At 65.0% G+C, this 42,876-nt stretch carries 43 protein-coding genes and 1 pseudogene (1 of these 44 cut by a window edge); 13 read left to right on the top strand and 31 right to left on the bottom strand.

Annotated features, from left to right (window positions below):
• The 7 genes from QM685_RS31310 to QM685_RS31340 all read right to left on the bottom strand — a co-directional run.
• Window positions 1–467 carry the 5' portion of an ABC transporter ATP-binding protein gene (locus QM685_RS31310; RefSeq protein WP_415122784.1) on the bottom strand. Its footprint begins 343 nt before the window's first position, so only the first 467 of its 810 coding nucleotides appear in the window; it begins with the start codon at window positions 465–467; its stop codon lies beyond the left edge, outside the window.
• Window positions 464–2,416 carry an ABC transporter permease gene (locus QM685_RS31315; RefSeq protein WP_415122786.1) on the bottom strand — a complete coding sequence of 651 codons (1,953 nt, stop codon included), beginning with the start codon at window positions 2,414–2,416 and terminating at the stop codon, window positions 464–466. Before QM685_RS31315 ends, QM685_RS31310 begins: the two co-directional genes overlap by 4 nt.
• Before the next feature lie 335 nt (window positions 2,417–2,751).
• Complete coding sequence (gene pcaC / locus QM685_RS31320) at window positions 2,752–3,153, bottom strand: 4-carboxymuconolactone decarboxylase (protein WP_415122788.1); 402 nt, start codon at window positions 3,151–3,153, stop codon at window positions 2,752–2,754.
• On the bottom strand, window positions 3,150–3,941 hold the full coding sequence (pcaD, locus tag QM685_RS31325; RefSeq protein ID WP_415122790.1) for a 3-oxoadipate enol-lactonase: 792 nt from the start codon (window positions 3,939–3,941) through the stop codon (window positions 3,150–3,152). The genes pcaC and pcaD overlap by 4 nt, the downstream gene beginning before the upstream one ends.
• A 5-nt stretch (window positions 3,942–3,946) precedes the next feature.
• Complete coding sequence (locus QM685_RS31330) at window positions 3,947–5,326, bottom strand: 3-carboxy-cis,cis-muconate cycloisomerase (protein ID WP_415122792.1); 1,380 nt, start codon at window positions 5,324–5,326, stop codon at window positions 3,947–3,949.
• A gap of 286 nt (window positions 5,327–5,612) precedes the next feature.
• Window positions 5,613–6,272: a 3-oxoacid CoA-transferase subunit B gene (locus QM685_RS31335; RefSeq protein WP_415122794.1), complete on the bottom strand. Its 660-nt coding sequence runs from the start codon at window positions 6,270–6,272 to the stop codon at window positions 5,613–5,615.
• Between the two features lie 13 nt (window positions 6,273–6,285).
• The gene (locus QM685_RS31340) at window positions 6,286–6,993 is read right to left on the bottom strand and encodes a 3-oxoacid CoA-transferase subunit A (protein WP_415122796.1); all 708 of its coding nucleotides are present in this window, start codon (window positions 6,991–6,993) and stop codon (window positions 6,286–6,288) included.
• Window positions 6,994–7,382: 389 nt separating this feature from the next.
• Between QM685_RS31340 and QM685_RS31345 the strand changes: the two genes are divergently transcribed.
• Both QM685_RS31345 and folE read left to right on the top strand, forming a co-directional pair.
• The gene (locus QM685_RS31345) at window positions 7,383–8,312 is read left to right on the top strand and encodes a LysR family transcriptional regulator (protein WP_415122798.1); all 930 of its coding nucleotides are present in this window, start codon (window positions 7,383–7,385) and stop codon (window positions 8,310–8,312) included.
• A 136-nt stretch (window positions 8,313–8,448) separates the two neighbouring features.
• Window positions 8,449–9,087, top strand: coding sequence for a GTP cyclohydrolase I FolE (gene folE / locus QM685_RS31350; protein WP_415122800.1), 639 nt, complete (start codon window positions 8,449–8,451; stop codon window positions 9,085–9,087).
• Window positions 9,088–9,131: 44 nt separating this feature from the next.
• Here folE and QM685_RS31355 read toward each other — a convergent pair whose 3' ends face one another.
• Window positions 9,132–10,064: a DMT family transporter gene (locus QM685_RS31355; RefSeq protein ID WP_415122802.1), complete on the bottom strand. Its 933-nt coding sequence runs from the start codon at window positions 10,062–10,064 to the stop codon at window positions 9,132–9,134.
• 211 nt (window positions 10,065–10,275) lie between these two features.
• On the opposite strand from QM685_RS31355, the gene QM685_RS31360 reads away from it, so the two are divergent.
• Window positions 10,276–11,334: a VTT domain-containing protein gene (locus tag QM685_RS31360; protein ID WP_415122804.1), complete on the top strand. Its 1,059-nt coding sequence runs from the start codon at window positions 10,276–10,278 to the stop codon at window positions 11,332–11,334.
• Window positions 11,335–11,365: 31 nt separating this feature from the next.
• On the opposite strand, the gene QM685_RS31365 is transcribed toward QM685_RS31360, so the two are convergent.
• A complete protein-coding gene (locus QM685_RS31365; protein ID WP_415122868.1) occupies window positions 11,366–12,211 on the bottom strand; it encodes a CHAD domain-containing protein in 846 nt (281 codons plus the stop codon).
• A 231-nt stretch (window positions 12,212–12,442) separates the two neighbouring features.
• Here QM685_RS31365 and QM685_RS31370 point away from each other — a divergent pair, with 231 nt between their 5' ends.
• Complete coding sequence (locus QM685_RS31370; RefSeq protein ID WP_415122806.1) at window positions 12,443–13,036, top strand: short chain dehydrogenase; 594 nt, start codon at window positions 12,443–12,445, stop codon at window positions 13,034–13,036.
• A gap of 233 nt (window positions 13,037–13,269) precedes the next feature.
• Complete coding sequence (locus tag QM685_RS31375) at window positions 13,270–14,856, top strand: inorganic phosphate transporter (RefSeq protein WP_415122808.1); 1,587 nt, start codon at window positions 13,270–13,272, stop codon at window positions 14,854–14,856.
• Window positions 14,857–15,001: 145 nt separating this feature from the next.
• Here the strand turns inward: QM685_RS31375 and ppk2 are convergent, their stop codons facing one another.
• Window positions 15,002–15,928 (bottom strand): polyphosphate kinase 2, encoded by a 927-nt coding sequence (ppk2, locus tag QM685_RS31380; protein WP_415122809.1) that lies wholly within the window; start codon window positions 15,926–15,928, stop codon window positions 15,002–15,004.
• 265 nt (window positions 15,929–16,193) lie between these two features.
• Window positions 16,194–16,610 carry a VOC family protein gene (locus tag QM685_RS31385; RefSeq protein ID WP_415122811.1) on the bottom strand — a complete coding sequence of 139 codons (417 nt, stop codon included), beginning with the start codon at window positions 16,608–16,610 and terminating at the stop codon, window positions 16,194–16,196.
• A gap of 187 nt (window positions 16,611–16,797) precedes the next feature.
• Here QM685_RS31385 and QM685_RS31390 point away from each other — a divergent pair, with 187 nt between their 5' ends.
• Entirely contained in the window at window positions 16,798–17,847 is a 1,050-nt protein-coding gene (locus QM685_RS31390; RefSeq protein ID WP_415122813.1) for a S1C family serine protease, read from the top strand.
• Window positions 17,848–17,884: 37 nt separating this feature from the next.
• On the opposite strand, the gene ggt is transcribed toward QM685_RS31390, so the two are convergent.
• From ggt to QM685_RS31420, 6 genes are all read right to left on the bottom strand, one after another.
• Window positions 17,885–19,618 carry a gamma-glutamyltransferase gene (gene ggt, locus QM685_RS31395; protein ID WP_415122815.1) on the bottom strand — a complete coding sequence of 578 codons (1,734 nt, stop codon included), beginning with the start codon at window positions 19,616–19,618 and terminating at the stop codon, window positions 17,885–17,887.
• Between the two features lie 99 nt (window positions 19,619–19,717).
• Window positions 19,718–21,121: an MFS transporter gene (locus QM685_RS31400; protein ID WP_415122817.1), complete on the bottom strand. Its 1,404-nt coding sequence runs from the start codon at window positions 21,119–21,121 to the stop codon at window positions 19,718–19,720.
• 228 nt (window positions 21,122–21,349) lie between these two features.
• Complete coding sequence (locus tag QM685_RS31405) at window positions 21,350–22,114, bottom strand: NTP transferase domain-containing protein (RefSeq protein WP_415122819.1); 765 nt, start codon at window positions 22,112–22,114, stop codon at window positions 21,350–21,352.
• Between the two features lie 27 nt (window positions 22,115–22,141).
• Window positions 22,142–23,161, bottom strand: a complete 1,020-nt coding sequence (locus tag QM685_RS31410) for a lysylphosphatidylglycerol synthase domain-containing protein (protein WP_415122821.1) — start codon at window positions 23,159–23,161, stop codon at window positions 22,142–22,144.
• On the bottom strand, window positions 23,158–23,982 hold the full coding sequence (locus tag QM685_RS31415) for a 2OG-Fe(II) oxygenase (RefSeq protein ID WP_415122823.1): 825 nt from the start codon (window positions 23,980–23,982) through the stop codon (window positions 23,158–23,160). The genes QM685_RS31410 and QM685_RS31415 overlap by 4 nt, the downstream gene beginning before the upstream one ends.
• A complete protein-coding gene (locus QM685_RS31420) occupies window positions 23,979–24,680 on the bottom strand; it encodes a CDP-alcohol phosphatidyltransferase family protein (protein ID WP_415122825.1) in 702 nt (233 codons plus the stop codon). Before QM685_RS31420 ends, QM685_RS31415 begins: the two co-directional genes overlap by 4 nt.
• A gap of 239 nt (window positions 24,681–24,919) precedes the next feature.
• Between QM685_RS31420 and QM685_RS31425 the strand changes: the two genes are divergently transcribed.
• A complete protein-coding gene (locus QM685_RS31425) occupies window positions 24,920–25,351 on the top strand; it encodes a hypothetical protein (RefSeq protein WP_415122827.1) in 432 nt (143 codons plus the stop codon).
• Window positions 25,352–25,418: 67 nt separating this feature from the next.
• Here QM685_RS31425 and QM685_RS31430 read toward each other — a convergent pair whose 3' ends face one another.
• On the bottom strand, window positions 25,419–25,958 hold the full coding sequence (locus tag QM685_RS31430; protein WP_415122829.1) for a hypothetical protein: 540 nt from the start codon (window positions 25,956–25,958) through the stop codon (window positions 25,419–25,421).
• Window positions 25,959–26,308: 350 nt separating this feature from the next.
• Between QM685_RS31430 and QM685_RS31435 the strand changes: the two genes are divergently transcribed.
• Window positions 26,309–26,662: a hypothetical protein gene (locus QM685_RS31435; protein WP_415122831.1), complete on the top strand. Its 354-nt coding sequence runs from the start codon at window positions 26,309–26,311 to the stop codon at window positions 26,660–26,662.
• A 157-nt stretch (window positions 26,663–26,819) separates the two neighbouring features.
• Window positions 26,820–27,332 carry a metal-dependent hydrolase gene (locus tag QM685_RS31440; protein ID WP_415122833.1) on the top strand — a complete coding sequence of 171 codons (513 nt, stop codon included), beginning with the start codon at window positions 26,820–26,822 and terminating at the stop codon, window positions 27,330–27,332.
• Window positions 27,333–27,381: 49 nt separating this feature from the next.
• Here the strand turns inward: QM685_RS31440 and QM685_RS31445 are convergent, their stop codons facing one another.
• The 3 genes from QM685_RS31445 to QM685_RS31455 all read right to left on the bottom strand — a co-directional run bounded on the left by QM685_RS31445 (window position 27,382) and on the right by QM685_RS31455 (window position 29,597).
• Window positions 27,382–28,203, bottom strand: coding sequence for an AraC family ligand binding domain-containing protein (locus tag QM685_RS31445; RefSeq protein ID WP_415122870.1), 822 nt, complete (start codon window positions 28,201–28,203; stop codon window positions 27,382–27,384).
• Between the two features lie 61 nt (window positions 28,204–28,264).
• A complete protein-coding gene (gene epsC / locus QM685_RS31450) occupies window positions 28,265–29,191 on the bottom strand; it encodes a serine O-acetyltransferase EpsC (RefSeq protein WP_415122835.1) in 927 nt (308 codons plus the stop codon).
• 172 nt (window positions 29,192–29,363) lie between these two features.
• Complete coding sequence (locus QM685_RS31455; RefSeq protein ID WP_415122837.1) at window positions 29,364–29,597, bottom strand: hypothetical protein; 234 nt, start codon at window positions 29,595–29,597, stop codon at window positions 29,364–29,366.
• 329 nt (window positions 29,598–29,926) lie between these two features.
• On the opposite strand from QM685_RS31455, the gene QM685_RS31460 reads away from it, so the two are divergent.
• On the top strand, window positions 29,927–30,379 hold the full coding sequence (locus QM685_RS31460; RefSeq protein ID WP_415122838.1) for a DUF3005 domain-containing protein: 453 nt from the start codon (window positions 29,927–29,929) through the stop codon (window positions 30,377–30,379).
• A 190-nt stretch (window positions 30,380–30,569) separates the two neighbouring features.
• On the opposite strand, the gene araD is transcribed toward QM685_RS31460, so the two are convergent.
• The 7 genes from araD to QM685_RS31495 form a co-directional block, all read right to left on the bottom strand.
• Window positions 30,570–32,330, bottom strand: coding sequence for an L-arabinonate dehydratase (araD, locus tag QM685_RS31465; RefSeq protein ID WP_415122840.1), 1,761 nt, complete (start codon window positions 32,328–32,330; stop codon window positions 30,570–30,572).
• A 30-nt stretch (window positions 32,331–32,360) separates the two neighbouring features.
• On the bottom strand, window positions 32,361–33,302 hold the full coding sequence (locus QM685_RS31470) for an ABC transporter permease (protein ID WP_415122842.1): 942 nt from the start codon (window positions 33,300–33,302) through the stop codon (window positions 32,361–32,363).
• Window positions 33,302–34,189 carry an ABC transporter permease gene (locus QM685_RS31475; protein WP_415122844.1) on the bottom strand — a complete coding sequence of 296 codons (888 nt, stop codon included), beginning with the start codon at window positions 34,187–34,189 and terminating at the stop codon, window positions 33,302–33,304. The genes QM685_RS31470 and QM685_RS31475 overlap by 1 nt, the downstream gene beginning before the upstream one ends.
• Window positions 34,186–35,265 (bottom strand): ABC transporter ATP-binding protein, encoded by a 1,080-nt coding sequence (locus QM685_RS31480; RefSeq protein ID WP_415122846.1) that lies wholly within the window; start codon window positions 35,263–35,265, stop codon window positions 34,186–34,188. The genes QM685_RS31475 and QM685_RS31480 overlap by 4 nt, the downstream gene beginning before the upstream one ends.
• Before the next feature lie 83 nt (window positions 35,266–35,348).
• Entirely contained in the window at window positions 35,349–36,518 is a 1,170-nt protein-coding gene (locus QM685_RS31485; RefSeq protein WP_415122848.1) for an extracellular solute-binding protein, read from the bottom strand.
• Between the two features lie 278 nt (window positions 36,519–36,796).
• On the bottom strand, window positions 36,797–37,747 hold the full coding sequence (locus QM685_RS31490; RefSeq protein WP_415122850.1) for an SMP-30/gluconolactonase/LRE family protein: 951 nt from the start codon (window positions 37,745–37,747) through the stop codon (window positions 36,797–36,799).
• Window positions 37,744–38,742 carry a dihydrodipicolinate synthase family protein gene (locus QM685_RS31495; protein WP_415122852.1) on the bottom strand — a complete coding sequence of 333 codons (999 nt, stop codon included), beginning with the start codon at window positions 38,740–38,742 and terminating at the stop codon, window positions 37,744–37,746. The genes QM685_RS31490 and QM685_RS31495 overlap by 4 nt, the downstream gene beginning before the upstream one ends.
• Window positions 38,743–39,306: 564 nt before the next feature.
• Here QM685_RS31495 and QM685_RS31500 point away from each other — a divergent pair.
• Window positions 39,307–40,011 (top strand): helix-turn-helix transcriptional regulator, encoded by a 705-nt coding sequence (locus QM685_RS31500; RefSeq protein WP_415122872.1) that lies wholly within the window; start codon window positions 39,307–39,309, stop codon window positions 40,009–40,011.
• Here the strand turns inward: QM685_RS31500 and QM685_RS31505 are convergent.
• On the bottom strand, window positions 39,995–40,312 hold the full coding sequence (locus QM685_RS31505) for an XRE family transcriptional regulator (protein WP_415122854.1): 318 nt from the start codon (window positions 40,310–40,312) through the stop codon (window positions 39,995–39,997). The genes QM685_RS31500 and QM685_RS31505 overlap by 17 nt on opposite strands.
• Window positions 40,313–40,466: 154 nt before the next feature.
• Here QM685_RS31505 and QM685_RS31510 point away from each other — a divergent pair, with 154 nt between their 5' ends.
• Window positions 40,467–41,060, top strand: coding sequence for an acyl-homoserine-lactone synthase (locus QM685_RS31510; RefSeq protein ID WP_415122856.1), 594 nt, complete (start codon window positions 40,467–40,469; stop codon window positions 41,058–41,060).
• Window positions 41,061–41,132: 72 nt separating this feature from the next.
• Here the strand turns inward: QM685_RS31510 and QM685_RS31515 are convergent, their stop codons facing one another.
• Window positions 41,133–41,822, bottom strand: a complete 690-nt coding sequence (locus QM685_RS31515) for a FadR/GntR family transcriptional regulator (protein ID WP_415122858.1) — start codon at window positions 41,820–41,822, stop codon at window positions 41,133–41,135.
• A 272-nt stretch (window positions 41,823–42,094) separates the two neighbouring features.
• On the opposite strand from QM685_RS31515, the gene QM685_RS31520 reads away from it, so the two are divergent.
• Window positions 42,095–42,562: a universal stress protein gene (locus QM685_RS31520; RefSeq protein WP_415122860.1), complete on the top strand. Its 468-nt coding sequence runs from the start codon at window positions 42,095–42,097 to the stop codon at window positions 42,560–42,562.
• A 199-nt stretch (window positions 42,563–42,761) separates the two neighbouring features.
• On the opposite strand, the pseudogene QM685_RS31525 reads toward QM685_RS31520, so the two are convergent.
• Window positions 42,762–42,876, bottom strand: a pseudogene (locus QM685_RS31525) (Crp/Fnr family transcriptional regulator); the annotation flags it as partial.

Raw genomic sequence — 42,876 nt, forward strand, 5'->3', positions numbered from 1 at the left:
GCCAGCTCGACGCGCTTCACGTCTCCATATGCGAGCACGCCGCACGCGCGCTTCGCGTGCGCGTCCATGTCGACCTGTTCGAGCAGCGCGAATGCTTCGTCGGCATAACGCGAGCCCGCCGCTTTCCACAGACCAAAGGTTTTTTTCTCGCGCGAGACGAGCGCCATCTGCACGTTTTCGAGCACGGTCATCGAGTTGAACGTGGCGGCGATCTGGAACGTGCGGCCGACGCCGCGCCGCCAGATATCGCGCGGACGCATGCCGACCAGTTCATGACCGTCGAGCAGAATCGAGCCCGCCGACGGCCGCAACTGGCCGTTGACCATATTGAAGCAGGTGGATTTGCCCGCGCCGTTGGGCCCCAGCAGTGCCAGCAGTTCGCCGGCATCCAGATCGAACGAGACATCGTCGACGGCCCTTACACCGCCGAACGATCTCGACAGGCCGCTCACGCGCAGCAGGCTCATAGCCCCTCCTTGACCGCCGCGGCCCGTTGCGACGGCGACGCGGCGGCGCCGTCGGTGTGATCCGCGAGATCGAAGCCCGGATCGCCGAAACGCCCGCGAATAAAGCCGACGATGCCCTGCGGAAACGCGATCACGAGCAGCAGGATTGCGAAGCCGAGCAGCGCCTGCCAGTAATCGGTCTGGCGCGCGACCGTATCCTGCAGCCAGGTGAACACCGCCGCGCCGACGACCGGCCCGCTCAGCGTCTGCAAGCCGCCGAGCAGCACCATCACGAGGCCGTCGACCGAGCGGCTCACGCTGATCGCTTCGGGCGAGATATTGCCTTTCGAAAACGCGTACAGCGATCCGGCAAGCCCGCAAAACAGCGCCGCGATCACGAACGACGCCCATTGCACGCGCTTCACGTCGATGCCGATCGCCTCGGCGCGCAGCGCGGAATCGCGCGACGCGCGCATCGCGTAGCCGAGCGGCGAGAACAGCATGCGGCGCAGCAGCCACACGCCGAGCACCGCGCACGCGAGCGTCAGGTAATAGAACGCGACCGGCGACGACAGCCAGTTCGACGGCCACAGGCCGAGTATGCCGTTGCTGCCGCCCGTCACGTCGTCCCACTGGAACACGACCGACCAGACGATCTGCGCGAACGCGAGCGTCAGCATCGCGAGATAGACGCCGGAGAGGCGCACGCAGAACCAGCCGAACACCAGCGCGCCGATCACGGCGAGCAGCGGGCCCAGCAGCAGCGCGGCTTCCATCGGAAGTTCGAGCACCTTCAGGAAGAGCGCGGCGCCGTAGGCGCCGAGCCCGAAGTACGCGGCATGGCCGAACGAATGCAGACCGCCGGGGCCCATGATGAAATGCAGGCTCGCCGCGAACAGCACCGCGATCAGGATTTCGACGAGCAGCACCGGCATATACGGAAACGCGCCGGCCGCGAGCGGCGCCAGCACGAGCACCAGCAACACCAGCGCGGCCAGCCACTTCAGACGCTTGCCCGCCGGCCGCAACGGCGCCTCCGGCGCGCCGATGCCGCGCACCGCCGCACTCGCGCGGCCCAGCAGACCCCACGGCCGCACGACGAGCACGACTGCCATCACGACAAACTCGGCGACCAGCGTGAAGCGGCTCAACGACAGGCCGATACCGAAAATGGTCACGTGCCCGATGCCGATGCACAGCGCCTTGATCTCGGCGATCAGCAGCGCGGCGATAAACGCGCCCGGAATCGAACCCATGCCGCCGACCACGACGACGACGAACGCGTTACCGATCGTCTCCAGATCGAGCGACAGGTTCGCCGACATGCGCGGCCCTTGCAGCGCGCCGCCAAGCCCCGCGAGAAACGCGCCGACGCAAAACACGCCGGTGAACAGCCACGCCTGGTTGATGCCGAGCGCGCCGAGCATTTCGCGGTCCTGCGTCGCGGCGCGCACCAGCGCGCCCCAGCGCGTGCGCGTCAACACATACCAGAGCAGCAGCAAGACGAGCGGGCCGATCACGATCAGCGCGATATCGTAGGTGGGCAGCGGATGGCCGAGAAAATCGACCGCGCCCGCGAGATGCGGCGCGCGCGGGCCGAACAGATCGTCGGGGCCCCATATCCATAGCGCGAAGTCGCGAAAGATCAGCACGAGCGCGAAGGTGGCGAGCAGATGGAACAGCTCGGGCGCCTGATAGATCCGCCGCAGCACGACGATTTCGACGAGTGCGCCAAGCACCGCGACCGTCAGCGCGGCGGCCAGCACCGACAGCCAGAAACCGCCCGTCGTATGGCCGTAGCGGCTCGCGATGCTGTACGCGACATAGATCCCGAACATATAGAACGAGCCGTGCGCGAAGTTGACGATGCGCGTCACGCCGAAGATCAACGACAAACCGGCGGCGACGAGAAACAGCGTCGACGCGTCGGCGAGTCCGCCCACCAGTTGCACCAGCAGATTCGAAAGCATGACGGCCCTCGGGAGCCCGCCGGACGATGCGGGCGCGGCAGGCGCGGCGGCACGGTCGGCGGACGTTGAAGCGCGTGCGGCACCCTGCGCGCCCGCGTCAAAGGCAGGACACTACCAGTGAAACAACCCGCATCACAACCCACTCAAAATCTACGCCGAAGCGGACCGCCGTGCAGCGCGCGGCGCGCTTGCATCCGTTGCGGGTGCGGCAACGCCGGGGTCGGCGCGTAAAACGACACACCATTAAAAAGCCCCAAAAGTTGGCATCCAACTTTTGGGGCTCGGCTTGAAAACGTCGAGTCGCGTTTTTCGATCCGTGGACTGCGCGTGCTTACTTACGGCTTTTCCGCCGCCGCCGCCGCGTCGTCCTCGCGGAACAGCTTGTCGGCGAGATGGAACGCCGAATTCGCCGCCGGCACGCCGCAGTAGATCGCGGTCTGCAGCAGCACTTCCTTGATCTGCTCGCGCGTCACGCCGTTGTTTTTCGCGGCGCGCAGGTGCAGCGCGAGTTCTTCGCCGCGGTTGAGCGCGACCATCATCGCGATCGTCAGCAGGCTGCGCGTATGACGCGGCAGGCCGTCGCGCGTCCAGATCTCGCCCCACGCATAGCGCGTGATCAGGTTCTGGAACTCCCCGGTCAGCTCGGTGCGGTTCGCGAGCGAACGGTCGACGTGCGCGTTGCCCAGCACCGCGCGGCGCACGCCGAGTCCGGCTTCGTAGCGGTCTTCGTCGTTCATTTGGTCTCCGTCAGGAAGTCGAGCACGGTCTTCGTGAATTCGTCGACCTTCTCGATGTTGGAAATGTGCGACGCGTCGAGCTCGACGTAGCGCGCGCCCGAAATCGCCTGCGCGAGTTCGCGGCCCTGCGCGGGCGTCGCGGCGAGATCGTGCGTGCCGCTGATCACGAGCGTCGGCAGCTTGATGCCGGGCGCTTCGGGGCGCAGATCGGCCGCGTCGATCGCATCGCAGTTCGATGCGTAGCCTTCCTTGTCGGTATGCACGAACACGTCGCGGATCATCGCCAGCACGACCGGCTCACGCTCCATATAGTCGGCCGTGAACCAGCGCGGCAGTACCGCGTCGGCGAGCGCGGGCATGCCTTCCTTGCGGGCCTTCGCGGCGCGCGGCACCCACACTTCCGGCGAGCCGATGCGCGCCGCCGTATTGCACAGCACGACACGCTCGAAACGGTCGCCGTGACGCGCGGCGAGCGCGATGCCGGTCAGACCGCCCATCGACAGCCCGCAGAAATTCGCGCGCGCGATCTTCAGCGTGTCCATCAGACCGAGCACGTCGCCGGTCAACTGCTCGATCGTGTAAGGGCCCTTCGGCGCTTCCGAATGGCCGTGGCCGCGCGTGTCGTAACGCAGCACGCGGAAATGCTTCGACAACGCCGCGACCTGCGGCGCCCACATGGACATATCGCTGCCGAGCGAATTCGACAGCACGAGCCACGGCGCGTGGCCGTGACGGTCGCCGTCGATGCGATAGTGAAGCTCGGTGCCGTTGACTGCGGCGTAAGGCATGCCGGTTACTCCTTGGAATGGGCGCGCTGCGCGCGCGTGGTATGAAGCGCCAGCGCGGCGTCCACATATGCGTGCGCCTGGCCGACGTATTGAGCGGGGTCGAGCAACTGCTGCAGGCGCTCGAGCGGAAGATGTTCGGTGACGGCAGGGTCGGCGGCGAGCACGTCGTACAGCGTCCTGCCGTCGCGGATCGCCGCTTTCGACGCACGCTCGACCAGATGATGCGCGTCGAGCCGGCCGATGCGGTCGCCGAGCGCGAGCATCACCGCTTCGCCGAGGATCAGACCGTGCGTGACGTCGAGATTCGCGGCAAGACGCGCGACGTTCACGTTCAGGCCCGCGGCAATCTGTTCGATATTCGCGAGCGCGCCGCCCGCGAGACGCGCGAGATCCGGCAACGCATCCCACTCGGCCTGCCAGCCGCCGAGCGCGCGCTCGTGCTCCTGCACCATGCCGGCGAACACCGTCGCCACGAGACCCGGCGCGCGCGTCGCGGCGGTCAGCACGGCCGCGCAGCCGACCGGATTGCGCTTGTGCGGCATCGTCGACGAACCGCCCTTGCCGGCCGCGGCGGGCTCGGCGAGTTCGTCGATTTCGGTCTGCATCTGCAGGGAAATATCGCGCGCGATCTTGCCGAGCGTGCCGATCAGCATGCCGAACAGCGACGCCGTTTCGGCGATGCGGTCGCGCTGCGTATGCCACGGCAGCGTCGGCACCGCGAGGCCCAGTTCTTTTGCAAGCGCTTGCGTGACCTGCGGCGCCGCCTCGCGCAGACTCGCGAGCGTGCCGGCCGCGCCGCCGAATTGCAGCACGAGCACGCGCTCGCGCAGCGTGTCGAGGCGCTCGCGATGGCGCAGCAGCGCGTCGAGCCATTGCGCGAATTTAAGGCCGAGCGTGATCGGCAGTGCCTGTTGCAGCCACGTGCGGCCGATCATCGGCGTCGCGCGATGGGTGGCCGCGAGTTTTGCGATCGCATCGCAGGTGGCTTGCAGGCCGCTGTCGAGCAGATCGAAGGTGTCGCACAGTTGCAGCACCGTCGCCGTGTCGATGATGTCCTGGCTCGTCGCGCCCCAGTGCACGTATTTGCCGGCTTCGGCGTCGGCCGCCTTGACGCGCGCGGTGAGCTGCTTGACGAGCGGAATCGCGAGGTTGCCGCCGAGTGCGGCGTCGCGCGCGAGCGCGTCGGCGTCGAGCTGATCGGCCCGGCAGGCGGCTTCGATCGCGGGTACGGCGGATTCGGGAATGACTTGATGGGCGGCCGAAGCGCGCGCGAGCGCGGCTTCGACGTCGAGCATCCGTTGCAGCGTGGCACGCGGCGCCCAGATGTCGTTCATCGGCTGGGTGCCGCAAAGAAGGCCGGTCAGACGGGCGCTGGAGTCGAGCATGATGACGTCGATGTTCGAGGGAATCGGAGGTGAGGATGGGCGCGACATGCGACACCTGAAGCACGTGCCGCCGCGGCGCGCTGACGCTCGCGCCAGCACATGGATGCTCGTCGTTACACGCCGCTACGCGCTGTCGGATATTGTGCGCCAAACGCGGCAAGCACGGCGCCGAAGTTGCCGGGCCAGCGCTAACGAGGATTGACCCCGCAAGCGCTGGCCCGTGCGCGAAGCGCTGCGCGCCGTTCAGGCAGGCAAGCAGCCAGCCGCTACGCCTGAAGCCGCGATATCACGCCGCGTGCGCAGCCTGCGTGCCGTCGATCATCGGCACGCCGGTCAGCTTCAGCAGTTCGTCGAAGCCGATGTCGGAGAAGATCTCGCGCACGACGAGGCCTTCCTTCGTCACGTCGATCATCGCGAGGTCCGTATAGATGCGGTCCACGCAGCCGACGCCCGTCACCGGGTACGAGCACTCGGCGGCAATCTTGCTTTCGCCCTGCTTGGTCAGGTGCTCCATCATCACGTAGACCTGCTTCGCGCCGATCGCGAGGTCCATCGCGCCGCCGACAGCCGGAATCGCGTCGGGCGCGCCGGTGTGCCAGTTCGCGAGGTCGCCGGTTGCCGACACCTGGAACGCGCCGAGCACGCAGAAGTCCAGATGGCCGCCGCGCATCATCGCGAACGAATCCGCGTGATGGAAGTAGGCGCCGCCCGTCAGCAGCGTGACGTGCTGCTTGCCGGCGTTGATCAGTTCGTCGTCTTCCTCGCCTTTCGCGGGCGCCGGGCCCATGCCGAGCAGGCCGTTTTCGCTGTGCAGGAAGATTTCCTTGTCGGCGGCGAGATGGTTCGCCACCAGCGTCGGCACGCCGATGCCGAGGTTCACGTAAGCGCCTTCGGGGATGTCCTGGGCAACGCGTTTGGCCATTTCATCGCGGGTCAGTTTTTTCATGTCGGTCTCCGGTTCAGGCAGCGGCGTCGCGAGGATTGGGCGCCGGGGCATGTGCCGCTTGCGGCACTTCGATCACGCGTTGCACGAAAATGCCGGGCGTGACGATCACTTCGGGATCGAGCGCGCCGAGCGGCACCACTTCCGACACCTGCGCGATCGCGGTTTTCGCGGCGCTCGCCATGATCGGCCCGAAGTTGCGCGCGGTCTTGCGATAGATCAGGTTGCCCCAGCGGTCGCCCTTGTACGCCTTGATCAGCGCGAAATCGGCGTGCAGCGGCGACTCAAGCACATAGTGCCTGCCGTCGATCAGACGGGTTTCCTTGCCTTCGGCGAGCTTGGTGCCGTACGCGGTCGGCGTGAAGAAACCGCCGATACCCGCGCCCGCTGCGCGAATGCGCTCCGCGAGATTGCCTTGCGGCACGAGCTCGAGTTCGATTTCGCCGGCGCGATAGAGCGCGTCGAACACATACGAGTCGGTCTGACGCGGGAACGAGCAGATGATCTTGCGCACGCGCTTCGCCTTGAGCAGCGCCGCGAGGCCGATGTCGCCGTTGCCTGCGTTGTTGTTGACGATGGTCAGCTCGCGCGCGCCCTGCTCGATGAGCGCGTCGATCAGCTCGGACGGCATGCCTGCCGTGCCGAAGCCGCCGATCATGACGGTCGCGCCGTCCTGGACATCGGCGACGGCCGATTGAAGTGACTCGAAAATCTTGTTGATCATGTCGAATTTCCTTTGGGGGCGCTACGTGCCGCCGGACTGACAGCCGTGACCGGCAACACTCGCGCCGGAAACAGTCTCCGGGCATGCTGGCGACGGCTCGCAAAGTGGAGAGCGGGCTGGCGCCTTCGATGGGTTCACCGCCGAATTGTTCGTTGTATGAACAGTGATTCGTTTAGCGAACGCTTCGGCGATTATGGTTGTCCTTTGGGCGCGTTGTCAAGGCAGGGAAATCCCCTTCATGATAGGTCGCGGTGCGGAGCAATGAGGGCTTTGCGTTGCACGCGAAAAAACCGGCTGCGTAAATTCCCACTATGCTTATGGGCGATTTTTCAACTACCCTTTATAACGATACGGCATAGGCATCCGCGCCGCGTGAACCCACGACAAGCATGTCCGACACACCTCTGGATCTGAACCTGATCCCCTATCTGGTCGCGATGGAAGACACGCGCAACGTAAGCCGCGCCGCCGAGCAGCTCGGCGTCAGCCAGCCGCGCGTGAGCACCGCGCTCGGCCGTCTGCGCGAATACTTCGACGATCCGCTGTTCGTGCGCACGTCCAAAGGCATGGAGCCGACGCCGCGCGCGCTCGCGATCCTGCCCGCCGCGCGCGACGCACTGCTGCGCATCGAGAAAGGCATGCTCGACGTGCAGGACTTCGATCCGGCCACCAGCACCCATACGTTCTCGATCGCGCTCTCCGACGTCGGCGAGATCGTGTTTCTGCCGCGGCTTCTGCAACTGTTCGCCGAGCGCGCGCCGTCCGCGAATCTGCGCTCGGTTTCGCTGTCGCCGTCGCAGGTGGAACGCGGGCTCGAATCGGGCGACGTCGATCTTGCCGTCGGCTATTTCCCGGACCTGTCCGGCACCAACTTCTTCCAGCAACGGCTCTTTACGCATCGCTTCATCTGCCTGATGCGCAGCGGCCATCCGCTGTCCAGGGCGCCGCTCACGCTCGAACAGTATGTCGCGTCGGGACATGCGGTCGTGCGCGCCGAGGGACGCAGCCAGGAGGTGCTCGAGCAGTACCTGGAAAAGAAGCGCATCAAGCGGCGCGCGGTGCTCGAGACACCGCATTTCATGAGCCTGCCGTTTATCCTCGCGCGCACCGATCTGCTCGCGACCGTGCCGCACGCGATCGGCTTCGCGTACGTGTCGGAGCACGCGTCGATCATGCTCGTCGAGCCGCCGCTGCCGCTGCCGCGCTTCGATCTGCGGCAGCACTGGCATCGCAAGTTTCATAACGATCCGCGCGGTAGCTGGCTGCGGGGCGTCGTCGCCGAGCTGTTCAACGATGCGATGGATGAATGGCCGAAATAGCCGGCCGGGCAGTCGCCTCGCGCGGGCCGCCCCGCCGGCGCAAGGGACATCGGCACGTTCGGTCGCAAAACATGGAACAATGCCCGCAGTTACTGACCCCGCGCAGCGTCGACGCGCGATCCAGGAGGAACGACGCATGACCAGCAGCAAGGCAAAGAAAACCAAACCCGCAGCGGCCGTGGAGCGCCCGAGCCGCGAAGAAGCTGAAGCAGCCGTTCGCGTGCTGTTGCGCTGGGCCGGCGACGATCCGCGGCGCGAAGGTCTGCTCGACACCCCGGCGCGCGTGGTGCGCGCGTACGACGAGTTCTTCGCGGGCTACCAGGTCGACCCGCGCGAAATTCTCGCTCGCACCTTCTCCGAAGTGGACGGCTACGACGAAATGATCGTGCTGAAGGACATTCGCTTCGAAAGTTATTGCGAGCACCATATGGTGCCGATCATCGGGCGCGCGCACGTCGCCTATCTGCCGCAACATCGCGTGGTCGGCATCTCGAAGCTCGCGCGTCTCGTCGACGCGTTCGCGAAGCGGCTGCAGATTCAGGAAAAGATGACGGTGCAGATCGCCGATACGCTGAACGAGGTGCTGCAGCCGGCCGGCGTCGGCGTGATTCTCGAAGCCGCGCACCAGTGCATGTCGACGCGTGGCGTGCACAAGGCCGGCGTCACGATGGTCACGTCGCGCATGCTCGGCACCTTCCGCACCGATCCGTCGACGCGTCGCGAGTTTCTGTCGATTGTGGGAAATCCGGGGGTCGTGGCGGTGCCGAATAGCTGAAGCCGAGGGTTTGAGCGCGGGCGAGGCTTCGACCCACAGGCCGCTCATTCCACCTCGCCCATTACCCCTTCCGAAGCCACCGCGCGCGCCGCGCGCATCCTCCCCAGGCTCGCCAGCAACACCGCGCCCAGCACGCACGCGGCGCCCGTCAGTTGCGCCGCGCCCACCCGCTCGCGCAGCAGCAGCGCGGCGAACGCCAGCGCGCTCACGGGCACGAGCGCGGTCGTGAGCCCCGCCTCCGCGCCGCTGATGCGCGCCGCGCCCGCGTACCACAGGACGAAACCCACGACGGTCGGCACCAGCGCGTAATAGGCGACGCCGAGCAGCGCGGCGGCATCGACGGGCAAGGTCCACGGTCTTTCCAGGCAGGCGGGTCCGAGCGCCACCGCGAGTCCGATGCCGCACATCAGCGCCGACAGCGGTAGCGGCGCGACCGGCGTACGCAGCTTGCGGTTCAGCAGAATAAAAAGCGCCTCGCAGACCACCGCCGCGAACACCAGCGCGTTGCCCGCCAGCGAACCGGCTGCGTGCGGTGCGCGCAGATCGCCGGGATGCACGGTGCACGCGAGCACGCCCGCCGTCGCGAGCGCGATCGCGCCGAGCAGCGCGGGCGCGGGACGCTCGCCGAGCGCAAGCATCGCAACCGCCGCCGATACCGCGGGCAACGTGCCCGCAATCACACCGGCATCGGCGGCCGACGCGAGCCGCATCCCGCTGATCAGCAACACCGTATAGCCGACGCTGCCCGCTCCGGCCTGCGCAATCACAAGCAACGTATCGCGCCGGTCGAGGCGCGGCCAGCGCACGCCGCGCCAGCGCATCGCGATGACAAACAGCGGAAACGCGATCGCGAAACGCAGCGCGGTCGCGCTAAACGGCGGCAACCCCGCCGCGATCGTCTTGCTGACCACGACCGTGCTGCCGACGCCGGTCATCGCGAGTGCGCAAAAGAGGTAGCCCGCGTAGCGCGAATTCATGGTGCCGTCCTGTGCGTGCCGTTGAACGAGCCCACAGACTAGATGCATGCGCCGCGTACGGTCTTGAACGAAATTGCAGCGCCGGCAGGCGCTGCGGGCCGCGAGCCGGCGCGCGAGCCATCGGGTATGCTGAGCAGACGGCATCGCGCGAATCCGCTTTGCGCGTTCATGCACTCATGCCGGCCCAGGAACAGCAACAGGAGCGCCTCAATTGGTAGAGTTTCCGTCATCGGCAATTTCGACCTGGGGCGGCACGATCGTCTTCGTCAACGTTTTGCTGACGCGCCTCGGCGTGCCGATTCCGGCCGTTCCGATGCTGCTGTTCGCCGGCTCGGCGATCGCCGCCGGCACCTTGTCGTTCTGGCCGATCCTCGGCGCCGCGGTGCTGGGCGCGCTGATCGGCGACGGCACCTGGTTCGCCGCCGGCCGTCTCTATGGCCGCAAACTGCTTGCGTGGCTCGGCCGCCTGTCTCCCGCGCTCGATGCCAGGCTCGAAATGGCGCGCTCGCTATTCGAACGCTATGGCGTGCCGCTCGTGTCGATCTCGAAGTTCGTTCCCGGGCTCGGACTCATCACGCCGCCGCTAATGGGCACGACCGCCGTCGACATCCGCATCTACGCGTTATGGGACCTCGCAAGCGGAATCGCATGGGCGACGTTCTGGCTGCTCGGCGGCGCCGCGGTCGAAAGAGAGCTGCATATGCTGCACGCGTTCGTCAAATCGCGCGGCGGCACGCTTGCCGACATTCTTCTCGCGGCGGCGCTCGTTTATCTGCTTTACCGCCTGTATCTGCGTTACCGCGAGCGGCGCGTGTTCGCGCGCGCCGCGTCGACGCCGAGCGCACCGACAACCGCGCGCGGCTGGCGCCGCATGGTGCCGTCCAGAGTGCTCGACGCGCGCCCCGGCGCGCCGATGCCCGAGCTGCAACGCCGCATCCCCAGCGCCCTCGCGCTCGATCCACATTCGCCCGAACAGCTCGACGGCGCGCTGCGCACGCATGACATGGTGATCTACTGCATCTGCCCGGACAGCGCGACCGCGCTCGAAGTCTCGCAGCATATGCGCAGCAACGGCTATACGCGGATTCGCGCCCTGCGGGGCGGACTCGACGCCTGGCAGCGGCGCGGCTTTCCGGTCGGCTTGCTGGCGGCCGTGGACTGCGCGATCGCGGACCGGGGGACGCCGCCATTGCGCGCCGACACGCAAGGCGCGATTACGTTGCGCGGTTTTGCGCCGCGTGGTGGGCAAGGCGGCGGGCCGCGGACGTGAAGCGCCCCGCGAGGCTGCGTCGGGCGCGCAATTAGCGCAGCAAGCCGACCACCGCGCGCATGCGGCGCTTGCGTTGCCTGCCGAGCCAATCCAGCGCGGCGTCCAGATCGCCGGCACCGATGAGCAGTTCGGCATTCTCGCGCAACAGCGCCTCGCTTGCGACGACATCGTTGAGCTTGCCGAAGTGTTTCTGGATTTTCTTCAAACGCTTGAGCGTGCGCTTATGACCGCCCTCGAGCACCGGTCCAAAAAACTCGAACAGATAGCGCAATTTCTTGCCCGCCTTTCGGACATCGTGGAAGGCCGCATAGTTGGAGCGTTTGGCACGGCCTGCGCGTTTGATGCGCTTTTTCAACGATCGCTTCGACGCATCGACGCGTTTGGCGGCGAATTGATGCAGCGCGATACGTGATTCGTGCGCGACGTTCAGTTCAGCGGAGGTGCTCGCGAACACATCGCGCAACAGATGCTTGACGTCGGCGTTCAATAACGTTTCGCGGCTGACCGCGAGCGTGTCGGCGCGCGCCTCGTCGAGCCTCGGCAGCAGTTCCCGCGCGCCGCTGTCCGGCTGCATGAGCAATTCGATCAGGATGTCCCAGTCGCGCGTCTTGCCGGCCGCCGTGGCGAGAAACTTGTAGACCGCGCGTTGACGGGCGTTTTCGCCCTTGTCGAGCAACGGTGAGAACGCCCACCACAATGATCGCAGCCGCCGCAACGACACACGTAGCTGATGCAATGCTTCGGGTGAAGCGTCTTCGTGCACCGCCTCGGCAAGCTCGATCGCGTGAGCGATCAGCGGCGCGGCATACGACGCGAACGCCTGCTGGGCCGGGAGCGCGCGGCCCGGCTGAGGCACTGCTTCGCTGTCTCGCTTCATTGACGTCCCCGAAACATGATCTGCTTCCAGCGTAGCAAAAAATAATCCGCACACGCTATTCGCCGGGTATTTCTGCGGCGGTGCGCTTTTCCTGTTACCGGATCGCACCGCGCACCAAACGTCTAAAGCGGCTATCTTGAACCTGTACACGCAAGCACGCCGCCGCTTACCGCGCGGCAAGTCCTGGCGGACCTTGTCCGCCGGAGCGGCACGCCAACCTGAGGAGGATGTATGCGAATACTTGTCGTCGGTGCAACGGGTCTGCTCGGCTCCGAAATCGTGAAGCTGCTGGCGGCCGAACACGACATCGTCACCGCAAGCCGTAAGGGCTCCGATCTGCACGTGGACCTGTCCGACAAACGCAGCATCGAATCGATGTACACGCAGACCGGTACGCTCGACGCGATCGTCTGCGCGGCGGGTTCGGCGAAATTCGCGCCGCTCGCGACACTCGCCGACGAAGACTTCTCGTTTAGCCTTGCCAACAAACTGATGGGCCAGGTCAATCTCGTGCGCTGCGGCGCCGCGCACATATCGCAAGGCGGCTGCTTCACACTGACGAGCGGCGTGCTCGCGCAACAGCCGATGGAAGGCAGCGCGGCGGTCAGCATCGTGAATGCCGGCGTCGAAGCATTCGCGCGCTCGGCCGCGCTCGAGTTGCGCGGCAAGGCGCGCGTCAATGTAGTGAGCCCCGGCTGGGTCGCGGAAACGCTCGAGTCGATGGGCCGCGACCCGTCGCAAGGCGTGCCGGCCGCGATCGTCGCGCAAGCCTATAAACGCAGCCTCGGCGGCAGCGCGAGCGGTGAAGTGATCGATGCCTCATAGCCATAGCCGCGTAACGGCGCGGCAGGCATGACGATTGCCTTGCGCCGTTCTTTTCGGACATTCGGCTATTCCACTCCGCCATCCGGCGCGGAGCAGACCGGCGCGGCGCGGCTCCAAACCCGCGCCGCGTCTCGTTTCAGGCGCCCGCGCATCGCGTCACGCAATTGTCATCATCGCGACACGCAGCACCAGCAGCATTGGGAGTTCCGCGACAAACTTCTGGGGCTCACGTCATGCCGGAACTTTCCTATCCGCAACCAGGCGCCGCTAGCGGCAAAGGGCGCAATTTCGGTCTGTTTATCTTTATCGCCCTGCTCGTCGCCGGCGTGGTGTATTGCGCCGTGCATCTGCTCGACGATTTGCAGCCCGTGCGCGAGAGCTCGGCGCTGCCGTATCTGCTGCTCGGCATAGCGCTGCTGATCGCGCTCGGCTTCGAATTCGTCAATGGCTTTCACGATACGGCCAATGCCGTCGCGACCGTGATCTATACGCATTCGCTCTCGCCGAATCTCGCGGTCGTATGGTCCGGCGCGTGGAATTTTCTCGGCGTGCTGACGTCGACCGGCGCGGTCGCGTTCGGCATCCTGCAACTGCTGCCTGTCGAGCTGATCCTGCAGGTCGGCAGCAGCGCCGGCTTCGCGATGGTGTTCGCGCTGCTGATCGCCGCGATCATCTGGAATCTCGGCACCTGGTATTTCGGCCTGCCGTCGTCGAGCTCGCATACGCTGATCGGCTCGATCATCGGCGTGGGTTTGATGAATCAGTTGATGCACGGCGCGAACGGCACCAGCGGCGTCGACTGGAATCAGGCGCTCGGCGTCGGCAAGTCGCTGCTGTTTTCGCCGATCGTCGGCTTTCTGCTCGCGGGCTTGCTGCTGCTGATCCTGAAAGCGGTGGTGCGCGTGCCCGCGCTGTATGCCGAGCCGAAAGGCAAGGAACCGCCGCCGTTCTGGATTCGCTGCCTGCTGATTCTGACCTGCACGGGCGTGTCGTTCGCGCATGGTTCGAACGACGGCCAGAAAGGCATGGGCCTCATCATGCTGATCCTGATCGGCACGGTGCCCACCGCCTATGCGCTGAACAAGGCGGTCACGCCGGAGCAGACGCAGAACTTCGTCGCGGTCGCCCAGCAAACCGCGGCGACGCTCGCCAACTACACGCAGGGCGCGGCGCCTTCCGCGAATCCGCGTGCCGATGTCGAAGACTTCGTGCGCACGCGTCATCTGACGCCCGCCACGGTGCCGGCGTTGCAGCAGCTCACCGCGCAGATCGGCCGCCAGGTCGGCGACTCGGGCTCGATGGCCGCGGTGCCGCAAGGCATGGTCGATAACGTGCGCAACAACATGTATGTCGCGTCCGAAGCGATCCGTCTGATGCAAAAGGCCAATCAGCCGCAGTTCGCGCCCGAACATGCGCAGATCATCGGCAACTTCAAAACGCAGATGGATCATGCGACCAAGTTCATTCCGACCTGGGTCAAGGTGGCGGTGGCGATTGCGCTGGGGCTCGGCACGATGGTCGGCTGGAAGCGCATCGTCGTGACGGTCGGCGAGAAGATCGGCAAGCAGCATCTGACCTATGGGCAAGGCGCGGCGGCCGAAGTCGTCGCGATGGTCACGATCGGCGCCGCCGACGCGTACGGCCTGCCCGTCTCGACGACCCACGTGCTGTCCTCCGGCGTGGCCGGCACGATGGCGGCCAACGGCTCGGGTCTGCAATGGGCCACCGTGCGCAGTCTCATACTCGCGTGGGTGCTGACGCTGCCCGCGTCGATCGCGCTGGCCGCGGGTCTGTACTGGGTGTTCCGCGCGGTGTTCTAACCCGCTGCTTTGCTGTCGCTTTGCCGACCGGACCGCGGACCGGTCGGCTGCAACGGCCGGCCGGTCCGCGAAGCAGGGACAAAAAAAGCCGCTTTAAAAGCGGCTTTTTCACATTGAGCCATCGATTCTCGCGACGGCAACGCGATCAGTACACCTCGGGCACGATCATCGCCTGCGGCACCGGCTGGCGGCTGTAGTCTTCGTGATGGACGCGCGACGGCAATTCGATCGGCTGATGCTCGATCTCGTGATACGGCACCTGGCTCAGCAGATGATTGATGCAATTCAGACGCGCGCGCTTCTTGTCGACGGCCTGCACGACCCACCACGGCGCCTCGGGGATATGCGAGCGCTGCAGCATCACTTCTTTCGCCTGCGTATACGCTTCCCAGCGGCGGCGGCTCTCGAGGTCCATCGGACTCAGCTTCCACTGCTTGAGCGGATCGTGAATACGATTCTGGAAGCGGATTTCCTGCTCTTCGTCGGTGATCGAAAACCAGTACTTGATAATCTGCACGCCGCTGCGCACGAGCATCTTTTCGAACTCGGGCACCGAGCGGAAAAACTCTTCGTACTCGTCGTCCGTGCAGAAATTCATCACGCGCTCGACGCCCGCGCGGTTGTACCAGCTTCGATCGAACAGCACCATTTCGCCGCCCGCGGGCAGATGCGAAACATAGCGCTGGAAATACCATTGGGTGCGCTCGCGATTGTTCGGCGCGGGCAGCGCGGCCACGCGGCACACACGCGGATTGAGCCGCTGCGTGATGCGCTTGATCGCGCCGCCCTTGCCGGCCGCATCCCGCCCCTCGAAAATCACGACGAGACGATGGCCGGTCTGCACGATCCAGTCCTGTAGCTTGACCAGTTCCCCCTGCAGCCGGAACAGCTCCCGAAAGTACTGCTTGCGCGCCGCGCGATGCTCGGGCGTAAAGCCGTCCAACCCCTCCACAAGGCGGTCGTCGACTTCCATTTCGAGTTCCTCGTCGTAGGCGTCGATGAGGTCTTCCTCGAAACGGCGCTGCCGCTCCACCAATAATTCGGTTTCAGATCTCGGGTCCGTCTCTTTCATTGCGGCTCTCCTCGCAACAGGAATGGTATGGCGCGCGGCGGCAAGCGCGACGCGGACGCGTTCGATTATCGAAGCGCGAGGTGTCAGCCGTATTACCGCGCGAACCGGCGAGCCGGCAGGCAGCAGGTTGGAAAGTGGCTTTGCGGCAGCTTTATCGACGTCATCGCGGCGCACGCGCGTGGCGACACAATGATAGCGAGTTTTGCGCGCAGGTCCGCCATGAGCGCATCGAAGGCCGGTCGCCGTCATCCGGCTCGATTCCCGCTCAATCCGCGACGCGCTCCTCGCGCAGCGGCCGCGCGAAGCTCAGTTCATGGCCATCCGGATCGGTGATATGAAAATAGCGCTCGCCCCACGGCGCGTCGGACGGTGCGAACGACGGCTGCAACCCCGCCGCCAGCGCTTTGTTATAGAGCGCATCGACATCCGATACGTAGATAATCACGCGCCCCCACCAGTTGACTGGCGCGCGCGTGTCGGAGATCAGGTTCAGATACGATCCGCCGAACGCGAATGACGTAAACGCCTGCTCTGGGCCGCCGAATTCGAGCGGGAAGCCGAGCGCTTCATAGAACGGCACCGCGCGCCGCATATCGCTCGTCGCCAGCGTGATTGCGCTGAGCGATTCGATGCGCGGCTCCGGCTGCGTGTCTTGCGGAACCGGGGAGGGGGAAGTGGACATGGGATCGTCTCCGTGGCGCGTGGGTAGCGGTTAGGTCGCGATGGCCGGCGGCTCGGTGGACCGGCGGCTCGCGCCGAAAAGTGTCTCATACGCGAAGGCCGGCCGTCCCGGCGCCGTGCTCCGCGGATGCCCTTGAAAAGCCGCGCCGCGCCCCGCATCTCGAAGTCCGTTTATCCGGAGCATCGCCATGGGAAGCCGCCCACGCTTCATCGATGACCTGTCGAGCGCCGCATCCGACGCCCCCGGGCCCCAATCCACCGATCTTCTCACTCCCGACGACGACGCCCTGCTCGACGCCTACTCCCGCACCGTGATCGGCGCGCTGGAACGCGTCCAGCAGGCGGTCGCGTTTATTGCCGTCGAACACCGGCTGCCGGGCGAGCCGTCCGGACACAGCCGCGGCGCGCGTGGCGGCACCGGCTCGGGCTTTCTGTTTACGCCCGACGGCTATCTGCTGACCAATAGCCACGTCGTGCATGGCGCGACGCATATCCGGGTCACGCTCGCCGACGGCGCGAAATTCGACGCCGACCTGGTCGGCGACGACCCCGGCAGCGATCTCGCCGTGCTGCGCATCGGCTCGCCGGAGCCGCTGCCGCACGTCGAGCTCGGCGAATCGTCGAAACTGCGCGTCGGGCAGATCGCGATCGCGGTCGGCAATCCGCTCGGTCTCCAGCAGACCGTGACCACGGGGGTAATTTCCGCGCTCGGCCGTTCGCTGCGCTCGAACTCCGGCCGCATGATCTACGACGTGATCCAGACCGATGCCGCGCTCAATCCGGGCAATTCGGGCGGCCCGCTGATCAATTCGGCGGGCCAGGTGGTCGGCGTGAATACCGCGATCATCCCCGGTGCGCAGGCGATCTGCTTTGCGACCGCGATCGATACCGCCAAGTGGGTGATCATGCAGATCTTCGCGCACGGCCGCGTGCGGCGCGCGTATATCGGCGTGGCCGGCACGACGGCGCCGCTGTCGCGCCGCGTACAGCGCTATTTCGGCCTGAGCGCGCAAAGCGGCGTGCATGTGATGGAAATCGTCAAAGGCAGCCCGGCTGCGCTCGGCGGTTTGCGCACCGACGACACGATCGTCGCAATCGATGCGCAGCCGGTGCAGGACGTCGATAGCCTGCAACGCACGCTCGACGCTTCGCGCATCGACAAGCCGGTCGGCGTGACCGTGCTGCGCGGCGCGCAGCGGGTGCAGTTGACGGTGACGCCGGTGGAGCAGGCGGGTTGACGCAACGCGCTGGCGGCGGCGCGGCCCCCGCCAACGCCTACTGAACCAACCGCGTCACCCCTCGCCCGCGCGGATCGGCCACCGCTTCGGGTGTATTGCCGTTGATCCTGATCACCTGGATATCGCCGTTGAAATGCTGCCCTTCCAGCGTGTAGCCCTTTGCTTCGATCTGCTGCGCGAGCTCGCCTTCAATCGGCTTGTACGGCTCCCAGAAGATCGTGTTCGGCGGCAACAACTGATGATGGAAACGCATCGCGGCAACCGCATCGGGCAGCGGCATGTCGTAGTCGTAGATATTGTTGATCACCTGGAAAATCGACGTAAAGATGCGCGAGCCACCCGGCGTGCCGATCACCAGCGCGACCTTGCCGTCCTTCGTCAGGATCGTCGGATCCATCGACGACAGCGGACGCTTCTTCGGTTCGATCGCATTCGCATCGCTGCCCACCACGCCGAACATATTCGCGACGCCCGGCTTCGCGGAGAAGTCGTCCATCTCGTCGTTCAGCACGATGCCAGCGCGATCCACCACCACGCCCGAGCCAAAAGCGCCGTTGAGCGTGTAGGTGTTCGACACCGCATTACCCCATTTGTCGATCACCGAGAAGTGCGTGGTCTCGGCCTTCTCCGGCATCGATGTGCCGAGCCCCGGCTCAACGCTCTTCGTATCCGACGGTCTATCCGGATTGACTTCGGCCGCGCGCTTCGCGAGATACGCATCGTCGGTCAGTTGCGCGACCGGCACCTTGTAGAAGTCCGGATCGCCGAGATACTGCGCGCGATCGGCGAACACGCGTTTCTCGATCTCCGCGATCAAGTGCACGTATTGCGCCGAGTTGAGCGGCACGTCCTTGAAATCGGGTGCGAGATCGGCCTTCATCTTTAATAGCTGCACGAGACCGATACCGCCCGAGCTCGGCGGCGGCGCGGTAATCACCCGATAGCCGTTCCAGTCCGCCGTGACCGGCTCACGCCACACCGCCTTGTATTGCTCGAGATCGGCCTTCGTAATCAGGCCATGCCCGCGCATCGAATCGGCAATCAGATCGGCGGTCTTGCCCGAATAGAAATCCTTAGCGCCCTGATCCGAAATACGTTGCAGCACCGCGGCGAGATCAGGTTGCCTGAAATTGACGCCCTGCTTCAGATTGCCGAAGTACGCGTCGAAATTGGTTTTGCCCAAGAAGTTTTTTGCCGCGCGGTCGCGCCGCTGCTGCAATTGCTGGCTGACTTCGAAACCGTCGCGCGCATAGTGAATCGCCGGCGCCAGCACCTGCTTCCATTCGAGCTTGCCGAAGCGGCGTTGCGCTTCCCACATACCGTCGACGGTGCCCGGCACGCCTACCGCGCGATAACCGATAAGGCTCATGTCCTTGACGACCTCGCCCTTGTCGTCGAGATACATATTCTTCGTCGCGGCCAATGGCGCGCACTCGCGGTAGTCGAGAAAGTAAGGCTTGCCGTCGACATACAGCGTCATAAAGCCGCCCCCGCCGATATTGCCCGCGTCCGGATACGTTACGGCAAGCGTAAAAGCAATCGCGACGGCCGCATCGACCGCATTACCGCCTTCCTTGAAGATCTGCTCGGCGGCATCGGCACTGTACTGATCCGGTACGGCGATCGCCGAACCGGTAAGCACGGCCGGCTGCGCTTTCGCGGGCGCCCTCGCGATGGCGAGCGTCGCCTCCAGAAAGCCAGTCGAAACAGCGATGAGTGCAACCAGCGCGAAGCCGCTGGCCGAAGCTTTGGCGTTGCGGAACAACTTCATTGAGAACCCCCGGACGACCAGCGATGCAAGATGAAACGACGAATCCGAAGCCGTGAAATCAGGCCAACGCGCATCGAGGCGATGCGGCGAATCGATCGCTCACGCGCGCCCGCGGTTGCCGCGCGCAATCTCATCGCCCGCGCTTTGCGGCATGCGCCGGGTAATCGGAATCGACAGGAACGAGAACAGGCCAACAACGAGAAACGCCGGCCAGAAATCGGAGAAGACGATCTTCGGATGACCCTGCACGTAATGCGAAATCTGCAGAACGATACCCGAGATCGTTACGCCGAGCCCGAGCGACATCTGCTGGATCACGCTCGCCAGGCTCGTTGCGCGGCCAACATCGCTGCCCGGAATATCCGCATATGCGAGCGAATTCAGCGACGTAAACTGCAACGACGGAAAGAAGCCGCCCACCAGCACGACGCACCAGATCACCCAATGCGGCGTGCCCGGAAAAAACAGTCCATACACCGCGATCGCAAGACCCGCGCAAGCGGCATTGACCATCAGCACCGTGCGAAAACCAAAGCGCCGGAGAATGCGCGACGCCACCGTCTTCATAAAGATCGAGCCGAATGCGGACGCGCATGTAATCGCGCCCGCTCTGAACGCGGTCATGCCGAGCCCTTCCTGCAACGCGAGCGGCAAAAGAAACGGCACGGCCCCGAGACCGATACGAAACATCGAACCGCCGATCACGCTCGCATGAAAACTCGGAATTCGCAGCAGACGCAGATCGAGCACCGGCAACGCGACACGACTCGCATACAGCACGTAGATCAGCAGCAGCACGACGCCGCTCACGCACATGCCGACCGATTCGTGCGTCGACACCAGTTCACCGCCGACCAGCGAAAGCCCGAGCATGAACAACGACGCACCGCTCGCCGACAGCACGAAGCCAATCCAGTCCAGTCGGCCCGGATGCGGCTCGCGCGCATTAGCGATGTATTTGTTCGTGAGCCAGATGCCGAGCAGACCGATCGGGACATTGATGACGAAGATCAGACGCCAGTGCAGATACGTCGTGATAAAGCCGCCGAGCGGCGGCCCGACGACCGGGCCGAGCAGCGCCGGCACCGACAGATAGTTCATCGCGCGGATGAACTCGGACTTCGGCACCGAACGGAAAATAATGATGCGGCCCACCGGCACCATCAGCGCGCCGCCGATGCCCTGCACGAAGCGCGCGGCCACGAAGGTATCGAGCGAAGTGGAGGCCGCGCACATCAGCGAGCCCGCCATAAAGATGCCGATGGCCGTGCGGAACACGGTGCGCGAACCGAAACGGTCGGCGACCCAGCCGCAGATCGGGATAAACACGCCGAGGCCGATCACATACGACGTGACGGCGAGCTTCAGGGTAATGGGATCGTGGCCGAGATCGCGCGCCAGAACCGGCAGCGACGTCACGATAACCGTGCCGTCCACGTTTTCCATGAACATCGCGCAAGCGACGATCAACGGAACGATGAAAGTGCCTAAAGCGAGCGGCATGGGTGTGATGATGGGGCGCTAGGCCATCAATTGAAAGCGTCGATTATGGCATTGCGGCGGCAACAAATGTTGTTGCGCGAAGGGATTTGCCGTGCAACGCAACGCGAATGTTAAACCGGCGCGCGGCCGGTTTAACATCGCGCGGCGGCGCAATCGTGCTGCCTGGGGAATGCCGCGGCGGGCTGCTTCGGTTTCAATGGAACCCGCCGTTCCGACTGGCCCGGTGTGTTATCGCGATGCGCTGACGATTGGCTGCAGTTGCGGCAGGATTTCATTGGCTGCGCGCGTAACGTCGTTCGGGAAGTCGATTTCGATCCACGGCGCGCCGGTTACGTCGGCGGTATCGAATACCTGGCTGCGTTCGAGCAGCAGGTCGCGCACCGCTTCTTCGTGCGGCATGTTCGCGCGGTCACTGTCGATATAACCCGCGACGATCTGCGTGAAACGGCGGGCGGTTTCCTCGCGGAAGCGGAAAAAGCCGACCGACTCGCCGATCGTGTCGTACTCGAGATTCACTGCGAGCTGCTTGCGCAATTCGACCGGCACGCCGTCTTTCAGACACAGCTTGACGGGCTCGTCGCCCGCTTCGAAATCGCGGTCGATCAGCAGACGGTTGACCGATTCGCCGGCCACCAGCGCGTTCAGGATGCGCTCGTCGTAGAGCACGTCGGCGTCCATCAGCAGCACGTCGCCGCCGCGCGTAAGCGCGTCCGCGACCGTATGCACGGTCAACACGCTGCCGAGATCGAAACGCGGATTGAGCACGGTCTCGACCTTACGCGGCCAGTTGATACGCGCGAGTTCCGCCTGCACCGATTCCGGCTGGAAACCGAGCGCCAGCACGACGTCGGTTACGCCGGCGGTTTCGAGCATCTGCAGATGCCGTTCGAGCAGGCTCATGCCGTCGAACTGCAACAGGCACTTCGGAAACTGAGCCTGCGGCGGTTGCTGTAGACGCAGGCCGAGGCCCGCTGCGAGGATGATGGCACGCATGCGCGGTCCTTTGAAAAAATACGGAGATCAATCGGCAACCGGCATGCGCCGCACGGCGCGCCGTCGTTGCCAGCTTCTTTCGCTGAAGTGCAAAACCAGCAGGCCCGGCAAGCCTAGCAGGATTTCGCGCGCGCGCTTGGCGAGCGAGAGCGCCAGCGCCGCGTCGGGCGGCAAACCCACCAGCGGCGCGAGCAGTAGATAGCCGCCCTCCTGCACGCCGAGCGAGCCCGGAATCATAAACGCCGCGCCGCGAATCGCCTGGCCGATGCTCTCGAGCAGCAGCGCGTCGATCCAGCCGACCGGATGACCGAGAAAACGCAGCGCCAGCCACACCTCGACCGTGCCGACCACCCAGCCGACCACGCTCAACGCGAAGCTCGCCGCGACCCGGCCGCGCTCGCGGTAGAGCGACTGCACGGCGGCATCGACGGCTTCCGCGCGCGTCATCAGCGACGACCAGTCGCGCTTGCCGAACACCTTCGACACCACGCCGAGCAGCCGGCCGAACAGCCCGCGCCGCTGCGCGAGGTAGAAACCGGCGATCATCCCGCCAAGCACGCAGGTTGCGATCAGCGTCGCGGTTCGCAGATCGTGCAGCGCGCCGTGCGCGGCGTAGGCGCCAAACAGCAGCAGGCCGCCGAGCGCGAAGACGATTTGCGCGAGCGCCTGCCAGGTCGTGCTGACGGTGATCGCCGCGGCCGCGTCGCGCAGCAGCATGCCGCGCTGCGACAGTTGCCGCACCATCACGACCGGACCGCCGATCTGGCCGGCCGGCAGCAGACTATTCACCGATTCGCCGATCCAGCGCGCGAACAGCGCATCGCGCAACGACAGATGCCGCGCCGCGCCCTCATGCCGCCGCGCGAACAGCACCGCGATCGCGCCGGCATCGAGCACGAGCGGCACGACGTGGAACGCCGCGACGATCGCGAGCCCCCAGCCGGCCGCGAGCAAGGTCGAAGCCACCGAGCCGAACCCCTGCCACGCGAGCAGGCCGACGAACAGCGCCGTGCCGATCGAAAGCAGAAGCAGGGCCGCGCGGCTCATGCGGCGTCCTTGCCGCGCGAGGTCATCTGACGGAACACCTGGCGAAAACCGAAGTACGCGATCGCGTCCTTCATGTTCGAAATAAAGCGGCGCCACGGCCGCATATTGGGGTCGGTGACATACTCGAATGTCAGCGATACGCGCATCTCGTTCGGACCGGCCGGCGTGATGCGATGGCGCAGCTTGTCGCCGTCGAAAAACACGAGGCCACCCGGCGGAATCTGCACGGAGCCCGGTTGATCCGGCACGTCGGGATTGCGCGTGTGCAGTTCGTAGTCGAGCCGGCACGACGATTCGTCGATCACACCGAGCAGCAGCGTGTAGCGGCGGCCGTCGTAATACGAAGTATCGTAGTGCCAGCCGATATGGTCGCCCGGCCGCGTGTAGTAGTAGAGCGCGTAGGCGTGGGGATCGTCGGCGGGCGAGACCTGCAGCCTGTCGCCGCTCAACTGCGCGAGCCAGCCGACCAGTTCCTTCGAGCGATACAGTTCGGCGATGAACGGCGCCAGGCGGTCGATCGTATGGCGGCTCACGCTGCCGCCCTGCTTGTGACCCGGCAGATAGTTGCGGTTCACCTCGTCGACGAGCGCACGCGCGCTATGGATCAGTTGCGCGGTGACTTCCGGCGCGAGAAAATCTTCCAGATAGAGAAACGCGTCCTGCGCGGCGAATTCCTTGCGCAGACGCGCGTTGTCGAACGTGTGCGTGCGGCGCGCGAGCGCGCGGTCGACGTCCGGCGCGGGGCCGGCCGATGCCTGGGGAGATACGGTTGCCGCAGCGGATGCTGGCGCGATCACGTCGTCTTCGGCGTGGGTACTCATTCGCTGGCCCAAAATTGACTGTTTTCGGAAGTCTTGGCGGCCTGGGCTGCGGGGCGGGCGGTACGGCGCGCGACGCGCCAGTAGTCGATCACCACCCACGCGGCGAACAGCGGCGCGCCGATCGACGCCACCACGACGAACGGCGTCACGACGCCCGTAAGCGTCACGATGGGCAGCAGATACAGTACGTCTTCGGTTTCGAAGCCGCCGGCCGACGCCTGCTTCGTGCCCGCCTTGCCGACCATTTCCTCGATGCGCATGCGCAGAAAGAAGATCAACGCGACTGCCACGCCGGCCACCGTGCCGAGTACGCCCGGCGCGATTTTCAGCCCGCCGGGTTGGGCGCCCCCGACACCGATGCCCATGCCGACGAACAGCATCACGGTGACGAGCGCGTCGCAGGCGAGATCGTAAAAATGACCGATCCGGCTCGATTTGCCGCCGATTCGCGCGAGTTCGCCGTCCGTGTGATCGACGAAATTCGACAGTACGATCAGCAACGCGCCGCCATTAACCCACGCGAATTCGCCGTGGGCGAGGCAGAGCGCGCCTGCCAGGCCGATCAGGAGGCGCAGCGTGGTCAGATGGTTCGGCGTGACCCAGGTATTGACCAGCGGCGTCACGAGCCGGCGGGCGAGCCGGGCGTCCCAGGTGCGGGGCGGCGGAACATTACTTGGAGGTTGGGCGTGCGAAGTCATAACCCGGAAATATATACGGGATCGCCAAAGATTGCTTTCTTCCCGCATGTTTCCGCGCGGATTGTCGATGACAATTGTGTGTCCGTCACAAAGCGGGGTCCGCCGAATCGCGATAAAGTGCGAATCCAGTCGCGCCTGTCATACGGAATCCCTTCGACAGGCGCGCCCCGCGAGCCCTTACGCCGCGCCGCCGGCCGTTGCGAATCCACGACATCGAATCAGGATTGCCGCCTAAGCTCATGAACCGTTTTTTTGCCCCCCTCCTGTTTGCCGCGGCCGCCGCGCTGCCGCTTCGCGGTTTCGCCGTTACGCTCGACGCGCCGCTCGTCTGCAATGAAAGTGGCCACCAGTTCATTGCCGACCTCATCCAGCAACAGTTGATCAACCCGAAGCCGACGCACGTCGAACGCAATTCGATCAATGCGTTTTCGCCGACGCACGACGCCAATCTGACCGCCTTCGGCTTTCGCGTGTTCGCGGTAGTCGGCTTTCAGAAAGACGACCCGATATTCCGTGTCGGCGACGGCGAGCCGCTCGCGCAATCCGCGTACGGCGCCGTCGTGTTCGGCGCCGAGGACAAGGTGCGCAGCGCGATTACGGATGCCGGCAGCACGGCGATCGTGCATCACGTCGCGCCGCTCATCACCGCGATTTTCTGCAAGCGGGACTGAAGCCAGCGAGATTCGCAGTCGCTGGCTCCCTGGCCGAAGGGCCTCGCCGGTTCCGCTATTACTTTCCTTACGCCGGCCGGCGAAATTCGTTTTCCACCCACGCCGCGGCGCTTGCCTTGCTGAGCTTGAACGTCGGCGCGACCTGCACCTGCGCGAGCTGTTCGCCGAAAGTATCGAGCGCGGTCAGCAACGCGTACGGCTCGTCCTCGTCGGGAACGATATCGAGCGTAATTTCGAGTTCGTCGCTGCCGTCCGCTCCCGGCACCCGCACCGCCTTATGCAGTTGCGCGCGTAGCTGCTGCTCATGGCGGCGCAGCACTTCCGAGGCCGTTTTCACCAGCGTGTTGAACGCCGATACGTCGAGCGGCTTCGGGTCTTTCTTGTTGCGGCCCATCGTCCACGGTCCGACGAGCGCGGGTTCCGCCTCGCCGTCCTTGATCATTTCGACGGCCCAGCCTTCGTCGTCCTCATTCTTGATGATGCGCGCGGTCCAGCCGTTATCGCGCCACAAACGCTCTTCGTGCACGCTTTCTTCCGGCGCGGACGAATCTTCCGGCGGCAAATCGGCATCCGTCCCGTCGGACGAGAAAAAAGGCGTGTCGTTCATCACAGGTTCACTCACTTCGCGAGGCGAAAATACTTTGAACCCGCGATTTTACCTGCCCGGCGCGCGGTGCCGTACTCACTCTGACGAATGGACAAGCCGCGCCGGGGAGCGGCACGGCGTCACGTTGTACGGCCCGCTCGACGCAGGCCTCATCGACTCGAACAAACAGGACGGCCACGGCAACGGGCAGCAAGCCGGCGTTATACTGCCCCGGCCGCCTCACCCGCCGCGATGTCGCGACGGATGCCCGGCGGCTTCGTCGCGAAGCATCGCGCTGCACACCAGCGCATCGCGCTTCGCCCGCGCCTCACCTTCCCATGCACGACCGGGAACGCCGACGATCGGATCTCATGAAAAGACTTCTCCTGCTTGCCCCCGTTGCCGCCATCACTGCTACCCTCGCCGCCTGCGGTTCCTCGGGCGGTCCCGCGCACGATGCGTCCGTACCGATGGTGTACGTGTCGTCGTCACGCCCGGCCGCCTCCATCGCCGCCTGCCTCCGGGACCGTCTGCCGCGCGTGCGCACGTCGCATGCGGGCAACGCGACCGAGCTTGCGGTCGGCGCCGATTCGAACAACTCGTATTTCGTCACGCTGACGCCGCTCAACGACAATACGGTCATCAAGGTCATGCGTCCGGCCAACGCGCCCGACGATCCGCCTGAATCGGAAATGCGCTTCGATATCGCGCGCTGCGCGTCCTGAGATCCTCGGATCACATCGCGCGCGCCGACGAACCCGGCATCGTGAACACCAGGTCGAGGCGCGATTTTTTATCTCGCGCCCCGGCTATTTTTTTATCCGCTCATCTGCGAACATAACCACCCTTTGTTTTTCGGCTGCGCGCGAGCCGCGAGCTTCGATGGCATCCAGCAAGGCGCATCATGCGACCGGTTTCGCCGCCGGCGTCATCGCGGCGGCAATCGTCGCGCATATCGGCGGTGGTCCGCTTCATCCGGGCGTGCTGCTGAGTTTTATCGCCGGCGTGGCCGGCGGCACCGCGCCGGACTGGCTCGAAGTCGCATGGTGGTCGCGTGCGCGGCGGCTGTGGATCACGCATCGCACGCTGACGCATTGGGGCATCGGCTGGCTTGCGCTGCTCGCCGTGTCGTACCACGCGCTCGGGCATTCGGTCTATGCGGCACCGGCGTTCGGCTTCGCGTGCGGCGGCCTCATGCATCTGCTCGCCGACTGGCCGAATCCTCTCGGCGTACCGTGGATCGCCGGGCGGCATTCGTTGAATCTGTGGAACAGCGGGCGCTGCGATCTGATCATCGTCGCGGCGTCATGGGCGGCCGCATGGTTTATCAGCGCGCATGTAGGGCTGCATGGCGCGTATGGATTGCCGTGGTTGCGGCATTTGCGGGTAGGGTGAAGGCACAGGCCCAAGGGCGCCCGGCCAAGACGCTCGGCGCCGGCATCCCTCAGCGCATCGCCGCCGCATAGTTGGCCGGCGTCACGCCGAGCAGACGCACGAACGCTCGCGTCATATGACTCTGATCGGCAAAGCCCGCCGCCGCGGCGGCATCGGCGAGCATCGCGCCGTTCGCGATCGATTGCCTCGCCAGCGACACGCGCCGCTGCATCCGGTATGCGTGCGGCGGCAAACCCGTCTGCTGCGCGAACGCGCGCAGCAACCGGAAGCGGCTCATGCCGGCATCGGCGGCGAGATCGGCGAGTGTCAGCGCGGCGGCGGGATCGTCGTCGATGCGCGCTCTTGCCCGCGCAACCGGTCCGCTCGCCATAGTTGCACGCACACGCGCGGACCTCGTCGCATGAGCCCGCACGAGGTGCGCGAGCAGATCGAGCAGCGCCTCTTCCCTTATCAGTTCATCCTGCACGGAGCGCGCCAGCACCGACACCGCAAACAGTCGCTCGAACAAACGCGTGAGCAGCGGATCGTGCGCGACCGGCTGCGTGAGTTCGATCTCGCGCGCCGCCGTGTCGTTCAGTTCGGCACCGGCGCATGTCAGTATCGACGGCTCGAAGTAAAGCATTCGCCATGCGCGCCCGCGTTCGTCGAGCGGACTGCCGTCGTGAACTTCGCCGGGGTTGACCATGATCGCATCGTTTGCGCGTGCCTCGACGAGGCCGCGCCCGCTCGCCGACCGATGCCCGCCGCTCACGATCACGCCGACGCCGAAGCGATCGTGCGAATGACGCGGAAACGAATGCGCGGTGTCGGCCACCGTCGCTTCGACGCCGGCAATCGCGCAACGACGCATCTGGACGCGGCCGCGGCACATTTCGTCGCTCACGCAAACAGGTACGCCGCGGCGCACCCGCGCGGGCGCATGAAGCGGCGCCTCACTTCGGCCCCTCGACGGCGCGCTCGCCTTCGCGGACCTTGCCTTGCGACACGCTGCTGCCCGGCGGCACGCTATGCGTGAGCCACACGTTGCCGCCGATCACCGAGCCGCGCCCGATCGTCACGCGTCCGAGGATCGTCGCGCCCGCGTAAATCACGACGTCGTCCTCGACGATCGGATGCCGCGCGTTGCCCTTGATCAGCGTGCCGTCTTCATCGGCCGCAAAGCTCTTCGCGCCGAGCGTCACCGCCTGATACACGCGCACGCGCTCGCCGATGATCGCCGTCTCGCCGATCACGACGCCCGTGCCGTGGTCGATAAAGAAACTCGACCCGATCGTCGCGCCGGGGTGAATGTCGATGCCGGTCGCCGAGTGCGCGATCTCGTTGATGAAGCGCGCGAGCAGCGGCACGCCGAGGCGATGCAGCGCATGCGCGAGCCGGTGATGCGTCATCGCCCACACGCCCGGATAGCAGAGCAGGATTTCGGTGATGTGCTGCGCGGCGGGGTCGCCGGTGAAAGCCGCCTGAATGTCGCTGACGAGCAGCGCGCGAATGCCCGGCAGTTGCGTCGCGAACTCGCGCGCCACCGCGAACGCGCGCTCCTGCAACTCCGCGTCCGGCGTCGCGCCGAACTCGGGCAGAAAGCGCAGCGCGCGGCGAATCTGTTCAGCGAGCAGACGCAACGTGCTTTCGAGGGTATGGCCGACGTAGTAGTCGACGGTTTCGTCGGTCAGATCGGGCGCGCCGTAATGCGTGGGAAAGAGCGCCGCGCGCAGGCCGGTCACGATGTTGACCACCGCTTCGCGCGACGGCAATTCGCGAATGCCGAGCGGATGCCGCGTGCGATGCAATTGTTCGCGCGACGCGCGCAGGTCCGCGACGATCTGTTCGAGACCCCAGTTCTGGGTAGGCACGTTAGGCATAGGGAACGGCGCCGTGCGGCAAGCACGGTTCGAAGTGGCTACGCGAAGAGATTACCGCGTTTTAACATGGCCCGCGCGGCGTGGCGCGCTCGGCCTGGGTTGCCGGCATGGGCCGGCACATGGCGACGCGGCGCGCGCGTGGCCCAGGCCGTGCATCCGGTTCGTCAAATTTTCAGATGGTCAGGCTGCTCGCGTCGATCCAGCGCACGGCCCAGTCGCGCGCATGCGCGATCGCGGCGGCCTCGTCGGAAAAGCGCAAGTCGGTGGGAAAGAAACGGTTGGCGACCAGTTCGCCGTCGCTCGAGCGCGAGATCACCACATACGGTTGCCACGAGCCGTCGCCCGCGCGTGCCGGTTCACAATTCAACAGATAGCCACGATGTGTGAATGCAGCATCGAAGTGCATGTGTCACCGCCCCTGACAGCCCCGTAACATGTTTTCGGTCGCGCGGTCAGTGTGCCTGTTCGTTATTTCCGACCATGATGGAACAGTCGGAGCATGCCGTCAATTTAACCGCGCATCGCTCGCCGGAGTAAGATCATACTCTGTAGAAAATGCGCGTCCATTAAAAAAAACGAAAAGAATCGCGGACGCAATCGCCAATCAAGCGCGAGCGCAAACGCCGGTCTCGGCAGAGCAGGTTGCGTGCGATGGGCGAATCCCGAGCACAGGCGCAGTGCGACTCGGAACGGCTTTTGCTGACTTCAACCATGTCCTCTTCAGGAGAATGCACGATGAACAGCGCGATCAGCAAACCAGAAAACACCGGCACGAAACCGGCCCCGAAGGACCCGCCAACGACGGATCTGCACAACGACCGCACGCACGACAGCACCGTCGACACCGACGGCAAGAACCACGAAGCCGCGCGCATCGCGGGTCACAGCCCGATCTCGCCCGACGAGATCGTCACCAGCAACGCGACGCTGACCAACAGCGTGCCCGAGTCGCGCGACGGCATGGCCGGTTTCGACAGCCGGGTCGGCGGCAATCATCTGCTGCTCGCGCTCGCGCCCGGCTATACGGTGATCGACAAGGGCATGGCCGAGCCGCAAGGCCGCTATTCGGCCGACCTTCAGTACGACGACCCGCGTCCGGTCGGACATCGCCAGGAGCGCGGCCGAATTCATTACGCGCTCAATCATTTACGGCCCACGCGCGTGATTGAATTACATCGGCTGAAATAAGCATGCCCGCGGATCCGCCGCATTGAGGCTGGTGTTTGAATTAACGCGTTTATTCCTATTAATCAGCTAATAACGCCGCACGCACCGTTTCAATTCTGGTGCGTGCTTTGCTTTATTTATCTTCTGTTCGTTCAGTGGAGCCGCGCATAAAAAAATTGCGGCAACGTGCATGTCGGCCGACCCACCAGCCTCAATGAATCTCCGGCTCGCCGGCGTTGCCGTCATGCGTGGCGCCATCCGCTTGCGCCCGCGCGCCGCCGCGTTGCAGAAAATCGAAATCGCAGCCCTGGTCGGCCTGCATCACATGGACCTGATGCAGCGCGCCATAACCGCGCTCGAAACGCGGCGCCGGCTTGACCCACGCGGCCTTGCGGCGCGCGAATTCGTCGTCCGATACAAGCAGGTTCAGCCTGCGGCGCGGCACATCGAGTTCGATCAGATCGCCGGTTCGCACCAGCGCGAGCGGGCCGCCGATGAACGACTCCGGTGCGACGTGCAGCACGCAGGCGCCATAGCTCGTGCCGCTCATCCGCGCATCCGAGATGCGCACCATATCGCGCACGCCCTGTTGCAGCAGCTTGCGCGGAATCGGCAGTTGGCCCCACTCGGGCATCCCGGCGCCGACCGGTCCCGCATGTTGCAGCACGAGCACGCAGGTCTCGTCGATATCGAGCGCATCGTCGTCGATACGCGCGGCCATGTCGTTGTAATCGCTGAACACGACCGCGCGGCCGGTATGCACGAGCAGCCGTGGCTCGGCCGCGCCGGGTTTGATCACGGCGCCAGCGGGCGCGAGATTGCCGCGCAGCACCGCGAGACTGCTGTCCCGCAGCAGCGGCCTGTCGCGGCGGCGGATCACCTCGTCGTTGAAGATCCGCGCGCCTTCGAGGTTCTCGCCGAGCGTGCGGCCATTCACCGTCTTCTGCGAGCGATCGATCAGCTCGCCGAGTTCCGCGAGCAGCGCGCGCAGGCCGCCCGCGTAGAAAAAATCCTCCATCAGATAGGCGCCGGTCGGTCGGATGTTCGCGAGCACCGGCGTGCGGCGCGCGATCTCGTCGAAGCGATCGAGCGTCAACCCGATGCCGGCGCGCCGCGCCACCGCGATCATATGTACGATCGCATTGGTCGAACCGGATAGCGCGACGCAGGTGGTCACCGCGTTATCGACCGCCGCGGGCGTCAGCAGGTCCGATGGCTTCAGATCCTCCCACACCATCTCGACGATGCGCCTGCCGGTCTTCGCGGCCAACCGTGCATGACGCGAATCCGGCGCCGGAATCGACGCGAAGCCGGGCAGCGTGAAGCCGAGCGCTTCGGCCGCGCTCGTCATCGTCGACGCGGTGCCCATCGTCATGCAGTGCCCGGGCGAGCGCGCGATGCCGCCTTCGACGCCGCTCCAGTCGTCCTGCGTGATCGTGCCCGCGCGCAGTTCGGCCCAGTACTTCCACGAGTCCGAGCCGGAGCCGAGCGTCACGCCGTTCCAGTTGCCGCGCAGCATCGGGCCGGCGGGCAGGAAGATCGCCGGCAGATCCATCGAGATCGCGCCCATCAGCAGCGCGGGCGTGGTCTTGTCGCAGCCGCCCATCAGCACGACGCCGTCGGCGGGATAGGAGCGCAGCGTTTCCTCCGCTTCCATCGCGAGGAAGTTGCGGTACAGCATCGTGGTGGGCTTCTGGAACGGCTCGGAGAGCGTTTGCACCGGCAGTTCGATCGGAAAGCCGCCGGCCTGCCAGATCCCCCGCTTCACTTCCTCGACGCGCTGCCTGAAATGCGTGTGGCACGGGTTGATCTCGCTCCACGTATTGAGAATCGCGATGACCGGCTTGCCTGCGTATTCGTCGCGGTCATAGCCCATCTGCGCGGCGCGCGAACGATGTCCGAACGAACGCAGATCGTTCACGCCGTACCAGCGATGGCTGCGCAACTCCTCGGGGGTCTTTCTGTTGGTCAACGTCTGCTCCAGGATGTGGCCGCACGCGGGTCAGCGCCGCTCTTCCTTCACGCGCGAGACGATCTGCGTCGGGCTCACGAATTGCAGCGCGATCAGCACCCAGACCAGCGTGATCGCCATATAGATCATCGCCATCGCGTCGATCGACTGCGGAGCGCGCACGCCGGTTGAGAATACAGCGTAGTACAACGCGACCACCAGCGTTTGCGTCGCGGGACCCGCCGTAAAAAACGTCAGCTCGAACATGCCGATCGTGCGCACCAGTACCAGCAGTCCGGCGGCGAGCATGCCGGGCACGAGCAGCGGCAGCAGCACGTAGCGGAAATAGCGCAACGTGTTGGCGCCGAAAATGCGCGCGGCCGCCTCGAGATTCGGATCGATCTGCTCGATGAACGGCGTCATCACGAGAATCACGAACGGCAGCGCCGGCACGAGGTTCGCGAGAATCACGCCCCATAGCGTGCCGGCGAGGCCGACCTTGTACATCACGGTGGCCATCGGAATGCCGTAGGTGACAGGCGGCACCATCAACGGCAGCAGGAAGATCAGCATCGCGAGGCGCTTGCCGGGAAACTGCACGCGCGCGAGCGCATACGCGGCCGGCACGCCGAGCAGCACCGACAGCAGCACCACCGCGCCGACCACCTGCACGGTCACCCACAGCACGCTCGCGAGCTGGAAGTCGCTCCATGCCTGCGCATACCAGTGCAGCGTGAAGCCCTGCGGCAACGCGGTGCCGAACCAGCGCGTCGCGATCGAATTGACCGCGACGGTCGCGATCAGCAACAGGACATTGATCAGAAAAAACGCCATCACGGCCCACACCAGCGCCTGCCAGACGCGGCCGGCGACGTTCGCGCGCTGACGCGCATGCTTCGCGGGCTCGCGCGCGCCGTCGCCCGGTTGCCGCGAGGCGGATGCGGATGCGGACGTGGGCCAGTCGGACCGCGCCGGTTGACGATCGGTCGGCATCAGCCTTTGCCTCCGGTTGCGGGCCCGCGATAGAACCAGCGGCGCGCGCCGAGCAGCGCGGCGACCACGATCAGTTGCACGAAGCCCATCACCATCGCGATCGCCGACGCGAGCGAATAGTCGTAGCTTTCGAACGCGGCTTCGGCGGCGGCAATCGACATCACGCGCGTCGGACCCGCCGGCGCGCCGAGCAGCACCGCCGACGGAAACACCGAAAACGCCTGCACGAACGACAGACACGCGGCCATCGTCAGCCCCGGCACCAGCAGCGGCAGATAGATGCGGCGAAACTGCTGCCACGGACTCGCGCCGAGCGTGGCCGCCGCGCTTGCGAGCGTCGGGTCGATGCCGGTCACGTACGACAGCGTCAGCAGAAACGCAAACGGAAAGCCCGATACGATCAGCGACAGCAGCACGCCCGTGAAGTTGTGCGTGAGGCGCACTTCCCGTGTGTACAGATGCAGCGCGTGCAACGCCTGCGGCAGCCAGCCGTGCGGGCCGAAATACGTGAGCATGCCGTCGGCGATCAGCACCGTGCCGAGCGTCACCGGAATCACGAGCAGCGTCGTGACGATCTTCTGATAGCGCGAGTAGCGGCGCAGCGCGAACGCGACCGGCACCGACACGCCGACGTTGATCAGCGTGGCCGGCACCGCGAGCTTCAGCGTGACGAGGATCGTCGGCCACATCGACGTGTCGGTGAAGAACGTCAGATAGTTGGCCCACGCGCCGCCGCCGTTCATCGGCTGGAACGACAGCGCGAGACCATACGCGAACGGATAGATGAAGAGCGCGACGATGAAGAGCAGCGCGGGCGTGACGAGCCAAGCCTTCGCATCGCGCGGCGCGCGTGGCGCCCGGGGTGGCGACAGCGTCGGCGTGTTCATGCGGCCGCGGCGCCGTAGACGAGCACGCACGACGGCCGCACGCGCAGGCTGATGCGCTCGCCTTGCGCGAATTCGCCGCTCACGCGCGCCCAGACGTCGCCGAACGCGGTCTTCACGCGCAGCAGCGAATCGTGGCCGCCGTATTCGACCGCGTCGATCAGCGCGTCGAACGCGTTGTCCGCGCCGGGCGCGGCACGCTCCATGTCTTCGGGGCGCAGCGCGACGCTCACGCGCTTGCCGTCGAAGTCCGCCATCGGCGTGCCGACCAGCCGCACGCCGTTCGCGCTGACGGCGACGCCGTCGCCCTGCGTGCCGTCGAGCGTGAACCCGGCGACGTTGCGATAGCCCATGAAACGCGCGACATGCAGATTGCGCGGCCGCGTGTAGACCTCTTTCGGCGTCGCGACCTGCTGCACGACGCCCTCCTTCATCACGACGATGCGGTCCGCCATCGATAGCGCTTCGTCCTGATCGTGCGTCACGTAGAGCGTCGCGCGTTCGAGCCGCGTATGAATGCGGCGAATCTCCGCGCGCATTTCGATGCGCAGTTTGGTGTCGAGATTCGACAGCGGCTCGTCCATCAGAATCAGCGGCGGCTCGATCACGATGGCGCGCGCAATCGCGACACGCTGCTGCTGACCGCCGGACAACTGACCGGGCAGCTTGTGCTCATGGCCGACCAGTTGCACGAGTTGCAGCGCTTCGCGCGCGCGGCGCGCGATTTCGCGTCTTCCCACGCCGCGCATCTTCAGCCCGAAGCCGACGTTGTCGAGCACGCTCATATGCGGAAACAGCGCGTAGTTCTGGAACACCATGCCGAAGCCGCGCTTTTCCGGCGGCAGCACGTCGATGCGCCGGTCGTCGAGCCAGATGCCGCCGCCGCTCAACGGCTGCAGGCCGGCGATGCAATTCAGCGCAGTCGATTTGCCGCAGCCCGACGGCCCGAGCAACGCGATGAACTCGCCGCGCCGGATCGTCAGGTCGAGTCCTTGCAGCGCCGCGATCGCGGCGCCTTGCGCGGTCGTGAAACTGCGGCTCACCGAATCGAGCCGCAACTGCTCAAAGTGATGCTTCATGGCGGTTTCCTGATCCGCGTGGCACGACGGTGCGTCACGCCGCGTTGTGCTCCGCGCTCCGTCCCGCTTCGCAATGGCAAGGTCTAGCGGGTCTTCTGCGCGCCGACGTCGCTATCCCATTTCTTGAAAGCCGCGACCATCGCAGCCGCATTGAGCGGCAACGCATGCGGATGGTCGGTCAGCATCTTCGCGTATTCCGGACGGCCGTACTTGCGCAGCACCTCCTGGCTATGCGCAGGCGCCTGCTCGAGCGTGACGCCCTTGATCGCCGGGCCCGGATAGAAATAACCGTCGTCGTAGGTCATCGCCTGCTGCGCGGGCTCCAGCATGAAGTTCATCATCTTGTAGAGCACGTCGAGCTTTTCCTTCGGCACGCCCTTCGGGATCACCATGTAGTGCGCGTCGTTGACCCACGTCATGTTGTCGAACGGCTGCACGCGGAATTCGGCCGGCACGATGCCGAGCGCGCGCGGATTGATGTCCCAGCCCGTCACGGTGACGGTCATGTCGCGCGTGCCTTCGCCCAGTTCCTTCATCACCGCCGCGGTGCCGCCCGGATAGTACGGAATGCAGTCGTTGAGCTGCTTGAGGAATGCCCACGTCTTGTCCCAGCCATGCACCGGATCCTGCGGGTCCTTGTCGCCGAGCACGTAAGGCAGACCCATCAGAAACGTGCGGCCCGGACCGGAGTTCGCCGGCCGCGCGTAGATCAGCTTGTCGGGATGCGCCTTGCACCATTGCAGCAATTGCTCGGGCGTTTTCGGCGGATCGCCGACCTTGGCCGGGTTGTATTCGAGCAGCGGACCGGCCGGCATATACGCGACCTCGAGCCCGTAGCCCTGCGCGAGGTCCTGCATCTTGCGCGGACCCGGCGCGTATTTGTCGAGCACGCCGGGGAACTGCGCCGCGTTGTCGGGCAGCAGCCTGATCCACAGGTTCTGTTCGATGCCGGCCGCGAGCGCGTCGGTGCCGGTCAGCACGAGGTCGATATCGGAGCGGCCCGCGGCCTGCATCGCCTTGATCTTGCCGGGCAGTTGCGGCGCGGGCGCATTCGTAAACGTGATGTTCGCGACGAGGTTCGGATATTTCGCCTTGAACGCCTCGAAGCCTTTTTGCGTGAGCTGGAGATCGCCGGCCACGTCGACGATATTGATCGTGACCGGATCGGCCGCGCGCGCAGCGGGGGTGAAGGCGGCGCTCGCCGCGATACATACGGATACCAGCTTGAGCGACAACCTGTGCGAAACAGTCATTGCGTCTCCTCGCTTCTTGGTATGGAAGCCCGCCGGTCAGATGCGTTGCGGGCGGTGTCTTTCTACCAAGGGAACATAGCGAAGCGCAACAGCCGATGTCAAGCAAATAGTCGCGACGGCGCGCGGCGCGCGAAAGTGGCTGTTTTTACGCGAAATCCTTGTCGTTCAATGGTTTGCGCACCGCATCCAGGGGCAAACCCGAGCAGGCGATAAAGCTGCAACAAACGTTGTCAGGCAAGCGGACGACTGGATGTGCCGTGTGTTCCGGTGCCTGCCGATCAGCCGCCGCGCACACCCTGCGTGTTCACGTACAACGAATACAGCCCGTGGCTCGCCGCCATGAACAGGCGGTTGCGATGCCGTCCGCCGAAGCACAGGTTCGCGCAACGCTCCGGCAACGCGATATGGCCGAGCGGCTCGCCTTGCGCGGTGAAGACGCGCACGCCGTCGAGTTCGTCGATGCCCATCCCCCAGCCGCACCACAGATTGCCGTGTACATCGACGCGAAAACCGTCCGGCGTACCGGGGCCCGCATCGATCAGCACACGATTGTTCGACAGCATCGCGCCCTTGCCTTGACCGTCGATGTCGACGTCGAACACGCGGATCTTGCGCGGCTCGCCACGCGATTCGACGACGTAAAGCAGGGACTCGTCCGGCGAAAACGCGAGGCCGTTGGGGCCGAGCACATCGCCGGCAACGACCGTCACTTCGCCGGACTGGCCGTCGATCCGATACACGCACGCGTTCAGTTCGGACTCCTGGTGCTCGCCCTCGTAGAAGCTGTCGATGCCGAAGGTCGGATCGGTGAACCAGATCGAGCCGTCCGATTTGACGACCACGTCGTTCGGCGAATTGAAACGCTTGCCCTGATAACGATCGGCGAGCACGGTGATCGAGCCGTCGTACTCGGTGCGCGTGACGCGGCGCGTCAGATGCTCGCAACTGACGAGGCGCCCTTCGCGATCGCGCGTATGGCCGTTCGCATTGTTCGACGATTGGCGGAACGTGCTGACCGTGCCGGTCGTTTCATCCCAACGCAGGATGCGGTCGTTCGGAATGTCGCTCCACAGCAGATAGCGTCCGTCGCCGAACCACACGGGCCCCTCCGACCAGCGCGTGCCCTGATACAGACACTCGACGGACGCCGACGCGAGAATCAGCGATTTGAAGCGCGGGTCGAACACGCGGACGGAAGGATCGGGATAGCGTCGGCTGTTGTCGGTCATGCGGTTGCCTGGGTGTCGGAGAGGTTCGGGTGGGTCTGCGCGAATTCGCGCTCGAGCGCGAGCAGCGTTCGCGCGGCCTGCGCGATCTTCGCATGATGGCCGGACGGCGTCGAACTGAGCAGCGGCAACAGTGGGCCCATGTCGGCGATGTCCGAGAACGTCACGGCGTCGTGCAGCACGCGAATCAGCGAGATCTGGTCGCGCAGCGTTTCGAGCGGCATGAATGCGTCGTACAGACGTTGGACGATGTCGTCGGTGTTGCGTTGGCTGCTTCGGCCGCTTTGGCCGTTCTGACCGCTTTGGATCGCGCGCAGCAACGCCATCGCCATGCGCGGCGCGATGCAGCCTGAACCGCTCGTCCACGCGGCAAGGCCGAACTCGCGCAGATGCACGAGCGCCGGCCGCTCGCCCATGCCCGACACGACCTTCGCGACCGGCACGCTGTCCAGCAGCCGGCGCAGATACGGATCGTGCGCGGGATCGTCGCGCACGATCGCGTATTTGACCGCGCTCAGCGTGCCGCGCTCGATGAGCCGCGCGAGCGCGTCGACATCCACGTAGTTTTCGCTCTTCACATACAGCGTAAGCGGCATGCCGGCCGTGTCGGCGATCCGCGCGAGCCCCGCCTCGACGCCCTCGGACGTCGTGAAGCCGCCGAACGGCAGCACCATCGCGGTCCGGTAATGCGTTTGCGCGAGGATGCGCGCCTGATCGAGCATTTTTCCGTAGTCGGGGCCGATGGCCGGAATCACACGCGTCGCGGGACCGGCGGCGTCGGCGAGGAGATCCAGCAGTTCCCGGTATTCGCTCGGCGCGACGTGATAAAGGTTCGCGTTGCCGCCGTATAGCAGCGTGCGCAAGCCGCCGGCCTCGATATGGCGGATCAGCGCGCGATTCTGCCCGGCGTCGAGTGCGTAATCGGCGCGACGCGCGAGCGGCGGCACGGCCATGACCGACGCGGCAAATTCATCGTCGCGGAGCGGGGATTCGTTCATGATGATTCACGCGCAAGCGCGCGAGGCGGGCCTTTCACGGTAGCATCGGCGCCGCAATGTCGTCAAACAACGTGGGCTCCGGCCGGCCTCGCACACGTACCTGGCGCGACAGCATGCAGAGTTGAGACAGGTTTATCTCAATTTTGTATGACAATAGAGCATGAAGACGACGCATGACGCGATCGCCGCGGCCGCTTTTCAGGATAGAGGGGGCTGGGCAAACATTAATCCGTTTCCCGAATAATCGAATAGTGGCGATTTAATAAAGGCGAGTGGCAATAATGCCGTCAATAATGCGAATTAAAGTGCGTTATTTGGTGACAATTAGCTCTTTCAATAACCCGCGAATCCTGAATAGGCTAAAAAATGAATGCCAATTGTTCATTGCCCGAAAGCTTGCCGTTTCTCCCGACTCAGCAGGGATTTGCGGCATTGCGGAACCGTTTTTTGGTGATAGATTATGCGAATAAAATAGACGGATGGAGCGCCGACCCGCGATTAACCGCAAATGAGATGTTTGCGAGCCTGAGAGAGTCAAAATTGTCGCTACATTTTATCGAGCAACTGGCACCGCTACTGGACGCCGCCGACGAGGCGGAATGGTTCGGCGCGATCGCGGGCCTTGCCGAGACGTGGGGCTTCGACAGGATTCTGATCGCGATGCTGCCGCGCCCCACCATGCGTCTGGAGGATGCCTACCTGCGCAGCACCTATGCGCCGGCATGGCGGCAGATGTATGACGAGGCGGGCATGGTTCATATCGACCCGACGGTCGTGCATTGTCTGTCGCGCTCCGCGCCGCTCATCTGGACACCGGATATTTTCGCGACCAAGGCGCAGCGATCGCTTTTCGAGGAAGCCCGCTCGTACGGCCTGCGCTCCGGCGTATCGCTGCCGATTCATGGGCCGAATCAGGAAGCTGGCATGATGTGCTTCGTCAACGAGAGCAATCTGTCCGACGGCTTCCGGCGTCATGTCAACGCCGCGTTGCCCAACCTGGTGCTATTGCGGGATCTCGTGATAGACACCAGTCAGCGGCATCTGAACACGCATGCCCAGACGTTATTGCCGAAGCTCACGCCGCGCGAACGCGAATGTCTGAAATGGACCGCACGCGGCAAATCCACGTGGGAGATCTCCCATATCCTGAACTGTTCGGAAGCCGTCGTGAACTTCCATATGAAGAACATCAGGACGAAATTCGGCGTGAATTCGCGGCGTGCGGCAGCCGTGATTGCGGCTCAGTTGGGGCTTATTGACCCGGGTTGAGCAGCGCGGCGGCGTCGCGGCTGTGCATGACGCGTTCGGCGCGGCCCAGGTCGGCGTCGGAAACGGTCTTCGTGAAATACAGGCCCAGCAGGATCGACACCGGCGCCGGAATCTCCGCGCCCGATTCGAAGCGGCTGCCGCGCGATTGCGTGACGCCGAAGCGCGCCCAGAAACGGCGCTGGCTCTCTTTTTTCTTCTTGCGATAGGCAATGATCAGAACGCGGTCGACTGCCGTGGAAACCTCCGCCGGACGCGACTGGAGATGGGTTTGCGGTTGCCAGTGATTCTCGAGAAGTTCCATTTTTGAGCCTTGTAGGTTATTGGCGGATACGTGCTTGAATTCTGCTTTACCCGATAAGCATTCACACCTATCCAGGTAGGTAGGTGGCGAATAGATTCAAAATGCATAAGTTTTTCTGCGTATTGGCCACCCCAAACACGTTCAGGAGAACGTCATGCAAACAACGATTCGTATTGGAATGCGGCAGGAATTCGACAACGAACTCATCAACGAGATGTACCGCCTGCGGGCCCGGGTGTTTCACGGCCGGCTCGGCTGGGAGATCCCGACCATCGCGGGAATGGAAATAGACGGCTACGACGCGCTCGGGCCGCATTACATGCTGATTCAGGATGAGAGCCAGCGGTTGCGCGGCTGTTGGCGGCTGATGCCGACCGAAGGCCCCAATATGCTGAAGGACACCTTCCCGCAACTGCTGCACGGCGCGGCCGCGCCGGTCGGGCGGCACATCTGGGAACTCAGCCGGTGGGCGATCGAAACCGGCGGCGAGGAACAGTCGTTCGGTTTCACGGACATGACGATCCAGGCGATCCAGCAAGTCATGCGCTTCGCGCAGCGCATGGGCATCACGCACTACGTAACCGTGACGACCACGCCGATCGAACGGATGCTGCGGCGAGCCGGCCTCGACATCAGCCGGCTCGGCGAGCCGCTGCGGATTGGGGTCGAACGGGCGGTGGCGCTCGATGTGGCGGTGAGCGAGAAGACCCTCACCGCGCTGTTTGGACCGGTCGCCGCGGCAGCCTGATTACCGCGCTCGCCGCCCGACCGTGGCTCGATCGATCCGAGCGGCGGGCCGGCCGAACCACGGGCGCGAGATTCAGGAGCCGAACATCCGTTCGAGCGCATTCTCGAGATGCGCGCGCATCGCCGCGCCCGCGGCCGCCGCGTCCTTGCGGCGGATCGCGTCGAGCACCGCCATGTGTTCGGCCTGCACGAGCCGTTGCCGCTCGACCGTCTTCACCAGCGACAGATTGCGCGACAGATTCATGCTGAACAGGATCTGTTCCTCGATGAACGACATCACGGTGATGAAAAACGGGTTCTTCGACGCCCGCGCAACCGCCAGATGGAACATGAAGTCGTCCTTCGCGCCGATCCCCTGCGCCTCGATGATCCGCTCGAGTTCGTCCCACGCGCGCTGAATCGCGGCGATATCGTCGGCATCGGCCTTGAGCGCGGCATGGGCGGCCGCGCCCGCCTCGGTCACGATGCGGAATTCGTAGCAGCGGCGGATATCGGACAGCGTTTCGAGCGGCGCGAACCGGCGCACGTCCGGATCGGGCCGCCGGGCCACGGTCGTGCCCGAGCCGTGCCGCGTGCTGATGATGCCGTCCGCCCGCAGCCGCGCCAGCGCTTCGCGCACCGTCGGCCGCGACGTCGCGAAACGCTCGGCCAGCGCATGCTCGGTCGGCAAACGCTCGCCTTCCTTGTATTCGCCTTCGAGAATGCGGTTGAGGATGTCGCCGTAGATCTGGTCGGGTAAGCCCTTGATTTTGCGGTCGCTCATCGGCGGACTAGGCAGCTTGTCTGAATATCGCCAGATTGTAAGGCCAACCCTCTGTCGCCTCGGCAAACTTATGCAAGCCGGATTTCGCCCGAGGCCGCCGCGACGCCTTCCCGCGGCTGCGCTCCGATCCGGAAAATTTGGCAAATGTTTGATTTACATCCTGGTCGGATGCATCTTTTCTGGCGATCATCTAAGCTTCGCTGGTATAAAAGATCAATAAACCCTGCCGCGGCAATAATCGCGGCAGACGCATTTTCAGACGCGGAGTCGATATGTACACACGCATTCTTGTAGCGGTCGACGGCAGCAACACCTCGCGCCGTGCGTTCGAAGCGGCGCTCGATCTCGCCAAATCCAGCGGCGCGGTTTTGCGGCCCTTCTATGTCGTCGAAAACACGCCGATGTATTTCGAGGCGCCCGGCTACGATCCGTCCATCCTGCGCAACCGGCTGATCGAGGAAGGCCAGGAACTGCGCGCGGAGTTCACGAAGGCGATGGCCGAGCAGGGCGTAAAGGGAGAACCGGCGGTCTCCGAGGCATCGTCACTCGGCGATGTGTCGGAAATCGTGCTGAAGGCCGCGGCCGAGTTCAATGCCGATCTGCTGGTGATGGGCACGCACGGCCGGCGCGGGTTCCAGCGGCTGATTCTCGGCAGCGTCGCCGAGCGCTGCGTGCGTCAGGCCACCCTGCCCGTGCTGCTGATTCCGTCCGCGGCCGGCGCGGACAACGAACCCGTCTGAGTTTTTTGCACCATGCACCACCCGCCGGGCAGTGCGCCACGCGCCGCCTGGCCGAAGCTGAACCGCCCAGAAGTTGAACCGCCGTTGCCCACCGAACCTGTCGACGAAATGCCTCGGCGAAGGATGGGACAGACAATCCATCACTACCACGATAATCGCGCGCAGACCATGTCGACTCCTTCCACCATTACCCGATCCGTGATTCGCGCCCCAGGCGCCGCCGAACGTATTGCCAGCGCGCCGCCCGCGCGCGGCACCCGCCGGAGCGCACCGCATAAATGTTGTCGAAACGGTCGCCGCTGCGATACAGCGCT

This window comes from Paraburkholderia sp., from assembly GCF_047605525.1.
In the GTDB taxonomy this organism is placed as follows: domain Bacteria; phylum Pseudomonadota; class Gammaproteobacteria; order Burkholderiales; family Burkholderiaceae; genus Paraburkholderia.

Excerpts from the sequence above, each read along its gene's own strand:
- pcaD (WP_415122790.1), bottom strand. The coding sequence starts at position 3,941 with ATGCCTTACGCCGCAGTCAACGGCACCGAGCTTCACTATCGCATCGAC.
- QM685_RS31435 (WP_415122831.1), top strand. The coding sequence starts at position 26,309 with ATGAAAAGACTTCTCCTGCTTGCCCCCGTTGCCGCCATCACTGCTACC.
- QM685_RS31425 (WP_415122827.1), top strand. The coding sequence starts at position 24,920 with ATGAACCGTTTTTTTGCCCCCCTCCTGTTTGCCGCGGCCGCCGCGCTG.
- QM685_RS31440 (WP_415122833.1), top strand. The coding sequence starts at position 26,820 with ATGGCATCCAGCAAGGCGCATCATGCGACCGGTTTCGCCGCCGGCGTC.
- QM685_RS31480 (WP_415122846.1), bottom strand. The coding sequence starts at position 35,265 with ATGAAGCATCACTTTGAGCAGTTGCGGCTCGATTCGGTGAGCCGCAGT.
- QM685_RS31445 (WP_415122870.1), bottom strand. The coding sequence starts at position 28,203 with ATGTGCCGCGGCCGCGTCCAGATGCGTCGTTGCGCGATTGCCGGCGTC.
- QM685_RS31505 (WP_415122854.1), bottom strand. The coding sequence starts at position 40,312 with ATGGAACTTCTCGAGAATCACTGGCAACCGCAAACCCATCTCCAGTCG.
- QM685_RS31345 (WP_415122798.1), top strand. The coding sequence starts at position 7,383 with ATGTCCGACACACCTCTGGATCTGAACCTGATCCCCTATCTGGTCGCG.
- QM685_RS31460 (WP_415122838.1), top strand. The coding sequence starts at position 29,927 with ATGAACAGCGCGATCAGCAAACCAGAAAACACCGGCACGAAACCGGCC.
- QM685_RS31495 (WP_415122852.1), bottom strand. The coding sequence starts at position 38,742 with ATGAACGAATCCCCGCTCCGCGACGATGAATTTGCCGCGTCGGTCATG.
- QM685_RS31330 (WP_415122792.1), bottom strand. The coding sequence starts at position 5,326 with ATGCTCGACTCCAGCGCCCGTCTGACCGGCCTTCTTTGCGGCACCCAG.
- QM685_RS31410 (WP_415122821.1), bottom strand. The coding sequence starts at position 23,161 with ATGAGCCGCGCGGCCCTGCTTCTGCTTTCGATCGGCACGGCGCTGTTC.
- QM685_RS31355 (WP_415122802.1), bottom strand. The coding sequence starts at position 10,064 with ATGAATTCGCGCTACGCGGGCTACCTCTTTTGCGCACTCGCGATGACC.
- QM685_RS31470 (WP_415122842.1), bottom strand. The coding sequence starts at position 33,302 with ATGCCGACCGATCGTCAACCGGCGCGGTCCGACTGGCCCACGTCCGCA.
- QM685_RS31405 (WP_415122819.1), bottom strand. The coding sequence starts at position 22,114 with ATGCGTGCCATCATCCTCGCAGCGGGCCTCGGCCTGCGTCTACAGCAA.
- QM685_RS31475 (WP_415122844.1), bottom strand. The coding sequence starts at position 34,189 with ATGAACACGCCGACGCTGTCGCCACCCCGGGCGCCACGCGCGCCGCGC.
- QM685_RS31370 (WP_415122806.1), top strand. The coding sequence starts at position 12,443 with ATGCGAATACTTGTCGTCGGTGCAACGGGTCTGCTCGGCTCCGAAATC.
- QM685_RS31365 (WP_415122868.1), bottom strand. The coding sequence starts at position 12,211 with ATGAAGCGAGACAGCGAAGCAGTGCCTCAGCCGGGCCGCGCGCTCCCG.
- QM685_RS31420 (WP_415122825.1), bottom strand. The coding sequence starts at position 24,680 with ATGACTTCGCACGCCCAACCTCCAAGTAATGTTCCGCCGCCCCGCACC.
- QM685_RS31515 (WP_415122858.1), bottom strand. The coding sequence starts at position 41,822 with ATGAGCGACCGCAAAATCAAGGGCTTACCCGACCAGATCTACGGCGAC.
- folE (WP_415122800.1), top strand. The coding sequence starts at position 8,449 with ATGACCAGCAGCAAGGCAAAGAAAACCAAACCCGCAGCGGCCGTGGAG.
- epsC (WP_415122835.1), bottom strand. The coding sequence starts at position 29,191 with ATGCCTAACGTGCCTACCCAGAACTGGGGTCTCGAACAGATCGTCGCG.
- QM685_RS31430 (WP_415122829.1), bottom strand. The coding sequence starts at position 25,958 with ATGAACGACACGCCTTTTTTCTCGTCCGACGGGACGGATGCCGATTTG.
- QM685_RS31340 (WP_415122796.1), bottom strand. The coding sequence starts at position 6,993 with ATGATCAACAAGATTTTCGAGTCACTTCAATCGGCCGTCGCCGATGTC.
- QM685_RS31520 (WP_415122860.1), top strand. The coding sequence starts at position 42,095 with ATGTACACACGCATTCTTGTAGCGGTCGACGGCAGCAACACCTCGCGC.
- QM685_RS31485 (WP_415122848.1), bottom strand. The coding sequence starts at position 36,518 with ATGACTGTTTCGCACAGGTTGTCGCTCAAGCTGGTATCCGTATGTATC.
- QM685_RS31335 (WP_415122794.1), bottom strand. The coding sequence starts at position 6,272 with ATGAAAAAACTGACCCGCGATGAAATGGCCAAACGCGTTGCCCAGGAC.
- QM685_RS31315 (WP_415122786.1), bottom strand. The coding sequence starts at position 2,416 with ATGCTTTCGAATCTGCTGGTGCAACTGGTGGGCGGACTCGCCGACGCG.
- QM685_RS31375 (WP_415122808.1), top strand. The coding sequence starts at position 13,270 with ATGCCGGAACTTTCCTATCCGCAACCAGGCGCCGCTAGCGGCAAAGGG.
- ggt (WP_415122815.1), bottom strand. The coding sequence starts at position 19,618 with ATGAAGTTGTTCCGCAACGCCAAAGCTTCGGCCAGCGGCTTCGCGCTG.
- pcaC (WP_415122788.1), bottom strand. The coding sequence starts at position 3,153 with ATGAACGACGAAGACCGCTACGAAGCCGGACTCGGCGTGCGCCGCGCG.
- QM685_RS31415 (WP_415122823.1), bottom strand. The coding sequence starts at position 23,982 with ATGAGTACCCACGCCGAAGACGACGTGATCGCGCCAGCATCCGCTGCG.
- QM685_RS31490 (WP_415122850.1), bottom strand. The coding sequence starts at position 37,747 with ATGACCGACAACAGCCGACGCTATCCCGATCCTTCCGTCCGCGTGTTC.
- QM685_RS31510 (WP_415122856.1), top strand. The coding sequence starts at position 40,467 with ATGCAAACAACGATTCGTATTGGAATGCGGCAGGAATTCGACAACGAA.
- QM685_RS31400 (WP_415122817.1), bottom strand. The coding sequence starts at position 21,121 with ATGCCGCTCGCTTTAGGCACTTTCATCGTTCCGTTGATCGTCGCTTGC.
- QM685_RS31390 (WP_415122813.1), top strand. The coding sequence starts at position 16,798 with ATGGGAAGCCGCCCACGCTTCATCGATGACCTGTCGAGCGCCGCATCC.
- QM685_RS31385 (WP_415122811.1), bottom strand. The coding sequence starts at position 16,610 with ATGTCCACTTCCCCCTCCCCGGTTCCGCAAGACACGCAGCCGGAGCCG.
- ppk2 (WP_415122809.1), bottom strand. The coding sequence starts at position 15,928 with ATGAAAGAGACGGACCCGAGATCTGAAACCGAATTATTGGTGGAGCGG.
- QM685_RS31455 (WP_415122837.1), bottom strand. The coding sequence starts at position 29,597 with ATGCACTTCGATGCTGCATTCACACATCGTGGCTATCTGTTGAATTGT.